Annotated in this window: 45 protein-coding genes (1 of these 45 running past the window's edge); 36 read left to right on the forward strand and 9 right to left on the reverse strand. The window is 31.6% G+C overall.

The genetic code is table 11. The features are described 5' to 3' along the window. The 34 genes from RSC72_RS02970 to RSC72_RS03135 form a co-directional block, all read left to right on the forward strand. A protein-coding gene (locus tag RSC72_RS02970; RefSeq protein WP_332578407.1) for a response regulator crosses the window boundary here: on the forward strand, positions 1–102 show its final stretch. Its footprint begins 288 nt before the window's first position; 102 of the gene's 390 nt are visible here — the last part of the coding sequence; its start codon lies off the left edge, out of view; its stop codon occupies positions 100–102. A 464-nt stretch (positions 103–566) separates the two neighbouring features. Then, positions 567–950, forward strand: coding sequence for a 30S ribosomal protein S12 (gene rpsL, locus RSC72_RS02975; protein ID WP_092907612.1), 384 nt, complete (start codon positions 567–569; stop codon positions 948–950). Between the two features lie 12 nt (positions 951–962). Further along, positions 963–1,439, forward strand: a complete 477-nt coding sequence (gene rpsG / locus RSC72_RS02980) for a 30S ribosomal protein S7 (RefSeq protein WP_332547077.1) — start codon at positions 963–965, stop codon at positions 1,437–1,439. A 6-nt stretch (positions 1,440–1,445) separates the two neighbouring features. Continuing rightward, positions 1,446–3,569 carry an elongation factor G gene (gene fusA, locus RSC72_RS02985; RefSeq protein ID WP_332578408.1) on the forward strand — a complete coding sequence of 708 codons (2,124 nt, stop codon included), beginning with the start codon at positions 1,446–1,448 and terminating at the stop codon, positions 3,567–3,569. A gap of 10 nt (positions 3,570–3,579) precedes the next feature. Beyond that, positions 3,580–3,885, forward strand: a complete 306-nt coding sequence (rpsJ, locus tag RSC72_RS02990; protein ID WP_019974208.1) for a 30S ribosomal protein S10 — start codon at positions 3,580–3,582, stop codon at positions 3,883–3,885. A 268-nt stretch (positions 3,886–4,153) separates the two neighbouring features. Continuing rightward, a complete protein-coding gene (gene rplC, locus RSC72_RS02995; RefSeq protein WP_332544366.1) occupies positions 4,154–4,783 on the forward strand; it encodes a 50S ribosomal protein L3 in 630 nt (209 codons plus the stop codon). Further along, complete coding sequence (gene rplD, locus RSC72_RS03000; protein ID WP_332544365.1) at positions 4,774–5,403, forward strand: 50S ribosomal protein L4; 630 nt, start codon at positions 4,774–4,776, stop codon at positions 5,401–5,403. The genes rplC and rplD overlap by 10 nt, the downstream gene beginning before the upstream one ends. 8 nt (positions 5,404–5,411) lie before the next feature. Continuing rightward, on the forward strand, positions 5,412–5,696 hold the full coding sequence (gene rplW, locus RSC72_RS03005; RefSeq protein ID WP_332544364.1) for a 50S ribosomal protein L23: 285 nt from the start codon (positions 5,412–5,414) through the stop codon (positions 5,694–5,696). A gap of 15 nt (positions 5,697–5,711) precedes the next feature. Next, positions 5,712–6,536, forward strand: coding sequence for a 50S ribosomal protein L2 (gene rplB, locus RSC72_RS03010; protein WP_332544363.1), 825 nt, complete (start codon positions 5,712–5,714; stop codon positions 6,534–6,536). 3 nt (positions 6,537–6,539) lie between these two features. Continuing rightward, the gene (gene rpsS / locus RSC72_RS03015; RefSeq protein WP_121933338.1) at positions 6,540–6,818 is read left to right on the forward strand and encodes a 30S ribosomal protein S19; all 279 of its coding nucleotides are present in this window, start codon (positions 6,540–6,542) and stop codon (positions 6,816–6,818) included. Between the two features lie 9 nt (positions 6,819–6,827). After that, entirely contained in the window at positions 6,828–7,244 is a 417-nt protein-coding gene (gene rplV, locus RSC72_RS03020) for a 50S ribosomal protein L22 (protein ID WP_332544362.1), read from the forward strand. Positions 7,245–7,249: 5 nt separating this feature from the next. Then, complete coding sequence (gene rpsC / locus RSC72_RS03025; protein ID WP_332544361.1) at positions 7,250–7,972, forward strand: 30S ribosomal protein S3; 723 nt, start codon at positions 7,250–7,252, stop codon at positions 7,970–7,972. A 35-nt stretch (positions 7,973–8,007) separates the two neighbouring features. Next, the gene (rplP, locus tag RSC72_RS03030) at positions 8,008–8,427 is read left to right on the forward strand and encodes a 50S ribosomal protein L16 (protein ID WP_332544360.1); all 420 of its coding nucleotides are present in this window, start codon (positions 8,008–8,010) and stop codon (positions 8,425–8,427) included. Between the two features lie 23 nt (positions 8,428–8,450). Beyond that, complete coding sequence (gene rpmC / locus RSC72_RS03035) at positions 8,451–8,639, forward strand: 50S ribosomal protein L29 (protein ID WP_332544359.1); 189 nt, start codon at positions 8,451–8,453, stop codon at positions 8,637–8,639. A gap of 13 nt (positions 8,640–8,652) precedes the next feature. Further along, complete coding sequence (gene rpsQ, locus RSC72_RS03040; protein WP_332544371.1) at positions 8,653–8,910, forward strand: 30S ribosomal protein S17; 258 nt, start codon at positions 8,653–8,655, stop codon at positions 8,908–8,910. Positions 8,911–8,917: 7 nt separating this feature from the next. Next, positions 8,918–9,286 carry a 50S ribosomal protein L14 gene (rplN, locus tag RSC72_RS03045; protein WP_092907634.1) on the forward strand — a complete coding sequence of 123 codons (369 nt, stop codon included), beginning with the start codon at positions 8,918–8,920 and terminating at the stop codon, positions 9,284–9,286. Positions 9,287–9,294: 8 nt separating this feature from the next. Further along, on the forward strand, positions 9,295–9,609 hold the full coding sequence (gene rplX, locus RSC72_RS03050; protein WP_332544358.1) for a 50S ribosomal protein L24: 315 nt from the start codon (positions 9,295–9,297) through the stop codon (positions 9,607–9,609). Positions 9,610–9,611: 2 nt separating this feature from the next. Beyond that, positions 9,612–10,175 carry a 50S ribosomal protein L5 gene (gene rplE / locus RSC72_RS03055; RefSeq protein ID WP_332544357.1) on the forward strand — a complete coding sequence of 188 codons (564 nt, stop codon included), beginning with the start codon at positions 9,612–9,614 and terminating at the stop codon, positions 10,173–10,175. 6 nt (positions 10,176–10,181) lie between these two features. Continuing rightward, on the forward strand, positions 10,182–10,451 hold the full coding sequence (gene rpsN, locus RSC72_RS03060; RefSeq protein ID WP_092907640.1) for a 30S ribosomal protein S14: 270 nt from the start codon (positions 10,182–10,184) through the stop codon (positions 10,449–10,451). A 249-nt stretch (positions 10,452–10,700) separates the two neighbouring features. After that, positions 10,701–11,102: a 30S ribosomal protein S8 gene (gene rpsH, locus RSC72_RS03065; protein WP_332544356.1), complete on the forward strand. Its 402-nt coding sequence runs from the start codon at positions 10,701–10,703 to the stop codon at positions 11,100–11,102. Between the two features lie 22 nt (positions 11,103–11,124). Further along, positions 11,125–11,670, forward strand: a complete 546-nt coding sequence (gene rplF / locus RSC72_RS03070) for a 50S ribosomal protein L6 (RefSeq protein ID WP_332544355.1) — start codon at positions 11,125–11,127, stop codon at positions 11,668–11,670. Positions 11,671–11,683: 13 nt separating this feature from the next. Beyond that, a complete protein-coding gene (rplR, locus tag RSC72_RS03075) occupies positions 11,684–12,037 on the forward strand; it encodes a 50S ribosomal protein L18 (protein ID WP_332544354.1) in 354 nt (117 codons plus the stop codon). Positions 12,038–12,053: 16 nt separating this feature from the next. Then, entirely contained in the window at positions 12,054–12,575 is a 522-nt protein-coding gene (rpsE, locus tag RSC72_RS03080; protein ID WP_442878302.1) for a 30S ribosomal protein S5, read from the forward strand. 11 nt (positions 12,576–12,586) lie between these two features. Then, positions 12,587–12,766, forward strand: a complete 180-nt coding sequence (gene rpmD, locus RSC72_RS03085; protein WP_092907650.1) for a 50S ribosomal protein L30 — start codon at positions 12,587–12,589, stop codon at positions 12,764–12,766. A 29-nt stretch (positions 12,767–12,795) separates the two neighbouring features. After that, positions 12,796–13,251 carry a 50S ribosomal protein L15 gene (gene rplO, locus RSC72_RS03090; protein ID WP_332544353.1) on the forward strand — a complete coding sequence of 152 codons (456 nt, stop codon included), beginning with the start codon at positions 12,796–12,798 and terminating at the stop codon, positions 13,249–13,251. Between the two features lie 15 nt (positions 13,252–13,266). Beyond that, a complete protein-coding gene (gene secY / locus RSC72_RS03095; protein ID WP_332544352.1) occupies positions 13,267–14,637 on the forward strand; it encodes a preprotein translocase subunit SecY in 1,371 nt (456 codons plus the stop codon). 24 nt (positions 14,638–14,661) lie between these two features. Further along, complete coding sequence (infA, locus tag RSC72_RS03100; protein WP_171623153.1) at positions 14,662–14,877, forward strand: translation initiation factor IF-1; 216 nt, start codon at positions 14,662–14,664, stop codon at positions 14,875–14,877. Positions 14,878–14,953: 76 nt separating this feature from the next. Next, positions 14,954–15,070 (forward strand): type B 50S ribosomal protein L36, encoded by a 117-nt coding sequence (ykgO, locus tag RSC72_RS03105; RefSeq protein ID WP_013598490.1) that lies wholly within the window; start codon positions 14,954–14,956, stop codon positions 15,068–15,070. Between the two features lie 12 nt (positions 15,071–15,082). Then, the gene (gene rpsM / locus RSC72_RS03110; protein ID WP_092907656.1) at positions 15,083–15,460 is read left to right on the forward strand and encodes a 30S ribosomal protein S13; all 378 of its coding nucleotides are present in this window, start codon (positions 15,083–15,085) and stop codon (positions 15,458–15,460) included. Positions 15,461–15,470: 10 nt separating this feature from the next. Continuing rightward, positions 15,471–15,860: a 30S ribosomal protein S11 gene (rpsK, locus tag RSC72_RS03115; RefSeq protein ID WP_072928707.1), complete on the forward strand. Its 390-nt coding sequence runs from the start codon at positions 15,471–15,473 to the stop codon at positions 15,858–15,860. 45 nt (positions 15,861–15,905) lie between these two features. After that, on the forward strand, positions 15,906–16,508 hold the full coding sequence (gene rpsD, locus RSC72_RS03120) for a 30S ribosomal protein S4 (protein ID WP_332544351.1): 603 nt from the start codon (positions 15,906–15,908) through the stop codon (positions 16,506–16,508). 22 nt (positions 16,509–16,530) lie between these two features. Further along, on the forward strand, positions 16,531–17,523 hold the full coding sequence (locus RSC72_RS03125; protein ID WP_332544350.1) for a DNA-directed RNA polymerase subunit alpha: 993 nt from the start codon (positions 16,531–16,533) through the stop codon (positions 17,521–17,523). A gap of 12 nt (positions 17,524–17,535) precedes the next feature. Next, positions 17,536–18,009: a 50S ribosomal protein L17 gene (gene rplQ, locus RSC72_RS03130; RefSeq protein ID WP_332544349.1), complete on the forward strand. Its 474-nt coding sequence runs from the start codon at positions 17,536–17,538 to the stop codon at positions 18,007–18,009. Positions 18,010–18,152: 143 nt separating this feature from the next. Continuing rightward, entirely contained in the window at positions 18,153–18,620 is a 468-nt protein-coding gene (locus RSC72_RS03135) for a hypothetical protein (protein ID WP_332544348.1), read from the forward strand. A 93-nt stretch (positions 18,621–18,713) separates the two neighbouring features. Here RSC72_RS03135 and RSC72_RS03140 read toward each other — a convergent pair whose 3' ends face one another. The 8 genes from RSC72_RS03140 to RSC72_RS03175 form a co-directional block, all read right to left on the reverse strand. Next, positions 18,714–19,643: a T9SS type A sorting domain-containing protein gene (locus tag RSC72_RS03140; RefSeq protein ID WP_332566084.1), complete on the reverse strand. Its 930-nt coding sequence runs from the start codon at positions 19,641–19,643 to the stop codon at positions 18,714–18,716. Positions 19,644–19,742: 99 nt separating this feature from the next. Further along, complete coding sequence (locus tag RSC72_RS03145; protein ID WP_332544345.1) at positions 19,743–22,007, reverse strand: NADP-dependent malic enzyme; 2,265 nt, start codon at positions 22,005–22,007, stop codon at positions 19,743–19,745. 240 nt (positions 22,008–22,247) lie between these two features. Next, on the reverse strand, positions 22,248–25,601 hold the full coding sequence (locus RSC72_RS03150; RefSeq protein ID WP_332544344.1) for a T9SS type B sorting domain-containing protein: 3,354 nt from the start codon (positions 25,599–25,601) through the stop codon (positions 22,248–22,250). A gap of 237 nt (positions 25,602–25,838) precedes the next feature. Next, positions 25,839–27,131: a glycosyltransferase gene (locus RSC72_RS03155; RefSeq protein WP_332544343.1), complete on the reverse strand. Its 1,293-nt coding sequence runs from the start codon at positions 27,129–27,131 to the stop codon at positions 25,839–25,841. A gap of 7 nt (positions 27,132–27,138) precedes the next feature. Then, entirely contained in the window at positions 27,139–29,784 is a 2,646-nt protein-coding gene (locus tag RSC72_RS03160; RefSeq protein WP_332544342.1) for a YfhO family protein, read from the reverse strand. After that, a complete protein-coding gene (locus RSC72_RS03165; RefSeq protein ID WP_332544341.1) occupies positions 29,774–30,040 on the reverse strand; it encodes a hypothetical protein in 267 nt (88 codons plus the stop codon). Before RSC72_RS03165 ends, RSC72_RS03160 begins: the two co-directional genes overlap by 11 nt. 2 nt (positions 30,041–30,042) lie before the next feature. After that, positions 30,043–31,110, reverse strand: coding sequence for a DUF6263 family protein (locus RSC72_RS03170; protein ID WP_332544340.1), 1,068 nt, complete (start codon positions 31,108–31,110; stop codon positions 30,043–30,045). A gap of 111 nt (positions 31,111–31,221) precedes the next feature. Next, complete coding sequence (locus RSC72_RS03175; RefSeq protein ID WP_332544339.1) at positions 31,222–37,218, reverse strand: MG2 domain-containing protein; 5,997 nt, start codon at positions 37,216–37,218, stop codon at positions 31,222–31,224. Between the two features lie 334 nt (positions 37,219–37,552). On the opposite strand from RSC72_RS03175, the gene RSC72_RS03180 reads away from it, so the two are divergent. After that, positions 37,553–39,949: a TonB-dependent siderophore receptor gene (locus RSC72_RS03180; RefSeq protein ID WP_332544497.1), complete on the forward strand. Its 2,397-nt coding sequence runs from the start codon at positions 37,553–37,555 to the stop codon at positions 39,947–39,949. A gap of 158 nt (positions 39,950–40,107) precedes the next feature. Beyond that, positions 40,108–40,614, forward strand: a complete 507-nt coding sequence (locus RSC72_RS03185; RefSeq protein ID WP_332544496.1) for a hypothetical protein — start codon at positions 40,108–40,110, stop codon at positions 40,612–40,614. A 67-nt stretch (positions 40,615–40,681) separates the two neighbouring features. Here the strand turns inward: RSC72_RS03185 and dnaK are convergent. Then, positions 40,682–42,162, reverse strand: a 1,481-nt coding sequence (gene dnaK / locus RSC72_RS03190; RefSeq protein ID WP_332578409.1) for a molecular chaperone DnaK, incomplete at its 5' end; no start/stop codon positions are given.

Here is a 42,162-nt window from a genome sequence, read left to right on the forward strand (position 1 = left end):
GCTTTTGAAAATGGCGCAGATGATTTTATTTCAAAACCGTTTGAATTAGAAGATATTTTAGAAAAAATGTATCATTTTACTCATAATTTAAAATATGAGTAAAACTCGTTGTGTTTTTTTTTGACTAAAAATTCGTCAATTCGAATAATTTTTAGAAATAGAGTGAATAAAATTATATCTAAAAATAAAGTTTATCTTCAAAAAACTATTCTCGATACAAAATTCTTACAGAATCCCACCCGAACTGATATTTTCTTTTTATCAAACTATCAAAATACACAACAGGTATGTGTAATATATTTTTATAAATTTTCTTGTAGTACTTTTTAGATTAAAAGGCAACAAATAAATCTATAATTAATTATTTTATAAAAAAAAGGTTTATTGTTGTTTAGAATTTTAAAATAAATCTGTTTAATAATAATTCAAACTTTAAGTCAAAACTTGATAAGATTTTATAAATCAGTGTAAAATAAATTGATATTTATTTTTTTTTGTAATAATTATTTGTAGTTTTGCATGCCCAAAAAATGGGTTTAATCCAAATTTAAAAGGAAATAATTAGTATGCCAACAATTCAACAATTAGTTAGAAAAGGTAGAAAAAAACTAACCAAGAAGAGTAAATCGGCTGCATTGGAATCATGTCCACAACGCCGCGGTGTTTGTACACGTGTTTACACTACAACTCCAAAAAAACCTAACTCAGCGATGCGTAAAGTAGCGCGTGTTAGATTAACAAATGGAAAAGAAGTTAACGCGTACATCGGTGGTGAAGGACATAATCTTCAAGAGCACTCGATAGTATTGGTTAGAGGTGGTAGAGTTAAAGATTTACCAGGTGTACGTTACCACATTGTTCGTGGTGCGTTAGATACTGCGGGAGTAAGCGGACGTACTCAACGTAGAAGTAAGTATGGAGCGAAACGTCCTAAAGATGCTAAAAAATAAATTTAAGGAGAAATGAGAAAGACAAGAGCAAAAAAAAGACCCTTACTTCCAGATCCTAAATTTAATGATCAGTTAGTAACACGTTTCGTAAACAACTTAATGTACGACGGTAAAAAATCTGTTGCATTTAAAATTTTTTATGATGCATTAGAAATCGTTGATTCACGTAAAGAAGATGCAGAAAAATCATCTGTTGATATTTGGAAAGAAGCATTATCTAATGTAATGCCTCACGTAGAAGTACGTTCTCGCCGTGTTGGTGGAGCTACATTCCAAATTCCAATGGAAATTCGCCCAGATCGTAAGATCTCTACAGCTATGAAGTGGTTAATTTCTTATTCACGTAAACGTAATGAGAAATCTATGGCACAAAAATTAGCGGGTGAAATTATTGCTGCTGCTAAAGAAGAAGGATCTGCCGTTAAAAAACGTCAAGATACTCACAAAATGGCAGAAGCTAACAAAGCGTTTTCACACTTTAGATTCTAGTAAGAAATGGCAAGAGACTTATTATATACTAGAAATATTGGGATTGCTGCTCACATTGATGCAGGAAAAACGACAACAACTGAACGTATCTTATTTTATTCAGGTAAAAATCACAAAATTGGAGAAACACATGATGGTGCTTCAACGACTGACTGGATGGAGCAAGAAGCAGAAAGAGGTATCACAATTACTTCTGCTGCTGTAACAGTTGATTGGACATTCCCAACAGAACAAGGTAAACCATTACCTGGTGCAAATGGATATCACTTTAATATTATCGACACTCCTGGTCACGTTGACTTTACAGTAGAGGTAAACCGTTCTTTACGTGTATTAGATGGTTTAGTTTTCTTATTTTCAGCAGTAGATGGAGTTGAACCTCAGTCTGAAACAAACTGGCGTTTAGCAGATAACTATAAAGTTCCTCGTTTAGGTTTCGTTAATAAAATGGACCGTCAAGGATCTGATTTCTTAAATGTTTGTCGCCAAGTACGTGAAATGTTAGGATCAAATGCTGTTCCTATTGTTTTACCAATTGGTGAAGAAGCAGACTTTAAGGGAGTTGTAGATTTAATTAAAAACCGTGCAATTGTATGGCATGATGAAAATCATGGTGCTACTTTTGACGTTGTTGAAATTCCAGCTGAAATGGTTGACGACGTTAAAAAATTCCGTAGTCAATTAATCGAAGAAGTAGCTGCGTACGACGAAAACTTATTAGAGAAGTACATGGAGGATGAAAACTCTATTACAGAAGAAGAAGTTAACGCTGCTTTACGTGCTGCAACATTAGATATGTCTATCATTCCTATGACTTGTGGATCTTCGTTTAAAAACAAAGGTGTACAGTTTATGTTAGATGCTGTTTGTCGTTACTTACCATCTCCGATGGATAAAGAAGCGATTCACGGTACTGATCCTAAAACAGAAGAGCCTACTTCACGTAAGCCATCTGTAGACGAACCATTCTCTGCGTTAGCATTTAAAATTGCTACTGACCCATTCGTAGGTCGTTTAGCATTCTTTAGAGCTTACTCTGGAGCATTAGATGCAGGTTCTTATGTATTGAACACTCGTTCAGGAAACAAAGAACGTATCTCTCGTATCTTCCAAATGCATGCTAATAAACAAGAGCCTATCGAAAGAATTGAGGCTGGAGATATTGGTGCTGCTGTAGGATTTAAAGACATCAAAACAGGAGATACTTTATGTGATGAAAAAGCACCTATCGTATTAGAGTCTATGGACTTCCCAGATCCAGTAATTGGTATCGCGGTTGAACCTAAAACTAAAGCTGATGTTGATAAATTAGGTATGGCTTTAGCTAAATTAGCTGAAGAAGATCCAACATTTGTTGTTAAAACAGACGAAGCTTCAGGACAGACTATTATTTCTGGAATGGGTGAGTTACACTTAGATATTATTGTTGACCGTTTAAGACGTGAATTCAAAGTTGAAGTAAACCAAGGTGAGCCTCAAGTAGAGTACAAAGAGTCTTTCTCAAGAGCTGCAGAACACCGTGAAGTTTACAAAAAACAATCAGGTGGACGTGGTAAATTTGCGGATATTGTTTTCGTAATGGAGCCAGCAGAAGAAGGAAAATCAGGATTAACATTTGAATCTGTTATTAAAGGTGGTAATATTCCTAAAGAATATATCCCTTCAATCGAAAAAGGATTTAAAGCTGCCATGAAAAATGGTCCTTTAGCTGGATTCGAAATGGATTCATTAAAAGTTACAGTTAAAGACGGATCTTTCCACCCTGTGGATTCTGATGCTTTATCTTTCGAATTAGCTGCTCAAATGGGGTATAAAGCTGCTGCTAAAGCTGCTGGAGCTCAAATTTTAGAGCCAATTATGAAGTTAGAAGTATTAACTCCAGAGGAAAACATGGGAGATGTTGTAGGTGACTTAAACAGAAGACGTGGACAAGTTTCTGGTATGGATGATAGAAATAACGCTAAAGTTATTAAAGCTATGGTTCCATTAGCAGAGATGTTCGGATATGTAACATCGTTACGTACATTATCTTCTGGTCGTGCTACATCTACTATGGAGTTTGATCACTATGCGCCTGCACCAACAAACGTTGCAGAAGCTGTAATCGCTAAAGCAAAAGGTAACGCTTAATTCAAGAAAAATGAGTCAAAAAATTAGAATAAAATTAAAATCTTACGATTATTCTTTAGTTGATAAATCAGCTGAGAAAATTGTAAAAACTGTAAAAGCTACAGGAGCAGTTGTTAATGGACCTATTCCATTACCAACTCACAAAAGAATCTTTACAGTTTTAAGATCTCCACACGTAAACAAAAAATCTCGTGAGCAATTTCAATTATCTGCACACAAAAGATTATTAGATATCTATTCATCTTCATCTAAAACAGTAGATGCTTTGATGAAATTAGAATTACCTAGTGGTGTTGAAGTAGAAATTAAAGTTTAGTTATCCGCTAACTTTAAAACATATAATCCTCGAGACGTGCACATCTCGAGGATTTTTTATTAGTATGATTTTTTTTTAAGTTTTTATTTTTGAATGTTCTAATTCCTGTACAAGTGGGATTATAATCTTTTCTAAAATAATCACTTGAAAATTTGTGGTTTACAAAATAATTCATACATTTGCATGCTAATTTCAGAGAAGATCTCTAGTTGATTAAATTCAACATTCTTTGAAATATTTAAATTAATTATTAACATAATAAGATCAAATGTCAGGTATCATTGGTAAAAAAATTGCAATGACTAGCTTATTTGATGAGAACGGGAAAAATATTCCTGTGACTATCGTAGAAGCTGGCCCATGTGCGGTTACTCAAGTCAGAACCTTAGAGAAAGATGGGTACGTTGCTGCTCAACTTGGTTTCGATGACAAAAAAGAAAAAAACACGACTAATGCTTTAAAAGGTCACTTTAAAAAAGCAGGTAGTACTCCAAAAAGAAAGTTAGTTGAATTTTACGGAGATGCTTTCGTAGAATCATTAAACTTAGGAGATGTTGTTAACGTTGAATTATTCAACGAAGGAGAATTTGTAAGTGTTACAGGTACTTCTAAAGGTAAAGGATTTCAAGGTGTTGTAAAACGTCACGGTTTTGCCGGAGTAGGTCAAGCTACACACGGACAACATAACCGTTTAAGAGCTCCAGGTTCTATCGGTGCTGGTTCAGATCCATCTCGTGTATTCAAAGGAATGCGTATGGCTGGAAGAATGGGTGGTAAACAAGTTACTGTTCAGAACTTAAAAGTACTTAAAGTTGATGCTGAGAAAAATCTTTTAGTTATTAAAGGAGCTATCCCAGGTCCTAAAAATTCATACGTAATCGTTAGAAGATGGAAGTAGTAGTATTAAACATCAAAGGTCAAGAGACTGGAAGAACAGTTTCGTTAGACGAAACAGTTTTTGGAATTGAGCCTTCTACGCACTCTGTGTATTTAGAAGTTAAGCAGTACTTAGCTGCTCAACGTCAAGGAACTCACAAAGCAAAAGAAAGAGCTGAAATTGCGGGATCTACTCGTAAAATCAAAAAACAAAAAGGAACAGGTACAGCTCGTGCTGGTTCTATAAAATCTCCTGTGTTTCGTGGTGGAGGTAGAGTTTTTGGACCACGTCCAAGAAACTATTCTTTCAAATTAAACAAAGCGCAAAAAAGATTAGCTAAAAAATCTGTGTTATCACAAAAATTAGCTGATAACGAGATTAAAGTATTAGAGAACTTTACATTTGAAGCTCCAAAAACAAAAGAGTTTATTTCTCTTTTAACTAACTTAGGATTAGACAATAAAAAATCTTTATTCGTATTAGGTGAAGCAAATAATAACGTATATTTGTCATCTCGTAATTTACAAAAGACGAAAGTTGTAACTACATCTGAGTTAAATGTTTATGATTTAATCAACGCTTCTCAAATTGTATTTTTAGAAGGTTCTTTAGCAACTGTTCAAGAAAATTTAAGTAAATAAGACGAGAAATGGGAATAATAATTAAACCAGTAATTTCAGAAAAAGCAACTAGTAATAGTGAATTATTAGGGCAGTATTCGTTTTATGTAGATACTAAAGCAAATAAATTACAAATTAAAGAAGCTATACAAAACACTTATGGTGTAACTGTAGTTTCTGTAAGTACTTTAGTTTCTGCTCCAAAAGTAAAAACTCGTTATACAAAAACAGGTTTCCAAACTGGAAAAACAAATAAATTGAAAAAAGCGATCGTTAGCTTAGCTGAAGGTCAAGAAATAGAGTTGTTCGGATAATTTAAGAATTAAAAAATGTCAGTAAGAAAATTAAAACCTATCACCCCGGGACAACGTTTTAGAGTGGTTAATGAGTTTTCGGCAGTAGATAAAAACGCTAAGCCGGAAAAGACATTAGTTGAAGGAAAATCTAAATCGGGTGGACGTAATAACACTGGTAAAATGACAATGCGTTATATCGGTGGTGGACACAAACAAAAATACCGTATCATCGATTTCAAACGTGATAAAGAAGGTGCTGCAACTGTAGAATCTGTACAATACGATCCAAACAGAACTGCATTCATCGCTTTATTGTCTTACGAAGATGGTGAAAAACGTTATATTATTGCTCAAAATGGTTTGAAAGCAGGTCAAGTGATTGTATCAGGAGACAATGTTGAGCCAGAAGTAGGTAATGCGATGAAGCTTAAAAACATGCCATTAGGTACAGTAATCTCTTGTATTGAGTTACGTCCAGGGCAAGGAGCTGTAATGGCAAGAAGTGCAGGTACTTATGCTCAATTAGTTGCGCGTGATGGTAAATATGCTATCGTTAAGTTACCAAGTGGTGAATCTAGAATGATTTTAGTGGAGTGTAAAGCAACTGTAGGAGTTGTTTCTAACACAGACCATCAATTAGAAGTTTCTGGTAAAGCAGGACGTTCAAGATGGCAAGGTCGCCGTCCTAGAACTCGTCCAATGGTTATGAACCCTGTAGATCACCCAATGGGTGGTGGTGAAGGTCGTGCGACAGGAGGTATTCCTCGTTCTCGTAACGGTATCCCAGCTAAAGGTTACAAAACTCGTGACAAAAAGAAAGCGTCTAACAAATATATTGTTGAAAGAAGAAAAAAATAATTTATGGCACGTTCACTAAAAAAAGGACCATTCATCCACTATAAATTAGAAAAGAAAGTTCTTGCTAACGTAGAAAGCGGTAGTAAAAACGTAATTAAAACATGGTCTAGAGCATCAATGATTTCTCCTGATTTTGTTGGTCAAACAATCGCAGTACACAACGGAAAACAATTTATTCCTGTTTTTGTTACTGAGAATATGGTAGGTCATAAGTTAGGTGAGTTCGCTCCAACACGTACTTTTAGAGGTCATGCCGGAGCTAAAAACAAAGGAAAAAAATAGTAAAGGGCCATGGGATCTAGAAAAAGATTAAGTAACGAAAGAATCAAAGAAGCTAACAAAGAGGTAGCTTTTGCGAAATTAAATAATGTTCCTACTTCTCCTCGCAAAATGAGGTTAGTTGTAGATATTATCCGTGGAGTTGAAATTCAAAAAGCTTTAGGTATTTTAAAATATACTAAAAATCATCCTTCTATTCGTTTAGAAAAATTGTTATTAAGCGCTATCGCTAACTGGCAAAATAAAAACGAAGGAGCAGATGTAGAAGAAGCTGGATTATATGTTAAAGAAATCTCTGTTGACAGTGCAAGACAATTAAAAAGAATTCGTACTGCACCTCAAGGTAGAGCACATAGAATCAGAAAACGTTCAAACCATGTAACTTTGGTTTTAGGAACTAAAGAAGATAAACAAAAAGTACAAGATTAAGAGATATGGGACAGAAAACTAATCCAATCGGAAATCGTTTAGGAATCATCAGAGGATGGGATTCTAACTGGTACGGTGGAAATGATTACGGTGATAGAATTGCAGAAGATGCAAAAATTCGTACTTACTTAAGAGCGCGTTTATCTAAAGCTGGAGTTTCTCGTATTTACATCGATCGTACTTTAAAATTAGTTACAGTAACTGTAACTACTGCTCGTCCAGGTATCATTATTGGTAAAGGTGGACAAGAAGTTGACAAATTAAAAGAAGAATTAAAGAAAATCACTGGTAAAGAGGTTCAAATTAATATCTTTGAAATTAAGAGACCAGAATTAGATGCAATCTTAGTAGGTGATAGTATCGCAAGACAAATAGAAAATCGTATTTCTTACCGTCGTGCAATCAAAATGGCTATAACATCTGCAATGAGAATGAACGCAGAAGGAATTAAAGTTCAAATCTCTGGTCGTTTAAACGGTGCAGAGATGGCACGTTCAGAAACTTATAAAGATGGACGTATTCCTTTGTCTACATTCCGTGCAGACATTGATTATCACATTTCAGAAGCTCACACAACTTACGGTCGTTTAGGGATCAAAGTTTGGGTTATGAAAGGTGAAGTATATGGTAAGAGAGAATTATCTCCTTTAGTTGGATTACAGAAGAAACAAAAGAAATCTGACAACGCAAGAAAGGGAGGTGAAAGATCTAATAATAGAAAGCGATAATTTAGTTTTAAACTAACATAAAGAATTAAGTAGATATGTTATCACCGAGAAGAGTAAAGTTTAGAAAAACCCAAAAAGGTAAGATGAAAGGTGTTTCTCACAGAGGAACTCAATTAGCTTACGGGACTTTCGGGATCAAATCTTTAGACGAAGCGTTTATTACAGCTCGTCAAATCGAGGCAGCTCGTATTGCAGCAACTCGTAGTATGAAGAGAGAAGGTCAATTATGGATTAAAATATTTCCAGATAAACCAATCACTAAGAAACCAGCAGAGGTACGTATGGGGAAAGGTAAAGGTGCACCAGAATATTGGGTAGCTCCTGTACAACCAGGTCGTATTTTATTCGAAGTAGGAGGTGTGCCATTAGAGGTTGCAACTGAAGCATTGCGTTTAGCAGCTCAGAAATTGCCTGTTAAGACTAAGTTTATCGTTGCACGTGATTTCCAAAATTAATTATTTTCAAAAATTAAGAAAAAATGAAAGCAGCAGATATTAGAAATCTAAGTGTAGAGGATTTAAAAGCTAAAATAGCTGAAGAAGAAGCAAACTACGATCAATTAAAATTGACAAACGCAGTTTCTCCAATCGCAAATCCAATTGGTATCAAACAATTACGCAGAACAATTGCTCGTTTGATTACCGTGTTAAACGAAAAAAAATCATAACAGCAATCTGTAACTGATGGAAAGACAATTAAGAAAAGAAAGAGTAGGTTTAGTTACTTCAAACAAAATGGAAAAAACCATTGTTGTTGCTGAGACTAAAAAACAAAAGCACCCATTCTATGGGAAATTCGTTGTAAAAACGAAGAAATATACAGCGCACGACGAAACTAACGAATGTAACGAAGGTGACACTGTGCGTATCATGGAAACTCGTCCTTTGTCTAAAAACAAAAGATGGAGATTAGTAGAAATCATAGAAAGAGCTAAATAAGAAAGTTATGTTACAACAAGAATCTAGATTAAAAGTTGCAGATAACACAGGAGCTCGTGAAGCATTAGTAATTCGCGTTTTAGGTGGTACTAAAAGAAGATACGCATCAGTAGGTGATAAAATCGTTGTTGCAATCAAAGACGCAACTCCAAACGGAAACGTTAAGAAAGGTGCTGTATCAAAAGCTGTTGTAGTTAGAACTAAAAAAGAAGTTCGTAGAAAAGACGGTTCATATATCCGTTTCGACGATAATGCATGTGTATTATTGAACACTCAAGGAGAAATGCGTGGAACTCGTGTATTCGGTCCAGTTGCTCGTGAGTTACGTGATAAAGAATATATGAAAATTGTATCATTAGCCCCAGAGGTATTATAATAGACAACATGGCAAAGTTAAAAATTAAAAAAGGAGACAAAGTAGTCGTATTATCAGGTTCTGAAAAAGGACAAACTGGTACGGTATTACGCGTATTCCCTGACAAAGCTAAAGCTATCGTTGAAGGGGTTAATATCGCAAAAAAACGTGTAAAGCCAAGCGCACAAAATCCACAAGGTGGAGTAGTAGAAAAAGAAGCTCAAATCTATTTATGTAAATTGGCTTTAGTAGATCCAGAAACTGGGAAAGCAACTAAAATTGCAATCAAAGAAGAAGGAGGTAAAAAAGTTAGAATTGCTAAAAAATCTGGTAAAACCATTTAAGAATGAGTACAACTACATACACACCTCGTCCGCAGGTTAAATATAAAGAAGAGATTGTAGCTGCTCTTAAAGAAGAGTTCGCTTACAAATCAATCATGCAAGTTCCTAAATTAGAGAAAATTGTTTTATCTCAAGGTTTAGGTGCTGCTACAGCTGATAAAAAAATCGTTGATTACGCTATCGAAGAGTTAGAATTAATCACAGGTCAAAAAGCAGTTGCAACTATCTCTAAGAAAGATGAGGCAGCTTTCAAATTACGTAAAGGAATGCCAATTGGGGCAAAAGTAACTTTACGTGGTGAGAAAATGTACGAATTCTTAGATCGTTTAGTAGCATCAGCGTTACCACGTGTACGTGATTTTAACGGAGTATCTTCTACAGGTTTCGATGGTAGAGGTAACTATAACTTAGGTATCAAAGAACAAATTATCTTCCCAGAAATTAATATTGATAAAATCAAGAAAATTCAAGGTTTAGATATTACATTTGTAACTTCTGCGAATACAGATAAAGAAGCAAAAGCTTTATTATCTAAATTCGGTTTACCATTCACTAAAGAAAATTAAGAAGTCATGGCTAAAGAATCAATGAAAGCGCGTGAGCGCAAAAGAGAAGCATTAGTTGCTAAGTATGCTGCGAAAAGAACTGCTTTATTAGAAGCTGGTGATTACGAAGCATTACAAAAATTACCTAAAAACGCTTCACCAGTACGTTTACACAACCGTTGTAAATTAACTGGACGTCCAAGAGGATACATGAGAACTTTCGGGATCTCTCGTGTAACTTTCCGTGAGATGGCTAACGAAGGGTTAATCCCAGGTGTTAAAAAAGCGTCTTGGTAATTTACCAATAGCTAATCAATATAAAATCCTTACTCATTTCGTTGAGTAAGGATTTTTTTATTAGATAAGGATTAAAATAATTAATAAAATACCGTTGTTACTGGGTTTCAATACCGTTTAATTAATTTATTTGTATTTATAGTCTTTATTTAAAAAATATGCAATATATTTGCAACCCAAATGCATAGTGCATTTTAGGTTAAAGTTTAATTTTAAAAGTAGTGCTTAGCGCTATACTGTAGAATTAGTATGTATACAGATCCAATTTCAGATTTTCTAACGCGTGTTAGAAATGCAATGATGGCGGGACACAAAGTTGTGGAAATCCCAGCATCTAAAATTAAAAAAGAGATCACTAAGATCTTATTTGAACAAGGTTATATCTTGAACTACAAGTTCGAAGGACAAGATCAACCTCAAGGAACAATCAAAATCGCTTTAAAGTACGATAAAGTAACTAAAGAGCCAGCTATCCGTAAAATCAGAAGAGCTTCTTCTCCAGGTTTACGTCAATATGCAGGATCTAAAGAATTACCTCGTGTATTAAACGGATTAGGTGTTGCTATCATCTCAACTTCTAGAGGTGTTATGACAGACAAACAAGCTCGTCAAGAGAATGTAGGTGGTGAAGTTTTATGTTTTGTTTATTAATCTTTTAAAAAATTAAGAAATTATGTCAAGAATAGGACACGCACAAATCAACATTCCTGCAGCAGCAACTGTTGAATTTAAAGATAAAGTAGTTACTGTAAAAGGTAACAATATTACGATGACTAGAGAATTAAACGAAGGTTTTGATGTGAAAATCGAAGACGGAGTTTTAACTGTAGTACGTCCAGATGATGCTAAAAATAATAGAGCTTTACATGGTTTATACCGTGCATTAATCAATAACATGATTATCGGTACAACAGAAGGTTTTAAAAAACAATTAGAATTAGTTGGTGTTGGTTATAGAGCATCTAACCAAGGACAAAGATTAGATTTGGCATTAGGTTTTTCTCACAACATTGTATTGGAGTTACCAGAAGAAATTAAAGTAGAAACTTTAACAGAAAAAGGTAAAAACCCAATCATTACATTATCATCTCACGATAATCAATTATTAGGAATGATTGTAGCTAAAATCCGCGCTTTCCGTAAGCCAGAGCCTTACAAAGGAAAAGGAATTAAGTTTGTTGGAGAAATTATTAGAAGAAAAGCAGGTAAATCTGCATAAAAATCATTGAAAAATGGCATTATCTAAAGTAGAAAAAAGACAAAAAATAAAAAGACGCGTGCGTCGAAATATTTTCGGAACAGAAACTAAACCTCGTTTGTCAGTTTACCGTTCTAATAAAGAAATTTACGCTCAAATTATTGACGATAACAGTGGAGTAACTTTAGCTTCTGCATCATCTCGTGAAAAAGGTGTTTCTGTAGAAGGTACAAAATCTGAAGTATCTGCATCTGTTGGTAAAGCCTTAGCTGCAAAAGCTGTTGCTAAAGGAATTGAAACTGTAGTTTTTGATCGTAACGGTTTCATATATCATGGTAGAATCAAAGCTTTAGCAGATGGTGCTAGAGAAGGTGGATTAAAATTCTAAAAAAGAGAAAGAAATTATGTTAGGATTTAAAAACGTAGAAAGAGTTAAGCCAACAGGATTAGATTTAAAAGATCGTTTAGTTGGAGTACAACGTGTTACTAAAGTAACAAAAGGAGGTAGAGCATTTGGATTCTCTGCAATCGTAGTAGTAGGAGACGGTAATGGAGTAGTAGGTTACGGATTAGGGAAATCTAAAGATGTTGCTTCTGCTATTGCAAAAGCTATCGAAGATGCTAAGAAAAACTTAGTACGCATTCCTTTATTTGATAACACAATTCCTCACGAACAAGAAGCTCGTTTCGGTGGTGCGCAAGTATTCATTCGTCCAGCATCTAAAGGTACAGGAGTTATTGCAGGTGGAACTGTACGTGCGGTATTAGAATCAGTTGGTATTCACGATGTATTATCAAAATCAAAAGGTTCTTCTAACCCACACAATGCAGTAAAAGCTACATTCCGTGCTTTATTAAGCTTACGTTCTGTAGAAACTATTGCACGTCAAAGAGGTATCTCTATAACTAAAGTATTCAACGGTTAAAATATAGTATCATGAGTAAAGTAAAAGTAAAACAAACACGTAGTGCTATCAACCGTGATAAATCTCAAAAAGCAACTTTAGTAGCTTTAGGATTAAAGAAATTGAATCAAGTTGTTGAGCATGAATCTACACCTCAAATCGAGGGTATGATTAGAAAAATTCAACACTTAGTAGTAGTAGAAAGAGCTTAATCGCTTTTAACCTTTAAAAAATTATTAAAATGAATTTAAGTAATTTAAAACCAGCAGCTGGTTCAGTACAAAATAAATTCCGTAAAGGTAGAGGTGAAGGTAGTGGAAACGGTTTGACAGCAGGTCGTGGACACAAAGGTGCTAAATCTCGTTCTGGTTATTCAAGAAAAATCGGATTCGAAGGAGGACAAATGCCTTTACAAAGACGTTTACCTAAATTTGGTTTCAAAAACATCAACAGAGTTGAGTACACAGGAATCAATTTAGATACAATTCAACAATTAGTTGATAACAACAAAATTACAGATACCCTTAACAAAGAAACATTAGTAAAGTTAGGTTTAGCTCACAAAAACGATTTAGTGAAAATCTTAGGTCGTGGAGAGTTAACAGCTACAGTTAATGTTACTGCTGATAAATTTACTCAAACAGCACAAGAAGCTGTTGAGAAAGCAGGAGGTAAAGTAGAATTAATTAACGCTTAGAAATTTTTTTTATAGATGAAAGGGTTTATACAGACCATAAAAAATATCTGGAGCATAAAAGAACTAAAGGATAAGTTACTTGTAACTATCCTTTTGTTATTGGTTTATAGATTCGGTTCTCATATACCACTTCCAGGTGTCGATATTAACGAAGTTAATCGTTTTATTGCAGACCAAGAAAATGCAAACTCAGGAATTTTAGGATTATTAAACTCTTTTACCGGAGGTTCTTTTAAAAGAGCTTCCGTATTTGCGTTAGGAATTATGCCTTATATCTCTGCTTCAATTGTTGTACAATTGATGGGATTAGCGGTACCTTACATCCAAAAACTACAAAAAGAAGGAGAAAGTGGACGAAATAAAGTAAATCAAATCACAAGATGGTTAACAATTGGGATATGTTTGGTGCAAGCACCAGCTTACCTTACATTGGTAACATCTCAGATTTTACCTTATGACCCAACTTCATCGTATGCTATTTATGTAATTCCCCCAGCAAGCTTCTGGTTCTGGTTCCCATCAGTTATTATTCTGATAACAGGAACAATCTTTGCCATGTGGATGGGAGAAAAAATTACTGACAAAGGTATCGGTAACGGTATATCAATCCTGATTATGGTTGGTATCTTAGCTGATTTACCAAAAGCAATATTTAACGCATTTGAAGTTGACCCTTCAAATGGAATTTTCTTCTTGATAGAAATGTTAGGTTTAATCCTAGTTATTGCAATGTGTATTATGATTGTTGCAGCGGTTCGTAAAGTACCGGTACAATATGTAAGAAGAGCGCAAACTTCTAGTAGTTCTTATATGAGATCAGTAACAGATTCTGTACGTTCTTATATTCCTCTAAAAGTAAATGCAGCAGGTGTAATGCCTATTATCTTCGCACAAGCAATTATGTTTTTACCAGGAACATTAGCAAATTATTTTCTAGATGACGCAAGTCCAATCAAAGCATTCTTTACAAAAATGGCAGATCCATTTACATGGGAATACAATTTGATCTTTGGTTTACTAATTATCATCTTCACTTATTTCTATACAGCGATCACAATTCCTGTAAACCAAATGGCTGAAGACTTAAAAAGAAACGGAGGAATCATACCTGGAATCCGCCCTGGAAAAGAAACTGCAAATTATTTAGACGAAATTTTATCAAAAATTACGTTACCTGGAGCAATTTTACTAACTTTGCTTGCTGTTTTGCCAGCAATTGTGAAATTATTAGGTGTAGAACAAAGCTTGGCTATGTTCTTTGGAGGTACATCAATGTTAATTATGGTGGGAGTTATCTTAGATACTGTACAACAAATTAATACGTATTTATTAAATCACCGTTACGATGGTTTAATGTCTTCAGGTAGAACTTCAAGAGAAATCTAATAAGATTATTTTTTAAAAAGATTTATGGCTAAACAAAAACATATTGAACAAGACGGTACGATTACAGAAGCATTATCTAATGCAATGTTCCGTGTCGAATTAGAAAATGGACATGTTGTAACATGTAACATATCTGGTAAAATGCGTATGCATTACATCAAATTATTACCAGGTGATAGAGTGAAGATTGAGATGTCTCCTTATGACTTATCAAAAGGTAGAATATCTTATAGATACTAAAAGATAAATTAACGACTGGTGGTAGAGTTAACGTTTTTGACGTTAACTCTATCGGATTATAAATAAATTTACAAAGATGAAAATTAGAGCATCCATTAAAAAGAGAAGTGCTGACTGTAAAATTGTGCGTCGTAAAGGACGCTTGTATGTGATCAACAAAAAGAATCCTAAGTTTAAACAAAGACAAGGTTAATTATTTAGAATTATGGCAAGAATTTCAGGTGTAGATTTACCTAAAAACAAAAGAGGTGTAATCGGACTTACATACATTTACGGGATCGGTAGAAGCAGTGCTTCTAAAATCTTAGCTGAGAACAACATCTCAGAAGATAAGAAAGTTAGCGAATGGACTGATGAAGAAATCAACGCAATCCGTGCATCAATTAATGAAACTTTCAAAGTAGAAGGTGAATTAAGATCAGAAATCCAATTAAACATCAAACGTTTAATGGATATCGGATGTCAAAGAGGTATTCGTCACAGATTAGGTTTACCATTACGTGGTCAAAGAACAAAAAATAACTCACGTACTAGAAAAGGTAAAAAGAAAACAGTTGCTAACAAGAAAAAAGCCACTAAATAATAAGTAGATCATGGCAAAAAATCAGAAAGTAGTAAAGAAAAGAAAAGTAGTTGTTGAAGCTACTGGACAAGCTCATATTCAAGCATCGTTTAACAATGTTATCGTTACGTTAACAAACAAAAACGGTGAAGTTATCTCTTGGTCTTCTGCAGGTAAAATGGGATTCCGTGGTTCTAAAAAGAACACGCCTTACGCTGCTCAAGTAGCCGCTCAAGATGCAGCAACAGTTGCATACGAAGCTGGTTTAAGAAGAGTTAAAGTATTCGTTAAAGGACCAGGTCAAGGTCGTGAATCTGCTATTAGAACTATTCATAATGGTGGTATTGAAGTTTCAGAAATTGTTGATGTAACTCCACTTCCACATAACGGATGTCGTCCTCCTAAAAAGAGAAGAGTATAATTCTTTTTCTCAATTTAATTATTTAATATTTAATAGTAATAAATCATGGCAAGATATACAGGACCAAAAACCAAAATTGCAAGAAAATTTGGACAACCAATTTTCGGAGATGACAAATCTTTTGAAAAAAAGAAATATCCTCCAGGGCAACACGGACCTAACAAAAGAAGAGCTAAAAAATCAGAATACGCTATTCAGTTATCTGAAAAACAAAAAGCGAAATATACTTACGGTATCTTAGAGAAACAATTTGCTAACTTATACAAGAAAGCAAATGCATCTAAAGGAATTACAGGTGAAGTATTATTACAATTATGTGAATCTCGTTTAGACAACGTAGTTTACAGATTAGGAATATCTAATTCTCGTAGCGGTGCTCGTCAATTAGTATCTCACAAACACATTACAGTTAATGGTGAGTTAGTAAACATTCCTTCATACCAATTAAAAGCAGGTGATGTTATCAGTGTAAGAGCAAAGTCTAAATCTTTGACTCCTATCACAGCTTCATTACACGCACGTAGAGAATACGATTGGTTAGTTTGGAACGATGAGCAATTATCTGGTACATTTACAAAAGCTCCAGAAAGAGTTCAAATTCCAGAAGATATCAAAGAGCAATTAATCGTCGAGTTATATTCTAAATAAACCTTAAAATCAGACTAATAAAATGACTATTTTAAATTTCATCAAACCTGACAAAGTAATCTTAGTAGAATCTGATTCTAAATTTGGACAATTCGAATTTCGTCCTTTAGAGCCAGGATACGGGATTACAGTTGGAAATGCTCTACGTAGAGTATTACTTTCTTCTTTAGAAGGATATGCAATCACTTCGATTAAGATTGAAGGTGTTGAGCACGAATTTTCAACTATTCCAGGAGTAGTGGAAGATGTTACAGAGATCATTTTAAATCTGAAAAAGGTTCGTTTTAAGAAACAAATTGATGAATCAGATGCTGAAACTGTAACTGCTACTATCTCAGGGCAAGATCAATTAACAGCGGGTGATTTAGGGAAATTTATTTCTGGATTCCAAGTTTTAAACCCTGAATTAGTAATCGCTAACTTAGACGCTAAAGTAAACGTGACAATCACATTTACAATCGAAAAAGGTAGAGGATACGTACCAGCTGAAGAGAATAAAAAGGCTTCTGCGCCAATTGGTACTATAGCAATTGATTCAATTTACACTCCTATTAAGAATGTAAAATATGCAATTGAAAACTATCGTGTAGAACAAAAAACTGATTATGAAAAATTAGTTTTCGAAATTACAACAGATGGTTCTATAACTCCACAAGATGCATTAACTGAAGCAGCTAAAATTTTAATTCACCACTTTATGTTGTTTTCTGATGAAAGAATTACTCTTGAAGCAGAAGAAGTAGCATCTGGTGAAACTTATGATGAAGAAGCTTTACACATGCGCCAATTATTGAAAACTAAATTGGTTGACATGGATTTATCAGTTAGAGCATTAAATTGTTTAAAAGCAGCAGAAGTTGAAACATTAGGCGAATTAGTTTCTTTCGCTAAGTCTGACTTAATGAAATTCAGAAATTTTGGTAAGAAATCTCTTACAGAATTAGAAGAATTGGTGGACAGCAAAGGTCTTAACTTTGGTATGGACATCGTAAAATATAAGTTAGACGTAGAATAATTTTATTAAAAAATGAGACACGGAAAAAAATTTAACCATTTAGGTAGAACTGCCTCTCATAGAAGAGCTTTATTATCTAATTTAGCTATAGCATTGATTACTCACAAGAGAATCAATACAACAGTAGCAAAGGCTAAAGCATTACAAACATATGTAGAGCCTTTATTGACAAAGTCTAAAGTAGACGATACTAACAACCGTCGCGTTGTTTTCTCTTACTTACAAGATAAAGAAGCTATTACTGAATTATTCAGAACAGTAGCTCCTAAAATTGCTGACCGCCCAGGTGGATACACTCGTATTATCAAAACTGGTTTCCGTTTAGGAGATAGTGCTGATATGGCAATGATCGAATTAGTAGATTTCAATGATATCTATACTAATGCGAAAGTAGAGAAAAAAGCAACGACTCGTCGTGGTAAAAAAGGTGCTAAAACTGAAGAAGCTGCTGCGGCAACTGAAACAGAAAGTACTGAAGAAGCATAATCTTATTAATGATTATATATAAAAAAGCTCCCAAATTGGGAGCTTTTTTTATTATCTTATATTCTCTTAACACTAATGTGAAATTCTTTTGTTAATTTGGTAACTAAATAAAGAAACTTTATCATTTTATAATAAAATAAACTATGAAACAACTGATTTTATTCGCTTTAATTTGCACTTCGTTATTCTATTCATGTAAAGATGATGATGAAGTTTTAAATCATGGTTCAATACAAACACATGTTGATCTAAAACTTAATGATAAAGAGGGCAGAGATTTATTTGATCCAAAATTTACAACTGTAAAAAAAGATTTAAAAGTTTATTGTTTGGTGAATAATAAATGGGAATTACGTGTAGAAAGTAATACAGGATCTTCTAATGATTATATGATTTATCAAGATAAAGAAGGCTATGTATTAAGGTTATTTCCTGATTTGTTTTTAGATAAATTAGAAACTAAAATGTTAGTAAAATGGTCCGATAATTATGTAGCAGATACTATTATTACACAATATTCAAAATATGGAAATGGAGGAATCTCTAATGATAAAGTTTTTTTGAATAGTAAATTAATTGTAGAGCATTATCCAATAATAATTATTAAATAAATAATCAATAAAATAAAACCTTGTAAAGAATTTACTTAACAAGGTTCTTAGATATAAAAAATAATGATGATTAAAAACTGAAGTTAATCTTTTTTATTTCTTGATTATTTTACGATTGATAACTTTACCATCTTTTAAAATAATTTTTGCAACATAAACACCAGCTTGTAATTTATCTGTGTCAATTCTATTTGTGACATTATTTTCTTTTAAAATAACTTGTCCCAATGTATTTATAATTTCTATAGAAGCAATTTGATTCTGAAAGCTAGTATCAACTGCCAAATAATCTTTTATAGGATTAGGGTATATTTTTAGCTCTTTTTGATTAACAGTATTGATAGCAAGATTTTCTGTTGTAATTTTAAAATTATCATAATAAGCATCCCCTCCATAATTGTTATGTAACATTGTGAAGCCGTTAATATTTGCTTTTGTAAAATTATTTCCAGTATAGACTAATTTTGAGTTTAGATAATATTTAATTTCATTTTCAGAAACTTCTATCTTAAAATTATTCCATTTATTAATAGGCCAATCTTTTGCATCATCAGCATAATCAAAACCATAGTTAATATCTTTGGTAATGTACAAATAACCTCTATTCTCCATTCCAAAACCAGCTACAGGATAAAATTCATCCGTTTCAGTATTTACTGTATACAACGTAAATTCAAAATCAGCACCATTTCTTTTTGTTACATTAGCATCAAATGTTATGGTAAAGTTTTTATAGTCAGTAGGTGTATCAAATACTTTAGTAGCTCCCATAATAGGAAACCATTGTTCTTTATAATCAGCTTGATTTCCATTTTTGAAAGAATTAGTTCCATCGCTTGCTAATTCATTTGTAACAATTTGGTTGTTTATTATTTTTCCATCTCCATCTTTACTAACTTCCCAATTATTTTGTTGGTTTAAGTTTCCTAAGACAAATCCTTCAGAAGTTTCGAATGAATAGGCTTGTTGTGCTTGTATGATTGTAGTACTTGCAATAAATAAAAGTGTATAAATTTTCTTCATATTATATATCTATGTTAATAATTAGAAGCAATATAACAAAAAAAACTCTGACTTTTAAAAAGCCAGAGTTTTAGAAGTATATTTTATAACAATACTATTTTAATCATGTTGTTGTGCATCAATCACAGCAATAGTTACCATGTTCACAATTTCGCGAACTGTACTATCTAATTGCAATAAATGAATTGGTTTTTTTATTCCAATCAAAATTGGTCCAACCGCTTCTATATTTCCTAATTCTTGTAATAATTTGTACGAGATATTTGCTGATTCAAGATTTGGGAAAACCAACGTATTAGCATAAGTTCCTGCTAATTTAGAGAAAGGGAAGTTACTTTGTAATTTTTCTTTATTTACTGCAAAATTTGCCTGAATATCACCATCTACTTTAATTTCTGGATGATTTTTATGCAAATAATTTACGGCATTTTGTACTTTAGAAACTGTTTCTCCTTTATTCGATCCAAAATTTGAATACGACAATAATGCAATTTTAGGTTCGATTTTAAATTTCTTAATCGTTTCGTTAAATTGCAATGTAATATTGACTAAATCTTCTGAAGTCGGATCTAAGTTAACCGTTGTATCTCCCAAGAAAACAGGACCTTTTTCAGTTAACATCAAATACATACTTGCAACTTTTTGATTTTCTTTCGCTCCAATTAACTCTAAAGCTGGACGAATTGATTGCGAATAATTTTTCGTCATTCCAGAAATCATTGTATCTGCATAACCAAACTCTACCATACAAGAACCAAAATAATTACGATCGCGTAACATCTTTTCCGCATCTGTGATAGAAACTCCTTTGCGTTGACGTTTTGTATAGATAAACTCCGCAAATTTATTGTAACGAACAGAACCTTCTTCTGCGCTTGGATCAATGATTTCTACATCTTCCAAATCCAGCGCATAATCCTTAATCATTTGTTGAATTTTATTTTTCTTTCCTAAAATGATTGGAATTGCAATTTTTTCTTCCTTCACTATTTGCGCTGCACGTAAAATCTCGAATCGATCTCCTTCCGCAAAAACAACACGCTTCGGATTTGATTTTGCAGTTTGCGTTAAATTACGCATAATCGTACTTTCTTTTCCGATACGTTTTATCAATGATAATTTGTATTCTTCAAAATCTGTGATAATATTTTTCGCAACACCCGTTTCTATCGCTGCTTTTGCAACAGCCGCAGAAACTTCTGGTAACAAACGAGGATCGTTAGGTTTTGGAATGATATATTCTTTACTAAACTTCAACGAATGATTGTTGTACGCTTGTGTTACAACTTCTGGAACAGGCTCTTTTGCTAATTTTGCAATAGCATGAACCGCCGCAATTTTCATTTCTTCATTTATAGTTGTCGAACGTACGTCTAACGCTCCACGGAAGATATATGGAAATCCTAAAACGTTGTTTACCTGATTTGGATAATCAGATCTTCCCGTTCCCATAATAATATCTTTGCGTGTATCAACAGCTAATTCGTATGCAATTTCTGGATTTGGATTTGCCATTGCCAAAACAATAGGATCTTTTGCCATAGTATTCAACATTTCCGCTGTTAACACATCTGCTGCCGATAATCCGATAAACACATCTGCATCTTTTACTGCATCTGCCAAAGTAGAAATATCACGATCTGTTGCCCATTCTGCTTTTGATGGATCAAGATTATCACGATCAGAACGGATAACACCTTTACTATCCAACATCACAATGTTTTCTTTAGTTGCTCCAACCGAAATGTACATTCCTGTACAAGAAATTGCAGCTGCACCAGCACCATTAACTACGATTTTTACTTTAGAAATATCCTTTCCTTGTAATTCACACGCATTGATAAGTGCTGCACCAGAAATAATTGCTGTTCCGTGCTGATCGTCGTGCATTACAGGAATATTCATTTCTGCTTTTAGACGTTTTTCAATCTCAAAACATTCAGGTGCTTTAATATCTTCAAGATTAATTCCACCAAAAGTTGGCTCTAATGCTTTTACGATATTTATAAATTCATCTACATTTTTTGTGTCCAATTCGATATCAAAAACATCAATATCAGCAAATATTTTGAATAAAAGTCCTTTCCCTTCCATCACAGGTTTAGAAGCCTGCGCACCAATATCTCCTAATCCTAAAACTGCTGTTCCATTACTAATTACTGCAACTAAATTACCTTTTGCAGTATATTTATAAGCATTTTCTGGATCTTTTTCGATTTCTAAACATGGCTCTGCAACACCTGGCGAATAGGCAAGTGATAAATCTCTTTGCGTATTCGTAGGTTTTGTAGGAATTACCTCAATTTTACCGGGTTTTCCCATTGAGTGATAATTCAATGCATCTTTCTTACGATTGTCATTCATCTTTTTGTGATTTATATTTTTTCCAAGAATAAATTTAGGTAAAAAAAAATCAATCAACTTATGATGAATGTTAGATTTTGATATTTTTTGACACTATTTTTTATCAACTTGCAAGTTTTAAATATTAAAATCTTGTAAGTTGATAAATTTGCTCAATAATTGAATCATTTATATTGATAAAAACCCACCTTTTACATTGTGTAAAAGGTGGGTTTATTTTCTATTTCTGTAATCAATTTATTACTTATTTTTTATAGTTAAATATCCTGTAATACTTTCTTTATCATTAAGTGCTATTCTGTACCAATAACTATCCGAAGCTAATGGAAAACCATTATTTTTTCCGTCCCATATAAATTCATCATCAACTTGAGCTTCTTTTAATAATTTAGCATTTCGATCAAATATTTGAATTATTACATTCTTGTAACCAGTTAATTTTAGCTTCCATTTGTCATTTTTTCCATCTCCATTTGGGGAAATAAAGTTATTGATTTTAAAAATTGAAAAATCTTTTTTGACAGGTTCACAATTATCTGAAGAAACTACAAATACGGTATAATTGCCATTATCAAGAGAAGTAAAAGTATTTGAATTTTGCCATGTAATTCCATTCAAAGAATATTTATAAGGAGGTTTTCCACCTTCAGTGTTTATAATAGCTCGTCCATCTACTGTTTGAATTGATGTAATAATTGGTAAGTCATAAAGACTAACGTTGATATGATGACGATATGAACAATCGTTAAGAGAATTTAAATCAACCCAATAATTTCCTTCTATTGCATTTATTGTTTGTGAGGTTTCATTTGTATTCCACAAATAACTTTTATAATTGTTACCAGCATCTAATATTATAGATGAATTAGGACATATTGAAATATCTTTTAGTAATGTTGAATATTCAGGTGATTTGATATCAATTGTTATTTCTGAAAAATTAGGACAAAATCCAGCTAATTCGTATCGAATATAAAATGTTTTGGACTGATTAATTTCTTGTGAAGGAGAAATAGAATTCTTGTTTTGTAATGCATTTATTAAACTAGAATAGAAACTAATTTGAACTGCGCCATTTGCTGTAAAATTCTTGATGTAAGCATTTAGATCAACAGTTGCTATTTTGTCAAAATCACTATCACATTCTTCGACTGAAAATGCTTTTGTAAATAAATTCACTTTTTCTCCAAACTTGAAGTGAAGTGTTTCTATAACAGGACTACATCCATTTTTAGATTCAATTCTAGCATAAATAGTCGTTTCTGTAACAAATGTATTTAGATTGGGTAATGTATTTGTATTTCCTGCTAAAGCATCTGCATTATTTGTATAATATTTCACAACAAATAAATCTTTATTTGTGAGAATTTGAGTAGTGATTTGATCTAAGTTAATTTGAATCTCCAATCCACAATATTCTGTTTGATATTTTGATAAATCAAGTATTGGTAAAGGGTAAAATTCTAATGATATTTCGGCAGTTTGTTCACAACCTCTTTTTGTTTTTACAACAACATATACCTTTTTATTCGATTGAGAAGTATAGTTTTTAAAATCTATAATTTCGTTTGTTTCATTATCAGCATCTAGCCGTGTTGGATAATATTTTTTTGTTGCATCAACAATATCAGTAACCTCTGCAAGCGACAAATCAAAAACACCAGAATTGTTGACATTACAAGTTTTGATTGTCCTGTCTACAACCTTCAAATCTTCAAGATTAACTTTAATCGTTACAATTTCACAATCAGCAAATTCATCTGTACCACAAAATTTATATTGAAATTCATCATCTCCTGAAGTAGCACTATTTGGTGTATAAATAATTTCGCCAGAAGTAGCATCTATACTAACTTTACCTTTTTGGGGATTTGTAATGATTTTTACAGAAGATAAATCAATATTTTGTAGAGATTTAGTAAATTTTGGTTTGACAACGATTAAATTTGTGTTACATGTTTCAAAACTTTGTGAAGATTCCACAGCACAATTAACCAATTTAAATTCAGCTTTTAATGGAGGACAAGTTCCGATTGTTACTTCTACAGAATAGTATCCTAATTTTGGAGGTTTGAATGTAACATCATTAGCACCAGGAATTGCAATACCATTTTCAAACCATTGATAAGATTCATAAATATTAGGTGTTACACTTAATGTAACATCAGGAAAACAGCCGTCTGCAACAATAGTTGGTTTGGTTGGTAATCCAGCAAAAAAACCACCATAACCAGCTGCACTACTACCAGCAGTAATTCCGCCTGTTATGGCTTTATCAGATTTTATTGATATATTTCCTTTTATGTTTGGAATACCGTAAGTAACCCAATTTGATGATCCAGTAAGATCAAAAGGACCATAATTAGAGTCAGGAGTTATACCGTTCACAGTCACTTTAGCGCCTTTTTCTGTAATTAAATTAAGTTTTGTTGGTACATTATTTATCGAATAATAGGTATTATTACTATTATTTACTAAGTAAATCTCGTTTTCATCGATTAATCCTATTTCATCAATTGTTTTTGGTAAAAAACAGTTTAGTGCAGGAATAAAATTCATTCCACCAGTAGCTTCAACACTTGTAGTATTACTACCTCCTAATAATTGATAAACATATGCGTTTTCGGTTGTTTGTATATATAAGTTGTAATGATCTTTTCCTTGATTGATGTATTTATTATCTATAATAGTATAATATTCACCTTCGTTCAGAGTTTTTAATGGAATAGATTCATTGTTTACATAAATCTCTGTATTATCCTTAGTTGCAACAACAATTGCGCCTTCCATATTTTTTCCGATATCGGCATTTCCTTTTACTAAGACAAATTCTTTTCCTAATTGATTGACAGGTACGTTTTGATCCATCAAAATATCCGAACCATTAGGATAATCTCCAGCATATTGTCCATTAAAATTACCATTTGTTACAGAAATTGGTTTATCAGATTCAATTTTAGCACCAATAAATCCTGAAAAATTATTAGAGTAAGTTCCATTTCCTTCTATAATGTAAGATTCTCCTTTGTTAAGTATAATATTGAACTCATTTCTACTAATACCATCACTAAATCGTACATTAGAATTAAATTTTGAAACATTAATAGTTGTGTTATCTTCCGTAGCCAAAATACTCGTCATAAAATTTAGAATATCATTCCTTGTAGAAATAGGAGCCATTACGCTATAAAATAAAGTTCCTGTACCGGCGCTTCCTTTAGAAGTAATGATTTCCGCATGATTTACAGTGGAAAAACGAAGATTAGCAAAATATGCATAATCTGCCTCCAAGTATAAACCCATTTTTATGGGCTTGAATAAGTCGGTATAATTTGTTGTAATAATATAAGAACGAGGAATTGAATAAACTCCTGGATTTCCTTTGCTAATAGTTACTTTATCAACAACTATATTGTTGTTATAAATTTTAACTTCAAACGGTGTAGTTCTATTTGTGGATAAATAAATTTTCTGAATTGGATATGGATTTCTAGTAGCATCAAACATTGGCGCAAACCAATGTTTGGTATCTAATTGAGCATGGATTTGATTAAAAATCAAAAAAGTGAATAGGATAAATAGAAATTTTCTCATAAAAAATTATATAGTCAAATGATTATTTATGAAGTAAACGTCTTAAAAAGTAAATTGAAAGTTTAGTTTTTAGCTTGTTGTGTATTTTGAGAATTTTATAAAAAAATGTTAGTTCGAGTAAAATTCTATTCTCGATACAATTTTTATTCACACTGTTTCTAAAAATAACTCGAATTGGCGAATTTTTAATCAAAATACACAACAGGTATTTTTATGATATTTAGGAATGAAATAATTTTACAACCCATCCACAACTTCAACCAATTTCTTTGTTAAGTTTTTTCGGTTGAATTGCTGAACTTCTTCTTCATTAGTTTCAAATTTTTGAGAAGGATTTCTTAACCATTGATTGTAAATTGAGAGAATGAAATTTTTAATTTCATTGGTATTTTGATGAGAAAAATAATCGCCTGCTTTCGTTTTTTGAAGTATTCTTTCGACATCAGCATCTGTTGGACCAATAGCTAAAATAGGATTTCCAGTCGCCATATATTCAAATAATTTTCCTGGAATAATACCTTTCGATGCCACATTGTCAAAATTTGTTAGGATCAAGATATTTGCAGAATTTATAGCATTTAGCGATTCTTGATGCGAAACATAACCATGTACAACCAAATTATTTTGCAAGCCAGTATCTACAATAGTTTGTTTTACATCATCGGCCAAAGATCCATAAAAATCAAGCTTAAAATCATTTTTGAATGATTGATTTTCATTCATAATTTCCGTCAAAGCCTTCCATAAAGCAACAGGATTTCGAAGCATTTCTAATCCGCCAGAATACGTCAAATGAAAGTGATTTTGATCTTTTTCTGTTTGTTGTTTTACTTCTTCAAAACCATTTGTAATAACCTCTACATGTTTTGCGCCAATCTTCTTGAAGTTCTCGCCATCAGCATAACTTGTTGCTAAAACAACATCTGTTTTTTGCATAACATTACGCTCTAAATCTTCGTGTTTTTTAGTTGCCCAAGATGTTAATTTTAATTCTTTGTGATAACTAATTTGCGTCCAAGGATCACGAAAATCTGCTAACCATTTTAGGTTTGGAAGCTCATTTTTTAGTTTTAAACCAATCAAATGTAAACTATGCGGTGGGCCAGAAGTTACAATGGTATCAATGTTTTCTTTTTGTAAAAAATCTTTTAAATAATCAACCGAAGGATTTACCCAAAACTTGCGTGCATCTGGAATAAAAAAGTTTCCGCGGACAAAAACAGATAGTTTCGACATAAAAGATTGACTCTCTTTTTTCTCGAAATGACCAGCTTTGTAGGCTTTATTTTTAGGGTTTAATTTTTCGGCTAATTGATAAGGTTCCCAAATTTTGTTCTTGACGATTTTAACATTCGGATTCACATCTTTTACTAAAGTTTCATCAATAATTGGATACGAAGGATTTTCTGGAATATAAACATAGGTTTCATATCCAAATTCAGGAAGATATTTTGTGAATTTCAACCATCTTTGCACACCAGGACCTCCCGCAGGAGGCCAGTAATAGGTGATGATTAATATTTTTTTCATTCTAAAATTAAGCCTTTTTAGTGGCTAAGTTTAAATTCTCTTTTGTAGAACATTTTTTGTATCCCAAATAAACACCTCCAACCACAACGATTAAAAGTAAAATATTCGAAATAATTACAATCATATTTCCAGTAGAAATAACTTGTGGTTTAAATTCCATCACAATTGTATGATTTCCTTTTTGCACAGGAACTGCACGTAAAACATAATTCGCTTTTTCGATCGGAATTTCTTTTCCATCAATAGTTGCTGTCCATCCGTGAGGATAATAAATCTCAGAGAAAACGGCAATTTGATCTGTTGAAGATGAAGATTTGTAGGTCATTTTCATTGGAGAATAATCAACCAATTCAATCTTTGAAGCTGTATCTGGCGAAACGTTTAAGTTTTTATTATTAACCAAATCTTTGCGTAAAATAACCGTATTATTAACTGGAGTAGAATTAATGGCTAAGATTTCATCATTCGCATTTTCTGTCCATTTAATATTCGATGCAAACCAAGCGCTACCTTGAGCTGTAGGATTTTGCTGAACTTTTGGTTCTGTAGGATCACCATGAATAATGTATTTCGTATTCAACATATTCAATACATTAATCAATCCAGTTTCATCTTTTATTCCGTATTGTTTTAATTCTGGATTTTGAGAAAAATAAATATCAATAACATCTTGATATTTACCTAATTTTGCTGCGTGATACCCACCAATAGAAGGAACGAAATATGAAGTTCCTGCTTCGTTGAATGTACTTAAAGCTGTATTGTAAACTCGGAAATGTGATTTGTCTTGTTTCGCAATATTTGATAATAAATTGTTCAAAGGAATTTTGTAGGCAATTTGCGCAACATTATTATTGTTTTCTGCTTCGGACTGTAGACGAGGCGACATTTCTGTAGGGAAAGGATTGTCAACAATATATTTAGACACAAAATTGTCATCATTCAAATAACGTTTATTCACTGTATATCCATCAATCAAAGCTAAAGCTCCAATCGCGAAAACGACAATTGCGGGTTTTTTGATTACTTTGAAAAGATAAGCGATCATCAAACCAAGAGTTAAGACAACAAACAATAATGTTCTTAATGTATCAGCTTTGAACATTGCAATTCTATCCAAAATTAAAGCTTCGTCTAATCGTTTTATTAATCCGTCCCAAACTCCAACTGCATTTGGATTTGCTTGTTGTATTTGACCAATTAATTGTTCGGTCATTAATTTTTCATCAGGAGAACTAAAAGGGAAAATCATTCCACCAAATAAGTATAAAATGACTAAAATAGCAACTGTAGAACCACCAGCTATATATAGTACTTTCTTTTTGAATTCTTCTTTTTCATCAGAATTAAAGAAATAATATAACGTCAAAATTGCTAAGAAAGGCATCGTAAACTCGGCTATAACTAAGATAGAAGAAACAGCACGGAATTTATCGTACATTGGGAAATAGTCAATAAATAAATTGGTGATAAATGGTAAATTTTTCCCCCAAGCTAATACAAAGCTTAAAAATGTTGCACCAACTAACCATTTTTTATAGGTAGAGAATTTTCCACGAACCATAAAAAGTCCGATAATAAATAAGAAAACGACTACAGCACCTTGATAAGCGGGACCAGAAGTTCCTGGCTGATCGCCCCAATATGCACTTCTTGGTTGACTTGCTACGGCTTGAAAAACTTGTTGATTAAATTCATCTTCACCAATACTATATTGTGTATTTTGTAATTCGGATGTATAATTTTTTAAATCTTCTGGATTTGTTTGAGAACCACCACCCATCAAATTTGGAATAAATAGATTTAATGTTTCTAATTTTCCATAACTCCATTGTGTGATATAATCGTGATCTAATCCATTTGAATTCTTTTTAAGTAAAGTCATTTCAGATTTTCCACGCGTCGTCTCTTTACTGTATTCATAAGTTGACATTAATCGATTTGCATTAAGTCCTGCTGCAATAATTACAGCTACAACAACCAAAGTAGATGATTTCAGAAAATCTGGTAATTCTTTCTTTTTGATACTATCAATAAATTGAACGATTGCAAAAACTAACATCGCCAAAAATAAATAGAATGTCATTTGGATGTGATTGGCTTGTAATTGCAATCCCATAAACAATGTTGTAAGAACAAAACCGCTGATGTATTTTTTGCGATATAATAATAAAATACCAGCAATTAATGGTGCAAAATACCCAATTGTATGTAGTTTACCGTTGTGACCTGCAGCAATCAATTCAAAATAATAAGAACCAAACGAAAAGAAAATAGCACCAACTAAAGCGTATTTCCATTTCTTGAAAACCGTTAATCCAAGTATAAAGAAACCTGCAAATAACAAGAAAATATAATCGGCTGGGCGTGGTAAAAATCGAATAACAGAATCGATGGATTTTATGACATCAAAATCGTATTTCGCACCAGTTTGATACGTTGGCATTCCGCCAAACATTGCATCCGACCAATAGACATTTTCATTGGTTTTGTCTTGATAATTTAGCATTTCTTGCGCACTACCTTTGTAGTTGATAATATCGGGTTGTATAACCGATTTACCTGACAAAATAGGTGCACAATAAACTAAAGCAATCACTACAAAAAGTAGTAATGATACAAGAACGTAGAGTAAATTCTTTTTATTTTTCATCCTTTTTTTCTTCTTCGATTATTTCGTAATCTACCGTTTCAGCTTCTATGTTAAATTTCGATTTTTCGAATGATTTATTGTTTTGAGGTTCTTGATAAGAACCATTATTTGTTGTATTTTGACTTTGATTATAAGCATTTTGTTGTTGATTAATCGCGTCTTTAAACGCTTTTTTTATCACAAATACTTTTCTTAAAAATCTAAAAATGGTTAAGAAAATTATACTTAAAATTATAATCGTTAAAATTGTTTTCATTACTAATTAACAGTTGTGACAGTTGTAACCGACTCCGTCATTGTTTGTTTTTGACCTTGCGCTTCAATTGTACGTTTTAATGTTTCCTTTTTTGTTAAGCTCACTTTATTGATCCACCCAGATTGTGTATCAATCAAAATTTTTCCATCTACATTAGCATTATTATCCGCAGACATTGACATACCTTGTTGGCTTTCTGTTCCTTTCAGGTTTTGTGTTCCTACGACTGTAATTGTAGTATTTGTAGGTTCTACGCTTGTTAACGTTCTTTTCATCGAAAGACTTCCTTTCATCGGACCTTTGTCTATTTTTTGATTGTCAGACCAAGATTCATTTAAAGCTAATGTCTTATTTGGAAAGATATTCATTGTTTCTTCAAACTGAGAAGATAAGGCTTCTTTGCTTAAAGAGCTATTGATAACCTGTGTGAAAAATTTGAATTCTTCTGCTGTAACTTGTTTTTTTACAGAGTTTAGAATAGACGATTTTAATGCGTCTAAACCATCTACACTAATTACTTTACCCTTTTGGTCAACTTTCATTGTGTAAGTTTTTCCAGTCATGGCTTTATAAATAGACCAAGAAACTGCAATATCTTTATTTGCAGGTTTTGCAGAATTTGTGTCATACGAAATTGATTTTCCAGAAGGATCTGTCATTTTTTCACTATAACCTTTAGAATGTACTTCTAGTGTATAAACACCATTTTTAAAATCCTTTACTGTATAATCTATTTCTTTTTTACTTTCGCTCACCATTTTTTGAGATTGTTTTCCATCAGATGCCGAATGCGTTGTTTTAACCGCTAATGTCATCGGATAAGTTTTACCAATCTCTAAATTATATTTATAAGCAAATTTACCATCTGTTCCTTTGGCTACAGCAACTATTTTTGGAGCAGTTGTTGTTTCAACTTTCAATGAATCTTGTGTTTCTGTTTTGGCAACTGTGTCACCTTTTTCGTTCACAACTAATTCTTTTCCGTCTTTATCTTTACCTACTACTTTATCTTCTTTTTTACATGAAGCAACTGTCACTAAAACAGCCATCACGAATACTAATTTTTTCATATAAGTTTCTTGTTTGAGATTGGTTTAATGCCAAAATCAATCCAAAAATAAGTATTTTAGTTGGTTTTTTAACATTAAGATTAAAATCTATTGATAATGAAAGATGTACGATTATTTTTCTATTTCTATGATTTTGTTGTCAGTATGTGTTTTGTAATTTTGGTTATACATACTTTCTGCTTGTGAAATACCGTTGTTGAATTTTCCTTGTAAATTGGCTTTTACTTCATATCCAAATTGATGTTCTCCTTTTGGTAAATAATCAATAAAGAAATTTGTTTCCTCATCTTTTGTCTCAAAATAGTAACCTACAGAATTATTCCAATAATATTTTGAAGGTACAAAAACTGGATCAAAACCTGTTGCACGATAATCTTTCAGGTGTACATAACTGATGTCTTCATCTGAAATTAAAGTTAGATTAATTCGAACAATTTCGCCTAATTTTATTTTTCTATTTAACGGAATCCATTTGTTATTTTCTTTGATAAATAGATTTTTCTCTACGCGTAATTTATTTTGATTCGATTTTATTTCATTAATAGGAACAGACTTATAATTTACGATACTTCCATTTAAAATGACAGAAAAATTATTTTTGATTTTGATTGATTTCGGAATTTCATTAAGGTTAGAAGTTTCGAAAATATTTTGTCCAAATAATTGTTGAATTTTACTCGAATCAATTCCTTCTATTTCAATTTTTGTTGAATTTTCATTAAAATCTGAAGTAGAAATAATAGCATGAAGTGCATAGTTAGTACCCAATGTACCGTGCCACGAGTTTTGTTTGTATTGTTGTAAAATCCATTGAACAAGATTTTTTGTATCCATTTTATTTGCTTCAAAAGCTTCTATTATTAAGGATTGTGTAGAAATAGAATTTGTTAGAAATAGATTTTCGTTGGTGTTCCAATAATTTCCATTTGTGTTATCTAAAATCATTTCAGTTTCTATACTTTTTACCAACGTTGTTGCATACGATTTTGCATTAAGATAATTTGCTACAATTGCAGATTTTGCTCTAAATTCTAAATTTCTATTACCTGCTGTTTTTTCGATTTTATTCCACTCGTTTTCATACATTTTCTTTACATCATCAAGTTTTTTATTTTTTGTAGGATAAAATTGATCGATGTAAATAACATCAACAAACTCATTTAAATTATATTGTTTTTTGATATTATTTTTTTCAAAATTTAAGTTATAATCAATTAAATAATCAAGTCCTTTTGAAAATGATTTTTTAAGATCATTTGAAATATTTTCTGGATAAAATTTAATTAATCGTCCAATATAAATCAGATTTTGTTTTGTGATTTCTACATTTGTTTTTCCACCAATAAACCACGGAAAACTTCCGTCACTGAATTGTGCTTTGATTAATTTATTTTCTAAAATAGTTAATTGTTTCTGAATATATTTTTCATCCATCGTTTTTGCAATTTCAGCTATAATTTTATCTTGCGATTTTGCAGGTTTATTCCAAGAAGTTTGCTTCGTCGAAATTTCATATTCTAAACCAGTTTTAGGTATGTTTTTTTGATTAATCGTTTTGAAATATTCAGCAATTTTTGGGTATTTTTTCTGTAAAATGGCTAACATTTTATACGCAAACCATTTACTTGTCGTTTGTTCGGTGCAATCGTATGGATATATTGCCAATTGCTCCAACGAACTAAGAACCGTAAACAACGGATTAGTTTCTATTTTGAGCTTAAAAAGCTCGAATTGATTAGGAGAAATATCAAGTTTAATTTCTTTACTTTCTTGTGGTAAAAGAACAATTGATTGGCTTTCTGTAATTGTAATTTTGTTAGATAATATTGGAAGTATTTGTTGCTCACCATCAGAAAAATCCGATGTTCCGGCAACAATTTTTACCAAAACATCTTCGTAGTTTTCAGGAATTTTTATTTTCCATTCTATAACAGAAGTTTGTTTTGCACTAACTTCAAAATTTTGAGTTTCATTAATTACGTTAAATTCTGAATTAATTATTTGATTATTTTTTTGATTGATAAATTCTAATTTTACATTTCCATTTAGATTTTTATCCGAAATATTTTGTATTTGAGTAGAAATTATCATTTCATCATTTTCTCTGAAATAACGAGGCAAATGTGGTGAAACCATCAAGTCTTTTTGTGTTTTTGTAATAAAAGTTCCATCACCAGAATTTAATTCTTTGTCATGTGCAAATACCAATAATTTCCATTCTGTTAACGCTTCTGGTGTTGTAAAGTCAAATGATACATTTCCTTCTTTATCCGTTCGTAGAGAAGGGTAGAAGAAAGCTGTTTCATTCAGATTTGTACGTGCTTTTATAGTTGATAAATCGATTGATTTTTCTTCCGTATTTTTATTTTTTGATTGTATAATAATTACACCATTTGCTCCACGACTTCCATATAAAGCTGTAGCTTCTTCACTTTTTAACACCGTTATTTCTGCAATATCTTCATTTGTTATATCTGTTATTTTTTTTATTTCTCCATCTATTATAACTAAAGCTTCTTGTTGTGAATTTACACTGCCTACACCTCTTATTTTTATGTTATTTGCAGCGCCTGGAGTACCATAACCTGTTGTAACGACTTCTGCTAAATCAAGTCCACTAACATTTCCACTCAATTGATAAAGAAAATCTTCACTATCTTCTGATGTCGTAACATAACTAAGACTTGCTTTTTTTACAATTTCATCAATATCGGCATCTCTAAAATCATCAAACAAAGTTGTTTTAATTTTTGGAAATCTAAATTCTATAGGATAAATATTTTTTGGCTGATAAAGTGAACCAAAACTTGAATAATTATAAAATCGTTCTGTAATTTTTCTTGATGTAAAAGGGTAATATGAATTAGATTTCCAATCAATTTGATTATAATAATTATTACTTCGGAATTGGTCTAAAGACGCGTCATACATTGTTGTTAAAACTTCGGCATTTGCAGTCTTATTTGTAGGATTTGTAATTTTTAACGACCAAGTTTCCTGCTGATTTGGTTGTATTTTATCGCGAAAAACTTCTGTTTTTACAATTAATTCATGATTTTTTTGGATGGTAGGAATTGTAATAAATTCACTTTTATATTGGTTATTGTGAATAAATAAATAATCAATTCTAAATTTATTCGTAACCATTTCTTCTGTTATTTTTGTAGAATAAGTTGCTTTTCCGTTTTTGAAATTTAATTTCTCCGTTTTAATAAACTTATTTTGATCTTGTATATAAAGATAAATTACAGCATTGTCATCAAAATCAGTTTCGAAATCGACTTTGTACGTATCCCCAATATTATAAGATGCTTTTTCTACGCTTGTTGTCAAAAATTCTTTGTCAGAAAAACGGTACGAAATATCTTCTGCAATTTTGATAATTCTAGAATTAGAAATTGTATCATTATTGATGATTGAAATTGCTTCAACTAAATAATATCCTTTTTTTAGATTTTCTGGTTGATTAATTTTTATTGTTTTGTCAATATTTGTATCAAAATCAGTTTGTTGAATAATGTTTTCTTTGTTCCAACTAGTTGTATTTTTTTTATTTAGATTATAATTTCCAAAGAAATCTTGTTTTTCTTTTTGTGACAATAAATCATAAGCTGAATCAAACCTCAAACTATTAGTTCCATAAATTCCTTTTGGTTCGGGAAGTTTGTAGATTGTAACTTTACCTTTTAATGGGACAAAAATCTTATTAATATTTTCAGTTTCTAACGTAATTTTATTCCAATCTTTATTAATAAAAATTTCATCAGAAATTAAATTTATTTTAACCGAATTTATTCCATAATAATAGTTGGTTTCGGTAGTTTGAGATTCACCAGTTTGTAAAATAGCTGTAACATACAATATAAAATGATCTGTTTTTTCATTCCCTTTTAATATTTTTTTTATTAGAAATTCTCCATTTTGATCTGTTTTTATTGTATCAAAATCTTCTGTAATAGTACCATAATTACTTTCAGAATAATACTGAATTGTTGCATCATTTAGTCGTGCACCAGAAAGTGATTCTACAAATCCTTTGAAAGTTGCCGTATCTCCATTTTTTAAAGTTTGTTTATTTTTTTCGAGAACAACTCTAAAAGTTGGACGCTTGTATTCTTCAACATTAAAATTGATAGAATGAATAGAGTTTTTGTTATTTAAACGATGAATTTCTATTCTGAAACTTCCATTCAAAGTTTCTTCAGGAAGTTTAAATTTTCCGCTTATAGAACCAAAATCATTCGTTTTTAGGTTTAAACTATCAATTTTTTCTCCATTCGGATTTTTTATAAAAACAGTTAAATCTACATCCGGAAGTATTTTTCCTTTTATAGAATTTCTTTCATGTAATATTGCTTTAAAAAACATCTCTTGGTTCGGACGATAAATTTTTCTGTCCAACAAAATTGTTGCATCTGTTTCTATGTCATCTTCATTGTCAGAATAATCATGAATTTCATCAATATTAGAGTTTGATAAATCAAAAAAATCCTTTGTAGACGGAATATACAAATACAAATTATCTAAATCTTCTCTTTTATCAGAGTCATCATTGGATTTGTAAGTAAATTCCCCATTTCCATTTGTGTTGATACTTTTTACTTTCTGAAAATCATTTTTCTTACTATCACCATAAAGTTTTATTGTTTTGTTGGCAAATGGTAAACCATTTTTACGATTAATTATTTGTCCTTTGTACTTGTAGCCATTTTCTAATTCTTCCGTTTCGAAAGCCGAAATAAAATAATCAGAAATTTGAATTGTATTATTTTCCACAATATTGAAATAAAAATCGTCTACAAAATCTACATTATTACTCATGAAAATTTCATAATATCCACTTGCTAACGGATTTATTTTGTATAAAACTGTACGACGATTATAATCTTTAAAATCTTTTAGATTTATTTTTTCACTATAAATTAATTCTCCCGTTGGTTTGTAACTTTTTGTTAAAGAATCATATTTTGTATAATCTTCGTCGTGTTTTGGTGAATAATTTTTCTTGTAAACTCTTATATAAAGCTCATTTACTTTTTTATAATTGATAGAAATCGGTATATATTCATTGCTTGGATAACTTTCTGTATGTTCAATTTCTAAATCTGGTTTAGAAATATTATCGCGAAATTCAACTAAGTTTTTTGTCCAAATAGAGTTTGGATAAAGTTTTATTGCTTCATTTAATCGCTCAAATTTTTTTGAAATGTCTTCATTTCCGTCAAAAGACGTAGCTAATTTATAATATAGAATTTGGGCATTAAAATCTGCTGGAATTTTGCTTAATGTATCTTTTAATAGTTCAAATTCATTGAAATTATTTTTATCAAGATTTCTATAATATTGATATGAACGAGCTTCGTTATAGTTTTTTTCTTTATTTAATTGATTAATTTTAGATAGAATCGGATTGATTTTATTTGCGATTAATTGATATTTATTTTCTTTTGTAAAACGCTTATTTTTATAAAGTTGATCTATTCCATTTATGTATAAATTTCCAAATAAATTATATAGAGTCGGAATCAATGAAAATTGATTGTATTTATCCACCGAAATTTTCACTTCTTTGTTTAAAACTTGATTTACAATTTCAGCATTCAACAAAATTTTCCATTTTTCGGTCGGTTCATTTTCTAGCAATTCTACATTTTTAATGGATTCTGTTAACAAAGAATCAATTGTTTTGAATCGCTTCTCGAAAGTCCAATCAATAAAATTAATTGATAAATCATTTTTTGTAGTTATCTCTATATTTATATTGTCAAACAATAAATTTGCATAATAAAAATTAAGAAACGCTCTGTCAATCGGTTTGCTACGCGCAATTTCTTTTTCTATTAATGGAGAAATTCGCTTTACAATATCTTCTTTTTTTGTATGTTGTTTACTAATATTTTCAAAATCCTTTATCGAAGCATAAAGATATTCAGGACGCTTATTTTCTTTTAAAGCATGCGATTTTATATCGTTTATATAATAATTAACACGAGTATATTTTCGTTTCGTTTGATTAACTTCTATAGAATCAAAGGAATTCTTGAAATTATAGTTTTGTCCAAATGCAAAAGTTGCGAATAAAATAAAAAGTAGTGATTTGAAATTCATAGAGTTAATTCATCTTTAAAAATAAGAAATATTCAGTCTACTTTTTAAATATTCCTATAAAATATTCAATATTAGTAAAAGGGATTTTGCTTGTTATTTAAATTTTAAGAAAATATTTAACATAATGACTAAATCTGATAAACTCAGTGTTGTTATTTGATAAATACTTGATAATGTATTTAAAATAATTTCTAAAAATATGTAATTTTAAAATATAGTTAATTGATTAATAGTTATTTAAAGTTATTATTAATTATTCTAAATAAACTTTGTTCGTTTTAAGAAAGTTTTTACATTTGCGCCATTATTTTTATCTATTCCAAATAAACAGAATATGAATTATCAAATCAAATTATTTTTTATACTACTATTTTCTTCGGTTAGTTTGTTAGCACAAAGTACAGGAGTTATTGAGGGTAAAATTACTTCTTCTGACGGTTATCCCGTTTCTGGAATTGTAATTAAGATGGCAAAATCATCTACATCAACAGAAACAAATGAAAATGGAGAATTTCGTTTTTCTAATTTTCCGGAAGGTCATCATACGATAACTTTAGAAGGTGAGGGTTTAAAGAAACAATCAAAATCGGTAGATGTTACAGCAAACGAAGTGAGTTTTATATCTTTTGTATTGAATGAAGATATTACTTCTTTGAATGAAGTTGTTATAAAAATTACTGATTCTCCAAATAAAAAGAAAGAGACAATGCTTTCTGGTTTGGATATAAAACCAATGGATTTACCACAGAGTGTTCAAATTATTGGTAGTAAAACAATAGAGCAACAACAAGCTGTAAAGTTGAGTGATGTTGTGAAAAATGTGAATGGCGTTTATGTAGGATCGGCTCGTGGAGCTGCAACAGAATCATTCTTTTCTAGAGGATATGATATGTCATCTAACAATATGTTCAAAAATGGTTTCCGTTTTAACAATGGATCAATTCCAGAAGTTTCTTCTTTAGAAAGAGTTGAGGTTTTGAAAGGAAGCGCGGCTTTACTTTTTGGAAATGTAACTCCAGGTGGAATTTTGAATATGGTAACTAAAAAGCCAAAATTTAATAGTGGAGGTGAGGTTAGTATGCAAGTAGGAAGTAATGCATTTTACAAACCAGCAGTTGATTTTTATGGACCATTAAATAATAACATTGCTTACCGTTTTACTGGTTCTTATGAAAATTCTGAAAGTTTTAGAGATGTTGTAAAAAGAGAACGTTTTTATGTTAATCCTTCATTATTATTTAAAGTGTCAGACAGAACAGAGATCGTTTTACAAGCAGATTATTTACATGATGATTGGACACCAGATTTTGGTACGGCAATTATCGGAAAAGAAATTTTAGATTTACCAAGAAGTACATATTTGGGAGCAGTTTGGTCGAATGGACAAACACGTCAAGCAAGTGCAAGTGCTTTGGTAAAGCATGAGTTTAATGAAAATTGGAAATTAAATTTTAACAGCTCTTTTCAAGATTACGATAGAAAATCGAAAGGAACTGAACGTATTCAGCCAGATGCAAAAGGAAACTGGGCACGTCTATTAGGGCAAAATAAAAATACAGAGCAATTGTATGCAGAACAGCTTAATTTACAAGGAAATTTTAACACAGGAAAAATAAAACATCAATTGTTAACAGGTGTAGATTTTGATAATTCAGCTGCAAAAGCGTACACATTTGTATTTGATCAGAAAACTTATGGAAGTGGAAATGTATATGATTTCGAGAATTTTGATCAAGGAAATGGAATAATTCCAGATGCAAAAAATACGAGAATTGTAAAAACTAAAACAAATCGTTTTGGTGTTTATTTTCAAGATTTAATTTCGGTTACAGAAAAAATTAAAGTTTTAGCTGGTTTACGTTGGTCTTGGCAAGAAGCACAAGTAACAACAATGGATTTGACAAAAAATCCTATTGAAGTTAAGGTAGATGGTAAGCGTTTAGATCAAGCTTTTACACCAAAAGTGGGATTAGTTTTCCAGCCAATAAAAGACATGGCAATTTTTGCAAGTTACTCTAACTCGTTTACGCCAAATTCTGGTACAACAGTAAATTTAGAGGCAATAAAACCATCAATTATCGATCAATATGAAGTTGGTATTAAGAATGATTTCTGGAAAGGAGTGATAAGTACTAATGTTACATTGTATCAAATTACAAACGATAATTTAGCTCAAACAGCAGAATTTAAAGCAGACGGATCGCTAAATACAGATACAACAATAAAAGTATTAAGCGGTGCAACAAAAAGTAAAGGTATAGAAGTAGATGTTACAGCTCGTCCTGTTGTTGGATTAAGCATTATGGCAGGATATAGTTATAATGATATGCGTTATACAAAAACATCTGGATTAAAAGGAAGTTTTATAGTTGGTGATCGTTTAGTAAGAACACCTGCAAATACAGCGAATTTAAGTTTCTTTTATACGTTGCCAAATGGAGCATTAAAAGGTTTTTCTGTAGGAGCTATCGGAAATTATATTGGAAAAAGAGTAGGAGGTTGGAACAACACTGTTGACGCTAATTTACCAGGTGGAATATTTGATCGTGAAATTCCATTATCAGCTTACACAACAATAGATGTTTCGTTAGGTTATAATTGGAAGAAATTCTCGTTGTTAACTAGATTATCTAATATAACAAATGAATTGAATTATAATGTACACGAAAATTATAGTGTAAATCCTATTGCTCCACGTCAATTAATGACAACATTGCGATATAAATTTTAAGACAATCATTTCAAATTATATTTTTAAAAACTGCAAATTACTAATTTGCAGTTTTTTTATGATTTTATATTTCAATAATCATTTAGTAATGAATAGTATAATTACGGATTCCCATAAAATAAATGATAAGAAAAATCATATATTCGTGAAAAATTGAAATGAAAAAAATATTTGTATTATTTATTCTACTAATCATGCCATCAGTTTTTGGTCAAAATTTAACTTTAAGTGAATTACTTTCTATTCGAAAAAAGGATATTTCTGGAGTAGATGATTATTTAACTAATAAATCTTGGAAATTTATTAGTGGTTCTGAGCCTGATGACGAAAGTTTAGGAAGTATAAGTTATACATTTAAAAAAGATTACATGAATGATAAAGCAGAATCTTTTTTAAATTATTACTATTCAGATTATTCTTCAAAAACACGTTTAAGTATTCAAGTTCATAAAACGAATATAATTAATGCCTATATCAGCCAAATAAAAATATGGGGAGGTAAAATTATAGATTCGTATGTTGATGACGGTGATATGATAAAAATATACCAAGGGAGTACAATGACGTATCGTGTGATAACATCAACACAAGATAATGATTATGGAGGAACGTCAACTTGTTATATATTAAGTATTTATACAAACGAAGATTTTAATTCAATGTGAAATAAATAAACACAAAAAAAAGCCACTCAAAAATTGAGTGGCTTTCTATTTGATAAATGAAATTCTATTATTTTACTTCTTCGAAGTCTACGTCTTCTACTCCGTCATTTTTCGCTTGACCTTGATCAGCACCTGGTTGAGCTTGCGCACCACCTTGTTGACCTTCGTTCATTGCAGCGTAAATTTCTTCAGAAGCCGCATTCCAAGCTGTGTTTAATTTTTCCATAGAAGAATCAATAGCAGCGATGTCTTGTGCAGCATGTGCTGACTTAACTTCAGCTAAAGCATCCTCGATAGGTTGTTTTTTATCAGCCGGAATTTTTTCTCCGTATTCAGTTAATTGTTTTTCTGTTTGAAAGATTAAAGCGTCAGCAGCATTTACTTTTTCAATTTTCTCTTTTGCTTCTTCATCTTTAGCAGCATTTTCTTGCGCTTCTTTCTTCATTCTTTCGATATCAGCGTCAGATAAACCAGAAGATGCTTCAATTTTGATTGATTGCTCTTTTCCAGTTCCTTTATCTTTCGCAGAAACACTTAAGATACCATTCGCATCAATATCAAATGTTACTTCGATTTGAGGAACACCTCTTTGTGCTGGTGGAATATCAACTAAGTCAAAACGTCCAATTTCTTTATTGTCATTAAATAAAGCACGCTCTCCTTGTCCAATTCTTAATGTTACAGCTGGCTGATTGTCTGCTGCTGTAGAGAAAGTCTCAGATTTTTTAGTAGGAATAGTTGTATTTGCTTCGATTAATTTAGTGAAAACACCTCCTAAAGTTTCGATACCTAAAGATAATGGCGTAACGTCTAATAATAATACGTCTTTTACATCACCTGTTAATACACCTCCTTGAATAGCAGCACCTACAGCAACAACTTCATCAGGATTAACTCCTTTTGATGGTTTTTTACCGAAGAATTTTTCTACTTCTTCTTGGATTTTAGGGATACGTGTAGATCCACCAACTAAAATTACTTCGTCGATATCAGAAATTGATAAACCAGCGTCAGATAATGCTTTTTGACAAGGATCCATAGAACGTTTTACTAAGCTTTCTGTTAACTGATCAAATTTAGAACGAGTTAAAGTTTCTACTAAGTGTTTTGGTCCTGTTTCGTTAGCTGTAACGTATGGTAAATTAATTTCTGTTTGTGCAGAAGAAGATAATTCGATTTTAGCTTTCTCAGCAGCCTCACGTAAACGTTGTAAAGCCATTGGGTCTTTCTTCAAATCTACACCTTCTCTTGATTGGAATTCTGATGCTAACCAGTTAATGATTGCGTCATCAAAATCATCACCTCCTAAATGTGTATCACCATTTGTAGATAATACTTCGAAAACACCATCTCCTAATTCTAAGATAGAAACGTCAAAAGTTCCTCCTCCTAAATCGTAAACAGCGATTTTTTTATCTGAATGTGCTTTATCTAATCCGTATGCTAATGCAGCTGCAGTTGGTTCGTTGATAATACGCTCAACTTTAAGACCTGCAATTTCTCCAGCTTCTTTTGTAGCTTGACGTTGTGCATCGTTAAAGTAAGCAG

Origin of the sequence: Algoriella sp., assembly GCF_036647415.1 — a bacterium.
Taxonomy (GTDB): Bacteria; Bacteroidota; Bacteroidia; order Flavobacteriales; family Weeksellaceae; genus Empedobacter.

Bases quoted from the DNA above. Each gene is read 5' to 3' on its own strand.
- rpsL (WP_092907612.1), top strand. From the start codon at position 567: ATGCCAACAATTCAACAATTAGTTAGAAAAGGTAGAAAAAAACTAACC.
- rplW (WP_332544364.1), top strand. From the start codon at position 5,412: ATGGGAATAATAATTAAACCAGTAATTTCAGAAAAAGCAACTAGTAAT.
- rplN (WP_092907634.1), top strand. From the start codon at position 8,918: ATGTTACAACAAGAATCTAGATTAAAAGTTGCAGATAACACAGGAGCT.
- RSC72_RS03165 (WP_332544341.1), bottom strand. From the start codon at position 30,040: ATGAAAACAATTTTAACGATTATAATTTTAAGTATAATTTTCTTAACC.
- RSC72_RS03160 (WP_332544342.1), bottom strand. From the start codon at position 29,784: ATGAAAAATAAAAAGAATTTACTCTACGTTCTTGTATCATTACTACTT.
- RSC72_RS03140 (WP_332566084.1), bottom strand. From the start codon at position 19,643: ATGAAGAAAATTTATACACTTTTATTTATTGCAAGTACTACAATCATA.
- RSC72_RS03185 (WP_332544496.1), top strand. From the start codon at position 40,108: ATGAAAAAAATATTTGTATTATTTATTCTACTAATCATGCCATCAGTT.
- rpsE (WP_442878302.1), top strand. From the start codon at position 12,054: ATGTTAGGATTTAAAAACGTAGAAAGAGTTAAGCCAACAGGATTAGAT.
- rpsN (WP_092907640.1), top strand. From the start codon at position 10,182: ATGGCTAAAGAATCAATGAAAGCGCGTGAGCGCAAAAGAGAAGCATTA.
- rpsS (WP_121933338.1), top strand. From the start codon at position 6,540: ATGGCACGTTCACTAAAAAAAGGACCATTCATCCACTATAAATTAGAA.
- RSC72_RS03135 (WP_332544348.1), top strand. From the start codon at position 18,153: ATGAAACAACTGATTTTATTCGCTTTAATTTGCACTTCGTTATTCTAT.
- infA (WP_171623153.1), top strand. From the start codon at position 14,662: ATGGCTAAACAAAAACATATTGAACAAGACGGTACGATTACAGAAGCA.
- RSC72_RS03155 (WP_332544343.1), bottom strand. From the start codon at position 27,131: ATGAAAAAAATATTAATCATCACCTATTACTGGCCTCCTGCGGGAGGT.
- rplB (WP_332544363.1), top strand. From the start codon at position 5,712: ATGTCAGTAAGAAAATTAAAACCTATCACCCCGGGACAACGTTTTAGA.
- rplP (WP_332544360.1), top strand. From the start codon at position 8,008: ATGTTATCACCGAGAAGAGTAAAGTTTAGAAAAACCCAAAAAGGTAAG.
- rplX (WP_332544358.1), top strand. From the start codon at position 9,295: ATGGCAAAGTTAAAAATTAAAAAAGGAGACAAAGTAGTCGTATTATCA.
- rplF (WP_332544355.1), top strand. From the start codon at position 11,125: ATGTCAAGAATAGGACACGCACAAATCAACATTCCTGCAGCAGCAACT.
- rplD (WP_332544365.1), top strand. From the start codon at position 4,774: ATGGAAGTAGTAGTATTAAACATCAAAGGTCAAGAGACTGGAAGAACA.
- RSC72_RS03170 (WP_332544340.1), bottom strand. From the start codon at position 31,110: ATGAAAAAATTAGTATTCGTGATGGCTGTTTTAGTGACAGTTGCTTCA.
- rplQ (WP_332544349.1), top strand. From the start codon at position 17,536: ATGAGACACGGAAAAAAATTTAACCATTTAGGTAGAACTGCCTCTCAT.
- ykgO (WP_013598490.1), top strand. From the start codon at position 14,954: ATGAAAATTAGAGCATCCATTAAAAAGAGAAGTGCTGACTGTAAAATT.
- RSC72_RS03175 (WP_332544339.1), bottom strand. From the start codon at position 37,218: ATGAATTTCAAATCACTACTTTTTATTTTATTCGCAACTTTTGCATTT.
- rpsG (WP_332547077.1), top strand. From the start codon at position 963: ATGAGAAAGACAAGAGCAAAAAAAAGACCCTTACTTCCAGATCCTAAA.
- rplR (WP_332544354.1), top strand. From the start codon at position 11,684: ATGGCATTATCTAAAGTAGAAAAAAGACAAAAAATAAAAAGACGCGTG.
- rplC (WP_332544366.1), top strand. From the start codon at position 4,154: ATGTCAGGTATCATTGGTAAAAAAATTGCAATGACTAGCTTATTTGAT.
- rpsM (WP_092907656.1), top strand. From the start codon at position 15,083: ATGGCAAGAATTTCAGGTGTAGATTTACCTAAAAACAAAAGAGGTGTA.
- fusA (WP_332578408.1), top strand. From the start codon at position 1,446: ATGGCAAGAGACTTATTATATACTAGAAATATTGGGATTGCTGCTCAC.
- rpsK (WP_072928707.1), top strand. From the start codon at position 15,471: ATGGCAAAAAATCAGAAAGTAGTAAAGAAAAGAAAAGTAGTTGTTGAA.
- rpmD (WP_092907650.1), top strand. From the start codon at position 12,587: ATGAGTAAAGTAAAAGTAAAACAAACACGTAGTGCTATCAACCGTGAT.
- rplV (WP_332544362.1), top strand. From the start codon at position 6,828: ATGGGATCTAGAAAAAGATTAAGTAACGAAAGAATCAAAGAAGCTAAC.
- rplO (WP_332544353.1), top strand. From the start codon at position 12,796: ATGAATTTAAGTAATTTAAAACCAGCAGCTGGTTCAGTACAAAATAAA.
- rpsJ (WP_019974208.1), top strand. From the start codon at position 3,580: ATGAGTCAAAAAATTAGAATAAAATTAAAATCTTACGATTATTCTTTA.
- RSC72_RS03145 (WP_332544345.1), bottom strand. From the start codon at position 22,007: ATGAATGACAATCGTAAGAAAGATGCATTGAATTATCACTCAATGGGA.
- rpmC (WP_332544359.1), top strand. From the start codon at position 8,451: ATGAAAGCAGCAGATATTAGAAATCTAAGTGTAGAGGATTTAAAAGCT.
- RSC72_RS03180 (WP_332544497.1), top strand. From the start codon at position 37,553: ATGAATTATCAAATCAAATTATTTTTTATACTACTATTTTCTTCGGTT.
- rpsH (WP_332544356.1), top strand. From the start codon at position 10,701: ATGTATACAGATCCAATTTCAGATTTTCTAACGCGTGTTAGAAATGCA.
- rpsC (WP_332544361.1), top strand. From the start codon at position 7,250: ATGGGACAGAAAACTAATCCAATCGGAAATCGTTTAGGAATCATCAGA.
- RSC72_RS03125 (WP_332544350.1), top strand. From the start codon at position 16,531: ATGACTATTTTAAATTTCATCAAACCTGACAAAGTAATCTTAGTAGAA.
- RSC72_RS03150 (WP_332544344.1), bottom strand. From the start codon at position 25,601: ATGAGAAAATTTCTATTTATCCTATTCACTTTTTTGATTTTTAATCAA.
- rpsD (WP_332544351.1), top strand. From the start codon at position 15,906: ATGGCAAGATATACAGGACCAAAAACCAAAATTGCAAGAAAATTTGGA.
- secY (WP_332544352.1), top strand. From the start codon at position 13,267: ATGAAAGGGTTTATACAGACCATAAAAAATATCTGGAGCATAAAAGAA.
- rplE (WP_332544357.1), top strand. From the start codon at position 9,612: ATGAGTACAACTACATACACACCTCGTCCGCAGGTTAAATATAAAGAA.